This window comes from Jezberella sp. (genome assembly GCF_964834465.1).
The window spans coordinates 1-55,866 of the sequence record NZ_CBAZRM010000015.1; the positions used below are offsets into that span (position 1 = coordinate 1).

Annotated in this window: 61 protein-coding genes and 1 pseudogene (1 of these 62 only partly in view); 41 read left to right on the forward strand and 21 right to left on the reverse strand. The window is 52.0% G+C overall.

What is annotated here, in order from left to right:
• Positions 1-146 precede the first annotated feature (146 nt).
• Entirely contained in the window at positions 147-455 is a 309-nt protein-coding gene (locus tag AC1W8Y_RS12205; RefSeq protein ID WP_482014761.1) for a hypothetical protein, read from the reverse strand.
• A gap of 382 nt (positions 456-837) precedes the next feature.
• Here AC1W8Y_RS12205 and AC1W8Y_RS12210 point away from each other — a divergent pair, with 382 nt between their 5' ends.
• The 11 genes from AC1W8Y_RS12210 (at position 838) to AC1W8Y_RS12260 (ending at position 12,139) form a co-directional block, all read left to right on the forward strand.
• Positions 838-1,086, forward strand: a complete 249-nt coding sequence (locus AC1W8Y_RS12210; protein WP_482014762.1) for a hypothetical protein — start codon at positions 838-840, stop codon at positions 1,084-1,086.
• A 15-nt stretch (positions 1,087-1,101) separates the two neighbouring features.
• Positions 1,102-2,742, forward strand: coding sequence for a site-specific DNA-methyltransferase (locus AC1W8Y_RS12215; protein ID WP_482014763.1), 1,641 nt, complete (start codon positions 1,102-1,104; stop codon positions 2,740-2,742).
• A 14-nt stretch (positions 2,743-2,756) separates the two neighbouring features.
• Complete coding sequence (locus AC1W8Y_RS12220) at positions 2,757-3,023, forward strand: DUF4160 domain-containing protein (RefSeq protein WP_482014764.1); 267 nt, start codon at positions 2,757-2,759, stop codon at positions 3,021-3,023.
• Positions 3,024-3,032: 9 nt separating this feature from the next.
• Complete coding sequence (locus tag AC1W8Y_RS12225) at positions 3,033-3,284, forward strand: DUF2442 domain-containing protein (RefSeq protein ID WP_482014765.1); 252 nt, start codon at positions 3,033-3,035, stop codon at positions 3,282-3,284.
• Positions 3,284-5,998: a DEAD/DEAH box helicase gene (locus tag AC1W8Y_RS12230; protein ID WP_482014766.1), complete on the forward strand. Its 2,715-nt coding sequence runs from the start codon at positions 3,284-3,286 to the stop codon at positions 5,996-5,998. Before AC1W8Y_RS12225 ends, AC1W8Y_RS12230 begins: the two co-directional genes overlap by 1 nt.
• Before the next feature lie 39 nt (positions 5,999-6,037).
• Positions 6,038-7,996, forward strand: coding sequence for an ATP-binding protein (locus AC1W8Y_RS12235; protein WP_482014767.1), 1,959 nt, complete (start codon positions 6,038-6,040; stop codon positions 7,994-7,996).
• Positions 7,997-8,332: 336 nt separating this feature from the next.
• On the forward strand, positions 8,333-8,635 hold the full coding sequence (locus AC1W8Y_RS12240; protein WP_482014768.1) for a hypothetical protein: 303 nt from the start codon (positions 8,333-8,335) through the stop codon (positions 8,633-8,635).
• Between the two features lie 274 nt (positions 8,636-8,909).
• Complete coding sequence (locus AC1W8Y_RS12245) at positions 8,910-10,481, forward strand: DUF6538 domain-containing protein (RefSeq protein WP_482014769.1); 1,572 nt, start codon at positions 8,910-8,912, stop codon at positions 10,479-10,481.
• 229 nt (positions 10,482-10,710) lie between these two features.
• A complete protein-coding gene (locus AC1W8Y_RS12250; protein ID WP_482014770.1) occupies positions 10,711-11,385 on the forward strand; it encodes a replication/maintenance protein RepL in 675 nt (224 codons plus the stop codon).
• Between the two features lie 156 nt (positions 11,386-11,541).
• Positions 11,542-11,880, forward strand: coding sequence for a hypothetical protein (locus AC1W8Y_RS12255; protein WP_482014771.1), 339 nt, complete (start codon positions 11,542-11,544; stop codon positions 11,878-11,880).
• A 10-nt stretch (positions 11,881-11,890) separates the two neighbouring features.
• Positions 11,891-12,139: a hypothetical protein gene (locus tag AC1W8Y_RS12260; RefSeq protein WP_482014772.1), complete on the forward strand. Its 249-nt coding sequence runs from the start codon at positions 11,891-11,893 to the stop codon at positions 12,137-12,139.
• A gap of 17 nt (positions 12,140-12,156) precedes the next feature.
• Here the strand turns inward: AC1W8Y_RS12260 and AC1W8Y_RS12265 are convergent, their stop codons facing one another.
• Positions 12,157-12,438, reverse strand: a complete 282-nt coding sequence (locus AC1W8Y_RS12265) for a hypothetical protein (RefSeq protein WP_482014773.1) — start codon at positions 12,436-12,438, stop codon at positions 12,157-12,159.
• Positions 12,439-12,963: 525 nt separating this feature from the next.
• On the opposite strand from AC1W8Y_RS12265, the gene AC1W8Y_RS12270 reads away from it, so the two are divergent.
• Entirely contained in the window at positions 12,964-14,001 is a 1,038-nt protein-coding gene (locus AC1W8Y_RS12270) for a MobA/MobL family protein (RefSeq protein WP_482014774.1), read from the forward strand.
• Between the two features lie 199 nt (positions 14,002-14,200).
• Here the strand turns inward: AC1W8Y_RS12270 and AC1W8Y_RS12275 are convergent, their stop codons facing one another.
• The 3 genes from AC1W8Y_RS12275 to AC1W8Y_RS12285 form a co-directional block, all read right to left on the reverse strand.
• A complete protein-coding gene (locus AC1W8Y_RS12275) occupies positions 14,201-14,497 on the reverse strand; it encodes a site-specific integrase (protein WP_482014775.1) in 297 nt (98 codons plus the stop codon).
• A 321-nt stretch (positions 14,498-14,818) separates the two neighbouring features.
• On the reverse strand, positions 14,819-14,980 hold the full coding sequence (locus AC1W8Y_RS12280) for a hypothetical protein (protein WP_482014776.1): 162 nt from the start codon (positions 14,978-14,980) through the stop codon (positions 14,819-14,821).
• A 45-nt stretch (positions 14,981-15,025) separates the two neighbouring features.
• On the reverse strand, positions 15,026-15,184 hold the full coding sequence (locus tag AC1W8Y_RS12285; RefSeq protein ID WP_482014777.1) for a hypothetical protein: 159 nt from the start codon (positions 15,182-15,184) through the stop codon (positions 15,026-15,028).
• Between the two features lie 28 nt (positions 15,185-15,212).
• Between AC1W8Y_RS12285 and AC1W8Y_RS12290 the strand changes: the two genes are divergently transcribed.
• The 5 genes and pseudogenes from AC1W8Y_RS12290 to AC1W8Y_RS12310 all read left to right on the forward strand — a co-directional run bounded on the left by AC1W8Y_RS12290 (position 15,213) and on the right by AC1W8Y_RS12310 (position 17,054).
• Positions 15,213-15,500 (forward strand): type II toxin-antitoxin system Phd/YefM family antitoxin, encoded by a 288-nt coding sequence (locus AC1W8Y_RS12290; RefSeq protein ID WP_482014778.1) that lies wholly within the window; start codon positions 15,213-15,215, stop codon positions 15,498-15,500.
• Positions 15,501-15,570: 70 nt separating this feature from the next.
• Positions 15,571-15,720 (forward strand): annotated as a pseudogene (locus tag AC1W8Y_RS12295) (hypothetical protein); the annotation flags it as partial.
• Entirely contained in the window at positions 15,662-15,850 is a 189-nt protein-coding gene (locus tag AC1W8Y_RS12300; protein WP_482014779.1) for a PIN domain-containing protein, read from the forward strand. The pseudogene AC1W8Y_RS12295 and the gene AC1W8Y_RS12300, both read left to right, overlap by 59 nt.
• Positions 15,851-15,873: 23 nt before the next feature.
• Positions 15,874-16,209: a helix-turn-helix domain-containing protein gene (locus AC1W8Y_RS12305; protein WP_482014780.1), complete on the forward strand. Its 336-nt coding sequence runs from the start codon at positions 15,874-15,876 to the stop codon at positions 16,207-16,209.
• Positions 16,210-16,226: 17 nt separating this feature from the next.
• Complete coding sequence (locus AC1W8Y_RS12310) at positions 16,227-17,054, forward strand: abortive infection family protein (RefSeq protein WP_482014781.1); 828 nt, start codon at positions 16,227-16,229, stop codon at positions 17,052-17,054.
• 20 nt (positions 17,055-17,074) lie between these two features.
• Here AC1W8Y_RS12310 and AC1W8Y_RS12315 read toward each other — a convergent pair whose 3' ends face one another.
• Positions 17,075-17,332 (reverse strand): site-specific integrase, encoded by a 258-nt coding sequence (locus AC1W8Y_RS12315; protein ID WP_482014782.1) that lies wholly within the window; start codon positions 17,330-17,332, stop codon positions 17,075-17,077.
• Positions 17,333-17,675: 343 nt separating this feature from the next.
• On the opposite strand from AC1W8Y_RS12315, the gene ahpC reads away from it, so the two are divergent.
• The 4 genes from ahpC (at position 17,676) to AC1W8Y_RS12335 (ending at position 24,385) form a co-directional block, all read left to right on the forward strand.
• Positions 17,676-18,239, forward strand: coding sequence for an alkyl hydroperoxide reductase subunit C (gene ahpC, locus AC1W8Y_RS12320; protein WP_482014783.1), 564 nt, complete (start codon positions 17,676-17,678; stop codon positions 18,237-18,239).
• A gap of 164 nt (positions 18,240-18,403) precedes the next feature.
• Entirely contained in the window at positions 18,404-19,996 is a 1,593-nt protein-coding gene (ahpF, locus tag AC1W8Y_RS12325; protein WP_482014784.1) for an alkyl hydroperoxide reductase subunit F, read from the forward strand.
• A gap of 56 nt (positions 19,997-20,052) precedes the next feature.
• A complete protein-coding gene (locus tag AC1W8Y_RS12330) occupies positions 20,053-23,304 on the forward strand; it encodes a response regulator (RefSeq protein ID WP_482014785.1) in 3,252 nt (1,083 codons plus the stop codon).
• Positions 23,305-23,308: 4 nt separating this feature from the next.
• Entirely contained in the window at positions 23,309-24,385 is a 1,077-nt protein-coding gene (locus AC1W8Y_RS12335; protein WP_482014786.1) for an adenylate/guanylate cyclase domain-containing protein, read from the forward strand.
• 21 nt (positions 24,386-24,406) lie between these two features.
• Here AC1W8Y_RS12335 and AC1W8Y_RS12340 read toward each other — a convergent pair whose 3' ends face one another.
• The 3 genes from AC1W8Y_RS12340 to AC1W8Y_RS12350 are packed head-to-tail and all read right to left on the reverse strand — an operon-like array spanning position 24,407 to position 25,017.
• Positions 24,407-24,589 (reverse strand): hypothetical protein, encoded by a 183-nt coding sequence (locus AC1W8Y_RS12340; RefSeq protein WP_482014787.1) that lies wholly within the window; start codon positions 24,587-24,589, stop codon positions 24,407-24,409.
• Positions 24,590-24,625: 36 nt separating this feature from the next.
• The gene (locus tag AC1W8Y_RS12345; protein WP_482014788.1) at positions 24,626-24,784 is read right to left on the reverse strand and encodes a hypothetical protein; all 159 of its coding nucleotides are present in this window, start codon (positions 24,782-24,784) and stop codon (positions 24,626-24,628) included.
• Entirely contained in the window at positions 24,784-25,017 is a 234-nt protein-coding gene (locus AC1W8Y_RS12350) for a hypothetical protein (RefSeq protein WP_482014789.1), read from the reverse strand. Before AC1W8Y_RS12350 ends, AC1W8Y_RS12345 begins: the two co-directional genes overlap by 1 nt.
• Before the next feature lie 359 nt (positions 25,018-25,376).
• Here AC1W8Y_RS12350 and AC1W8Y_RS12355 point away from each other — a divergent pair, with 359 nt between their 5' ends.
• From AC1W8Y_RS12355 to AC1W8Y_RS12405, 11 genes are all read left to right on the forward strand, one after another.
• The gene (locus tag AC1W8Y_RS12355; RefSeq protein WP_482014790.1) at positions 25,377-26,387 is read left to right on the forward strand and encodes an ABC transporter substrate-binding protein; all 1,011 of its coding nucleotides are present in this window, start codon (positions 25,377-25,379) and stop codon (positions 26,385-26,387) included.
• Positions 26,388-26,429: 42 nt separating this feature from the next.
• Entirely contained in the window at positions 26,430-26,894 is a 465-nt protein-coding gene (locus tag AC1W8Y_RS12360; protein WP_482014791.1) for an MORN repeat-containing protein, read from the forward strand.
• 91 nt (positions 26,895-26,985) lie between these two features.
• The gene (locus AC1W8Y_RS12365; protein ID WP_482014792.1) at positions 26,986-28,188 is read left to right on the forward strand and encodes an ABC transporter substrate-binding protein; all 1,203 of its coding nucleotides are present in this window, start codon (positions 26,986-26,988) and stop codon (positions 28,186-28,188) included.
• 21 nt (positions 28,189-28,209) lie between these two features.
• Positions 28,210-29,082, forward strand: coding sequence for a branched-chain amino acid ABC transporter permease (locus tag AC1W8Y_RS12370; RefSeq protein WP_482014793.1), 873 nt, complete (start codon positions 28,210-28,212; stop codon positions 29,080-29,082).
• Positions 29,079-30,044, forward strand: coding sequence for a branched-chain amino acid ABC transporter permease (locus tag AC1W8Y_RS12375; protein ID WP_482014794.1), 966 nt, complete (start codon positions 29,079-29,081; stop codon positions 30,042-30,044). Before AC1W8Y_RS12370 ends, AC1W8Y_RS12375 begins: the two co-directional genes overlap by 4 nt.
• Entirely contained in the window at positions 30,041-30,793 is a 753-nt protein-coding gene (locus tag AC1W8Y_RS12380; RefSeq protein WP_482014795.1) for an ABC transporter ATP-binding protein, read from the forward strand. Before AC1W8Y_RS12375 ends, AC1W8Y_RS12380 begins: the two co-directional genes overlap by 4 nt.
• Positions 30,790-31,500, forward strand: coding sequence for an ABC transporter ATP-binding protein (locus AC1W8Y_RS12385; RefSeq protein WP_482014796.1), 711 nt, complete (start codon positions 30,790-30,792; stop codon positions 31,498-31,500). The genes AC1W8Y_RS12380 and AC1W8Y_RS12385 overlap by 4 nt, the downstream gene beginning before the upstream one ends.
• A gap of 2 nt (positions 31,501-31,502) precedes the next feature.
• The gene (locus AC1W8Y_RS12390; protein WP_482014797.1) at positions 31,503-33,212 is read left to right on the forward strand and encodes a hydantoinase B/oxoprolinase family protein; all 1,710 of its coding nucleotides are present in this window, start codon (positions 31,503-31,505) and stop codon (positions 33,210-33,212) included.
• Positions 33,209-35,299 carry a hydantoinase/oxoprolinase family protein gene (locus tag AC1W8Y_RS12395; RefSeq protein ID WP_482014798.1) on the forward strand — a complete coding sequence of 697 codons (2,091 nt, stop codon included), beginning with the start codon at positions 33,209-33,211 and terminating at the stop codon, positions 35,297-35,299. The genes AC1W8Y_RS12390 and AC1W8Y_RS12395 overlap by 4 nt, the downstream gene beginning before the upstream one ends.
• Positions 35,296-35,901 (forward strand): cysteine hydrolase family protein, encoded by a 606-nt coding sequence (locus tag AC1W8Y_RS12400; protein WP_482014799.1) that lies wholly within the window; start codon positions 35,296-35,298, stop codon positions 35,899-35,901. The genes AC1W8Y_RS12395 and AC1W8Y_RS12400 overlap by 4 nt, the downstream gene beginning before the upstream one ends.
• A gap of 3 nt (positions 35,902-35,904) precedes the next feature.
• Positions 35,905-37,287 carry an FAD-dependent oxidoreductase gene (locus AC1W8Y_RS12405; RefSeq protein WP_482014800.1) on the forward strand — a complete coding sequence of 461 codons (1,383 nt, stop codon included), beginning with the start codon at positions 35,905-35,907 and terminating at the stop codon, positions 37,285-37,287.
• Here the strand turns inward: AC1W8Y_RS12405 and AC1W8Y_RS12410 are convergent.
• From AC1W8Y_RS12410 to AC1W8Y_RS12420, 3 genes are all read right to left on the reverse strand, one after another.
• A complete protein-coding gene (locus AC1W8Y_RS12410) occupies positions 37,271-38,404 on the reverse strand; it encodes an MFS transporter (protein ID WP_482014801.1) in 1,134 nt (377 codons plus the stop codon). The genes AC1W8Y_RS12405 and AC1W8Y_RS12410 overlap by 17 nt on opposite strands.
• Before the next feature lie 88 nt (positions 38,405-38,492).
• Positions 38,493-38,996, reverse strand: a complete 504-nt coding sequence (locus tag AC1W8Y_RS12415) for a redoxin family protein (protein ID WP_482014802.1) — start codon at positions 38,994-38,996, stop codon at positions 38,493-38,495.
• A 120-nt stretch (positions 38,997-39,116) separates the two neighbouring features.
• Entirely contained in the window at positions 39,117-39,737 is a 621-nt protein-coding gene (locus tag AC1W8Y_RS12420; RefSeq protein WP_482014803.1) for a cysteine dioxygenase family protein, read from the reverse strand.
• A 111-nt stretch (positions 39,738-39,848) separates the two neighbouring features.
• On the opposite strand from AC1W8Y_RS12420, the gene AC1W8Y_RS12425 reads away from it, so the two are divergent.
• Positions 39,849-40,307: an Lrp/AsnC family transcriptional regulator gene (locus AC1W8Y_RS12425; RefSeq protein WP_482014863.1), complete on the forward strand. Its 459-nt coding sequence runs from the start codon at positions 39,849-39,851 to the stop codon at positions 40,305-40,307.
• A gap of 23 nt (positions 40,308-40,330) precedes the next feature.
• On the opposite strand, the gene AC1W8Y_RS12430 is transcribed toward AC1W8Y_RS12425, so the two are convergent.
• Positions 40,331-42,760 carry a tetratricopeptide repeat protein gene (locus AC1W8Y_RS12430; RefSeq protein ID WP_482014804.1) on the reverse strand — a complete coding sequence of 810 codons (2,430 nt, stop codon included), beginning with the start codon at positions 42,758-42,760 and terminating at the stop codon, positions 40,331-40,333.
• A gap of 321 nt (positions 42,761-43,081) precedes the next feature.
• Here AC1W8Y_RS12430 and AC1W8Y_RS12435 point away from each other — a divergent pair, with 321 nt between their 5' ends.
• On the forward strand, positions 43,082-43,324 hold the full coding sequence (locus AC1W8Y_RS12435) for a hypothetical protein (RefSeq protein ID WP_482014805.1): 243 nt from the start codon (positions 43,082-43,084) through the stop codon (positions 43,322-43,324).
• A complete protein-coding gene (locus AC1W8Y_RS12440; RefSeq protein ID WP_482014806.1) occupies positions 43,318-43,725 on the forward strand; it encodes a M48 family metallopeptidase in 408 nt (135 codons plus the stop codon). Before AC1W8Y_RS12435 ends, AC1W8Y_RS12440 begins: the two co-directional genes overlap by 7 nt.
• 6 nt (positions 43,726-43,731) lie before the next feature.
• Here the strand turns inward: AC1W8Y_RS12440 and AC1W8Y_RS12445 are convergent, their stop codons facing one another.
• A complete protein-coding gene (locus tag AC1W8Y_RS12445; protein WP_482014807.1) occupies positions 43,732-44,076 on the reverse strand; it encodes a protein tyrosine phosphatase family protein in 345 nt (114 codons plus the stop codon).
• Between the two features lie 110 nt (positions 44,077-44,186).
• On the opposite strand from AC1W8Y_RS12445, the gene AC1W8Y_RS12450 reads away from it, so the two are divergent.
• From AC1W8Y_RS12450 to AC1W8Y_RS12460, 3 genes are all read left to right on the forward strand, one after another.
• A complete protein-coding gene (locus AC1W8Y_RS12450) occupies positions 44,187-44,798 on the forward strand; it encodes a glutathione S-transferase family protein (protein ID WP_482014808.1) in 612 nt (203 codons plus the stop codon).
• 11 nt (positions 44,799-44,809) lie between these two features.
• The gene (locus tag AC1W8Y_RS12455; RefSeq protein WP_482014809.1) at positions 44,810-45,673 is read left to right on the forward strand and encodes an alpha/beta fold hydrolase; all 864 of its coding nucleotides are present in this window, start codon (positions 44,810-44,812) and stop codon (positions 45,671-45,673) included.
• Positions 45,674-45,760: 87 nt separating this feature from the next.
• Positions 45,761-46,108, forward strand: coding sequence for an FKBP-type peptidyl-prolyl cis-trans isomerase (locus tag AC1W8Y_RS12460; protein WP_482014810.1), 348 nt, complete (start codon positions 45,761-45,763; stop codon positions 46,106-46,108).
• On the opposite strand, the gene AC1W8Y_RS12465 is transcribed toward AC1W8Y_RS12460, so the two are convergent.
• From AC1W8Y_RS12465 to AC1W8Y_RS12495, 7 genes are all read right to left on the reverse strand, one after another.
• On the reverse strand, positions 46,091-46,975 hold the full coding sequence (locus tag AC1W8Y_RS12465) for a transglycosylase SLT domain-containing protein (protein ID WP_482014811.1): 885 nt from the start codon (positions 46,973-46,975) through the stop codon (positions 46,091-46,093). The genes AC1W8Y_RS12460 and AC1W8Y_RS12465 overlap by 18 nt on opposite strands.
• 127 nt (positions 46,976-47,102) lie before the next feature.
• Positions 47,103-48,833, reverse strand: a complete 1,731-nt coding sequence (locus AC1W8Y_RS12470; protein WP_482014812.1) for an ABC transporter substrate-binding protein — start codon at positions 48,831-48,833, stop codon at positions 47,103-47,105.
• A 92-nt stretch (positions 48,834-48,925) separates the two neighbouring features.
• Positions 48,926-49,234: a DUF2160 domain-containing protein gene (locus AC1W8Y_RS12475; protein ID WP_482014813.1), complete on the reverse strand. Its 309-nt coding sequence runs from the start codon at positions 49,232-49,234 to the stop codon at positions 48,926-48,928.
• A gap of 10 nt (positions 49,235-49,244) precedes the next feature.
• The gene (locus tag AC1W8Y_RS12480; protein WP_482014814.1) at positions 49,245-50,093 is read right to left on the reverse strand and encodes a carbohydrate ABC transporter permease; all 849 of its coding nucleotides are present in this window, start codon (positions 50,091-50,093) and stop codon (positions 49,245-49,247) included.
• Positions 50,086-50,967, reverse strand: a complete 882-nt coding sequence (locus AC1W8Y_RS12485) for a carbohydrate ABC transporter permease (protein WP_482014815.1) — start codon at positions 50,965-50,967, stop codon at positions 50,086-50,088. The genes AC1W8Y_RS12480 and AC1W8Y_RS12485 overlap by 8 nt, the downstream gene beginning before the upstream one ends.
• On the reverse strand, positions 50,964-52,070 hold the full coding sequence (locus AC1W8Y_RS12490) for an ABC transporter ATP-binding protein (RefSeq protein WP_482014864.1): 1,107 nt from the start codon (positions 52,068-52,070) through the stop codon (positions 50,964-50,966). Before AC1W8Y_RS12490 ends, AC1W8Y_RS12485 begins: the two co-directional genes overlap by 4 nt.
• 1 nt (position 52,071) lies before the next feature.
• Positions 52,072-53,166 (reverse strand): ABC transporter ATP-binding protein, encoded by a 1,095-nt coding sequence (locus tag AC1W8Y_RS12495; RefSeq protein WP_482014816.1) that lies wholly within the window; start codon positions 53,164-53,166, stop codon positions 52,072-52,074.
• Between the two features lie 268 nt (positions 53,167-53,434).
• On the opposite strand from AC1W8Y_RS12495, the gene AC1W8Y_RS12500 reads away from it, so the two are divergent.
• The 3 genes from AC1W8Y_RS12500 to AC1W8Y_RS12510 all read left to right on the forward strand — a co-directional run.
• On the forward strand, positions 53,435-54,223 hold the full coding sequence (locus AC1W8Y_RS12500) for a DeoR/GlpR family DNA-binding transcription regulator (RefSeq protein WP_482014817.1): 789 nt from the start codon (positions 53,435-53,437) through the stop codon (positions 54,221-54,223).
• Between the two features lie 11 nt (positions 54,224-54,234).
• Positions 54,235-55,740: a glycine betaine ABC transporter substrate-binding protein gene (locus AC1W8Y_RS12505; protein WP_482014818.1), complete on the forward strand. Its 1,506-nt coding sequence runs from the start codon at positions 54,235-54,237 to the stop codon at positions 55,738-55,740.
• Positions 55,741-55,822: 82 nt separating this feature from the next.
• Positions 55,823-55,866, forward strand: partial view of a sulfite exporter TauE/SafE family protein gene (locus AC1W8Y_RS12510; RefSeq protein WP_482014865.1) — the 5' end (the start) only. Its footprint extends 748 nt past the window's final position; 44 of the gene's 792 nt are visible here — the first part of the coding sequence; its start codon is at positions 55,823-55,825; the stop codon falls past the right edge of the window.

A 55,866-nucleotide genomic window follows, 5' to 3' on the forward strand; every position in this document is an offset into this window, starting at 1 on the left:
GGATATTGTTCGGCAACCCATACTCTTTGAACAGTCTCTCGAAGACGCCAAAGGCATCTGCTTCTCGCGTACTCTCGAGGCCCTCACAACAGATTAAAAAGCGAGAGGCATAGTCCGTCACGGTTAAGGGGTAACAATAATTTTTGTTAGACGATCAGGCCGTGGCGTTGGTGGCCGACACCAAGCAATGGACACCCAAGAACGACCTGTACCGCCACTTTGTGCAGTGGTGCGAAGGCCAAGGCCGTGGCGCAGTGGCACAGGCCGAGTTTTACAAGCGACTGGACAGGTATTTCCAGAAGCAGGTTCAGGAAGATCGGCCCCGCATCAAAGGCCAGCGCACGTACCGCGTCAACGTAGCCGTAGACCCGCAGCCCATCCCCGACGTGGCATTCTGAGCCACACCCCGCCGCCGTTTGGTACAACCGCCCGCCCACCAGCGGGCGGAATTGCATTTTGTGTTCACAAAGCCGTCACTGGTCTGGGCTTGGTCTGGGCTTGGTCTGGGCATTTTTCGACCCCAGACCGCCGCAAACCCGCATGGATACTGGGTTTGTGGCAAGTGGTCTGGGTGGTCTGGGCAAATCCCTACTATTTGTTTTTATTGCAGTTAAGACAATAGATCGATCTCTTGAATTTTTTTCTATCGCAATAGTGTCCAAAATGCCCAGACCACCCAGACCAACCCATTGGAAACCCGCATAAACACTGGGTTTTTGCTGGTCTGGGCATGCACTTTTACCCCAGACCAAGCCCAGACCACCCAGACCAACGTGTGACCAAATTGGCCTTAACCCTGATAAAATGGATACACATTGTGTAACCCGAGAGGAAGCGATGAAAGAAGCTGGAATGCGCATACGCATAGAGCCTGAACTACGGCAGGCGTTTATGACGGCTTGCCGTGGTCAAGACCTGCCTGCGGCCCAAGTGATTCGCACCTTTATCAAAGATTACGTGCGCAAATGCGAGCGCACGCAAGGAGGGGTGCAAACCACGACCAACGTGGCAAGTGGCAAGGCGCGATCCAGTGCCGTCAAGCCCGCCGCCAATGCCGTCACCAAGGCATCCAGCCAGCCAACATAAGAAACGACAAGAACAATGCCAACGCTTCATTGGGTAGGAAAAGACAAGGTCGTCAACCACCACCACGACGTGCCGTTTCGCTTGCTGGACAAGCAGTACACCTTCACGGCCAATGAGGGCACGCATGCCAACTCCACGGGCAACCGCATCATTCATGGAGACAACCTGGAGGCGCTGAAAAGCCTGTTGCCTGAATTTGAAGGCAAAGTGCACTGCATCTACATTGACCCGCCCTACAACACGGGCAACGAAGGCTGGGTGTACAACGACGCGGTGAACGACCCCAAGATCAAGAAATGGCTGGGGCAAGTGGTGGGCAAGGAAGGCGAAGATTTAAGCCGCCACGACAAGTGGCTGTGCATGATGTACCCGCGCTTGAAATTGCTGCATCGGTTGTTGGCGGATGATGGGGTGATTTTTGTTTCGATTGACGACAATGAAGAACATTCATTGCGTGGGGCGTTAGATGAAATTTTTGGAAGAGTAAATTTTCTGGCGAACGTTATCTGGCAAAAACGAACCTCACCAGATGCCCGCCTAAAAATTAGCGACGCACACGAGTACGTGATTTGCTATGCGAAGCAAGGGGCACTTACGAGTATTAAAAAAATACCTCAATCAGAAAAGCAACTTGGAAATTTCAAAAATCCAGATAACGATGCACGAGGGGCTTGGGCATCGACGGATTTTTCTGCACAAGGCTTTCGACCAAACCAAATGTATGAAATAACCACACCATCTGGCAGAGTGGTTGCGCCACCTAAAGGAAATTGTTGGAAGAATACAGAGGATGTTTTTAAAAACCTTGTTGCCGACAACCGTATCTGGTTTGGCAAAAACGGGGACGGTGTTCCTCGACGAAAAACGTTTTTATCTGAATCGGAAGGTGTCTCGGTTTGGACTTGGTGGGGTAATGACGAGGTAGGCCACTCGCAAGAGGCTAAAAAGGAAATTAAGGAAATCTTGCCAGATAGTAGTGATGTATTTGATACGCCCAAACCAGTCCGACTAATCGAGAGAATTTTGCAGATTGCCACTAATGACGATGCGCTGATCCTTGACACCTTCGCAGGCTCAGGCACTACGGCCCACGCAGTCCTGAAACTCAACGCCCAAGACGGCGGCAACCGCCGTTTCATTCTGTGCGAAATGATGGACTACGCCGAAACCATCACCGCCGAGCGGGTGCGCCGCGTCATCAACGGTTATGGCGAAGGCACCAAGGCGGTAGCAGGCACGGGCGGCGCTTTTGATTACTACACCGTGGGCGCGGCTTTGTTCAAGGAAGACAAGAACCTGAACGAAGAGGTGGGCGAGGCCGCCATTCGTAGCTATGTGGCCTATACCGAAAGCATCCCCACGGCACAGCAATGTGGCACTGAAAGCCCTGTGAGCCAAGTCAGCAAATATGCACTGGGAGCCAGCGACACAGCCCTATGGCTTTTCTATTACGAGCGTGATCGTGTGACCACGTTGAACTTGGATTTTCTCGCCAGCCTGAACATCAAGGCACTGCTGGAAAACGGCACAAAACCCAAGCGTAAGCGCCCCGAGCACTTCATTGTCTATGCTGACAAATGCGCCTTGGACAAAGACTTTTTGACCCAGCACGGCATCACGTTCAAGCGCATCCCGCGTGACATCACACGCTTTTAACAAGGAGCAAACAAATGCCCATTATTTCAATGTTTTACGGAATCATCATCCGCATTTTTTTGATTGACAACAAACACCACCACCTGCCACACATTCACGCGCAGTACGCGGAATTTAATGCTGCCATCGACATTGCAGATGGCAATGTGTTATCTGGCAGCCTTCCCCGCAAGCAATTGCGTCTGGTGCAGGCATGGATTGAATTGCACAACGACGAATTAATGGCCGATTGGACGCTGGCCGTTTCGGGCGAATTGCCCTACAAGATTGAACCCTTATAAGGAGGCATCATGTACTGGGACGTAACAAAGGTAAGCGCCGTGTCTGAACGGTGCATTTTCGTTGAACTCGAAAACGGGAAAAGTGGCTTCTTTGATGTGGCACCTTATTGGGATAAGGGCGTACTCAAAGAGCTTCAAAATCCACAGTACTTCAAGCAAGTCACGATTTCGCATGGGTATGTTTCATGGCCGCACGGTCAGGATATTGCGCCAGAAACTTTGCTTGAAAACTTACAGCCGACACTGGCACCAGCACATTAATGGAACTCAAAGACTACCAGAGCACGGTGCTCACCGACCTGAGCACTTACCTGCAAACCCTGCTGGACTACAAAGGCCATTTAGGCAAAGCGTTCACCGCCTACTGGAAAAACCGTGGCGTACTGAACCAAGCCTACAAAAACAATGTGCAGGAAGTGCCCCACGTGTGCGTGAAGGTGCCCACGGCAGGCGGCAAGACCTTCATTGCTATCAACGCCTTGGAGCGCGTATTCACCGCCTTTGCCGAGTACAACCCGAGCCGCCCGAAGTTTGTGGTGTGGCTGGTGCCGTCGCTCACCATCCTTGAGCAAACGGTGAAGAACCTAGCCAACATCGATCACCCTTATCGCCAACGCCTGAACGATCTGTTTCAGGGGCGCGTTCAGGTGTATGAAAAAACCGACGTGCTACAGGGTGCAGGTTTCAACGCGGACACGGTGCGCGAACAGTTGTCCGTGGTGGTCATGTCGTTTGATTCGCTCAAAGCCACCAACAAGGAGAACCGCAAGGCGTATCAGGAGAACGGCTACTTGGCTTCGTTTTTGAACGACAACACGCACGACGCGGTGTTGCTGCCCGAGTACGACAAGTCTTCATTGATCAACGTGATTCGCACGCTGAACCCCGTGGTGGTGGTGGACGAGAGCCACAACGCCGAGAGCACTTTGTCGGTGGACATGCTGCGCAACCTGAACCCGAGTTTCATTTTTGACCTGACGGCCACGCCCCGCGACAACAGCAACATCATCAGCTACGTAGACGCACTGCGCCTAAAAAGACAAAACATGGTGAAGCTGCCCGTGATCGTGGCAAACCAACGCAGTCAGGAAGACGTGATCATGGCCGCGCTGAATATGCGCCGCCAGTTGGAGGTGTTGGCCGACAAGGCCGAGGCCAACGGTGGCGGCTACATCCGCCCCATTGTGTTGTTCCAAGCCGAACCCAAAAGCCGCGACGACAACACGACGTTTGAAAAAGTTAAGCAGGTTTTGCTTGATCTGAATATCCCGCCCGAACACATTGCCATCAAGACCGCCAATGTGAATGAGTTGAAGGGGCAGGACTTGTTGGATCGCCACTGCCAGATTCGATACATCATTACCGTCAACGCCTTGAAGGAGGGCTGGGACTGTCCGTTTGCCTATGTGCTGGCAACACTGGCAAACAAAACCTCAGTGGTAGACGTGACGCAGATTTTGGGGCGCGTGTTGCGCATGCCCTACCAGCGCAAGCACAGCGCCGAACTGCTTAACCTGAGTTATGTGTTCACGGCATCCAGCCAGTTTCAGAACACATTGAACCAAGTGGTGGCGGGTTTAAACAAGGCGGGATTTTCCAAACGCGATTACCGCGAGGTGGATATGTCCACCGTGCCCCTCACAACGGGCTCGACGGGTGCAGGCACAACAGGTGCCCAGCAGGGCGACTTGCTGCCCCCCACAAACCAAGAGCCGACAGAGGCAACCACGGATGAACTGTTGGTGGACACCACCAAACTCAATCCGAACTGGGAGACCGAGGCCGTACAGCACGTCGAAAACTTTGGCGACGGTGCCGCCGCTACAGAAACCCCAGCAGCAGATGCCACAGGCGTGGAAAGCATTAAAGCGCAGGCCGTGCGTGAGGCACAGGAATTTGAAGAACAAGCCGCGCAGACCGAGGGAGACAGTTGCCCAGAAGAACTAAAGGCGGACATGAACGAACACAAGATGAAGCCGATGTTTGAAGCATCCGCACAGGCTATACAGTTGCCTCAATTTTTTCTCAAGTTGCCGTCAGAGGGCGGCTTCTTTGAATCCAGCGATGAGTGGCACAAACTCGCCAAAGAAAATTTGCTGACTGATTTTGTCCTCGCCAATCTGGATGCCACGGTCAACTTTTCAGCCATTGATGCAGACGTGTATTCCGTCGATGCGGAAGACATTGGCAAGGGCGAAAGCGCCCCCGCCTTCAAAGTAGTGAAGAAGGCCGAGAAAGAAAAGCTCAATCACATCATCAAGAGCCAGCCACCTTCAGGGCAGGTGACATCCATCGTGGCGCGTTTGTTCAGCCTAATCGGCAAGAACTCTTTCTACCCCATCGAAGACAACGACATCAAGAAGTACCTCACGCGCATCGTGGAGGTAATGAGTGCCGAGCAACGCGCCGACTGCCTTGAGCGCGACTATGCCTATGTGAAGGCCATCAAGGACATGATTCAGGGCTTGGCAAGCGAGTTTGCCGCCAAAGAGTTCAACAATTGGCTGACCACGCAGAAGGTGAAATTGCAGCCGAGCTTCTCGCTACCCGCAAGCATTGCGCCCAGCGACAACGCGCCCGCCATTATCAAAAGCCTGTATGTCACCGAGCGTGGCATGAATGGGCTGGAAGCCCCTGTCATTGGCAAGGTGGCGCAGCTTGAAAACGTGGTGTGGTGGCACTGCAACTTGGAGCGAAGCAAAGGCTTTTGCATCAATGGTTTTGTCAACCATTACCCTGACTTCATTGTCCTGACCGCCAGCAAAAACATTGTGGTCATTGAAACCAAAGGCGACGACCGCGACAACTCCAACTCAAAAGACAAATTGAAGCTGGGGAAAGTCTGGGAATCGCAGGCCAACCAAATCGCGCATGAGACAGGCTACCGTTACCACTACATGATGGTGTTTGAGAGCAATCCGATTGAAGGGGCTTTGGTGGTGGGGGATGCGTTGAAATTGGTTGGGAATCTTTGAGCCTAGCCATAAATACGAGACAAAAATCAGGAGCAAGTCATGACAGATAAGGCAGTTGATCAACCAGACTTTTTTTATGAAGACCGTTTCCTTGAAAGTTGGGTTGGATCAATCATCAGTGATCCAAGCACCGCAATTGTTGAACTGGTTGCCAACTGCTGGGATGCTTACGCCACCGAGGTCAATATCACATGGCCTGACAAGCGCAACAACCGTCCATTTTCTATATCGGACAACGGCAAGGGTATGCTTCGAGATGAGTTTAATTACATCTGGCGGGCACTTTCTTACGACCGCGTGGCCAAGCATGGCCCCCAGACACTCCCGCCTAGCGACATCAATGGATTGCCGCGAAACGTTTTTGGAAAAAACGGCAAAGGGCGGTTTGCCAGCTTTTGCTTTGCAAATGAGTATGAAATCACCTCTGTCAAGGAAGGACAAAAAATTGTGTTTCGAGTGCGGCGCACGCCTGACAAACCACTTTTGATTGAACCCGTGGAATTCGTTGAATCTGGGGTGACTGGGCATGGCACAAAAATTCAAGGTGCGGGGGAGATTGCTAACATACAAATGACCGAGGAATCCGCCAGAGAGCTTATTGGCAGCAGATTTTTGGCCAATCCAGCATTTAAAGTTTCACTGAACGGTCGAGAAATTGGATTCAGTGACATATCGGCTGACGCGCTGACGGTTGAAACCATTGACATCCCTGACCTAGGGCAAGTTCGCATCAATCACATCGACACGATGAAGGCTGACAAACACACCAAGCAACATGGAATCGCGTGGTGGGTAAACAAACGGGCAGTGGGGAACTGCGGCTGGCGAGGCAGCGACGTTCAAAGAATTTTGGACGGACGAACGGAAAAGGCCAAGCGATTCACGTTCATTGTCGAAGCTGATTTTCTGAACGAGGCCAACGCAGTCAAGGAAGACTGGTCAGGATTCAGAGACGACAACCCTGCATGGAAAAAAGTACGCCCGATTGTCCAAGACCGCATTCGAGAAATAATCTTGCAGTCCAGCAGCGAAGAGCGTGAAGCCAAGCGAGCATCGGTTATTGACAAGGTGGGCAGCACGGTCAATTCACTTTCTCCCATCAGCAAAGATCGCGTGGAAACGTTTGTTAACGAAGTGGTTGATGCTTGTCCAAATTTTGGCGAAGGTGAGATCGTCCAGTTGACCAGCATCTTGGCAAAACTCGAAAAATCCAAATCACGCTACGGCCTATTGGAGCGCCTTCACGAATGCGACCCCAATGATTACGATGCGCTGCACGAAATCATGAGCCAATGGACTGTGGGAATCGCCAAATTGGTTTTGGACGAAATCCAAAGCCGTCTGAAAACCATCAATGAACTTCGCATCAAGCTAAAGACCATCCGAGTAGATGAGGTGCATGAGTTGCAGCCAATTTTTGCCAAGGGCGGGCTTTGGATGTTTGGCCCAGAGTTTGAGACACTGGACTTCACATCCAATAAGGGGATGACCACGGTAATTCGTGAAGTGTTTGAAGACAAGGCTGGTAAGGGATCACTCAATCGACCAGATTTTGTAATCAAGCCGAACGCCAGCATTGGTATCTATGGCCGCGATGCCTTTGACGATGATGGAAACGTGAACGGCGTTGCACACGTCATATTTGTTGATCTCAAGACGACTGGGCTTTCACTGGGTTCAGGTGAAAAAGAGCAAATATGGAAATACGTCAAAGAGTTGAAGGCCAAGGGCTACATTACTAACGCGACCAAGGTTGACGGATTTATCCTTGGTGATCAGATTGAGAGTGGCGAAGCTGGTACACGAAAAGAAGACGATGATCGCGTAAAAATCACCCCGATGCTTTACGAGAGTTTGCTAGTTCGCGCTGAAAAGCGAATGCTGAATCTGAACAGCAAAATACAAGATGCCCCTTTCGTTCAAACACAACAAGAAGAATTGCGAAGGTTTTCCGGGCCGTTGCCCGTCACGCAAGTCCCGCTAATTGCTCAAGCGTAGGTGGAGACCTGCTATATGCTTACAAACACGGAACAATTTCCAAACTTCACGCCACAGGCCTGCCAACTTTGGGCGAATGTACCAGCCCAATTTAGACCCAAACTTTTGTCCAACGTCTATTGCGGCACTTGTCGTGGTGAAACGACCATCCTGCCGAGGGAAAACTGGGTTTCTCCCATGCAGTCATGGCGCAGTCGCAGTCATGTTTGAAATCGGCAAGAAACCCAGGTAAATCAACGTGATTGCCATGCAGTCAAAAGATCACTTTTGACTATTGACATTCGTGTGTTGATCGAGTTGCATGAAATGAACAGTTGTTCAATTTCAGGAGGCCCGATGAAACACACACAAATCACCATCCGCATCACCCAGCCCGTATTGACTGGGTTCCATGCCAAGGCTGCGCAACTCAACGTTTCCACGTCCGAACTGCTGCGGAAAGTTTTGTCTGATTGGCTGACGGGCGACAACCAGCAAAATGATTTTCTTGTCAGGCTAAACCACCTTGATCGAAAACTCGGTGGCGTGAACGAGGCCGTGGACAACATGGGCCTGCAACTCGATGAACTGACCAAAGGGCTTGCTGATTCACTCACGCAAATCAGCAGACAAGTTGCAGCCGTGGGAGGTGCCAAGTGAAAGCCAAGATCGTCACCCAGCCTGGATGTGTTTTCGGCACACCCAGGCTAGGCGGCAGTAGTGCCGATTTTTTGCTCCTGGTGCTACACTTTGCAGCGACACATTTTCATCAACCCGCACGAGCGGAAAAACGGTTTTTTTGAGAGTGGGCAAGGCTTGGCGGAGTGCAGGCGAACTTTCCCGTCCACTCCGCCAAATCTAAAAAGTCGTTATAAATCAACGACTTAGAGAAAGAGCCAAACGGGCGTTAGCGTCACACTCAGGTGTCACACTTATGCCCGTTTTGCCGTCCAGACTGTACGTTCGCGCCCACGGCGTTTTTTACCTCCGCATCATCACGCCCAAAGCCGTACAAGCCACCACAGGCAAGCGGGAGACATGGCACAGCCTGCGCACCAAAGACCCGCAGCAAGCGCGAATTTTGGCTTTATCCTATGCGCTGGAATTGGAAAGGGCGAAGGCAGGCATGGGCACTAAAAAAGGCGGCATCGCGGAAGCGGCAAAACAAATTGCCGACCCGCTCAAAATCACCACCCACGACGGGTACACGGTGGACTTTGACGCGACCCAGCCCGCCGAGAAAGCCGAAGCCTTGGCCTTTTTGGCCGAACACAAAGCCCCCGAAATCAGCGAAGCCCAGCGGCTGGCATGGCAAGCCCAAGAAATCGCCCAATTGCGCGACACCGAAGCGGCCTTTAGGCGCATGGAAGCCGAGGCGCAATACCTACGCAGCCACGCCGCCCAAAACAAGCCCAAATCGCCGCCATTCAGCGACTTTTCAAAAGCCTATCTGACCTTGACCGACAAGTCAGACATCAAAGACCGCACCAAGAAGGTTTACGCCGCCAGGCTCAAAGTGTGGCAAGACTTCATTGGCAAATCGGCCACGCTCGAAGACATTACCCCGCAAACCGTTTTGAATTTTCAAACATGGCTTGCCACGGACGATCCCGTCACCGAACGCAAGGGCATCGCGGCCCGCACCATCGACACCTACACCGAAATCATCAGCCACGTTTACAAGACCACCATCAAGAAACTGGCAGACAACCCCGTCGAAAAACGACTGGTGGGCAAGAAGCAGCGGATGAAGTCCAACCGCAAGCCCTTCACGCCCGACGAACTCACGCGCATCTTTGACCCCGAGCGCCTGAACCTGTGCGCGAACCCCGCCGACGTGTTTGTCCCCATCCTTGGGCTACTGACGGGATCGCGCCCCTCCAATATCTGCCAATTGCGCCTTGGCGACATACGGCGCGAAGACGGGATCAACGTCATCAGTTATCACGATTACTTGGAGGACAACAGCGCGAAGAGCAACGCCACCAACCGCATTGCCCCGCTTCACCCCGTCCTTGAGCAGATCGGGTTTTTGCGCTACCTCGACGACATTAAAAACCTACCCGACACCAACGCCACCACGCTGATTTTTCCGTGGCTCAACCTCTACGAGCAGGGCTATGCCGATGTACCCACGCAGAACTTTAGGGAGGTGCTGAAAGCCCTGAAAATCTACGTGCCCAACGTCAAGGTGTTTTACTCGCTGCGGCACACCACCAACCAGCGCATGAAAGAGCGCGGCGTACCTGAGGACTTCCGCAGTCAATACATCGGGCATGAAAACGACAGCGTGAACCACCGCACCTATGGCGGCACGACACCCACCAAGTTTTTATTGGAGAGTGTGATCCCGCATCTAGGGTTTGAAGAAATCGACTGGCAGGCGATCCAGTACCAGAGCAACCCAAGCCATTTATTGAGGATGTACGAGATTGCACAGAAGCGGGATAGGGCGAAGAAAATCAATTCCGACAAACCTATCGTTAAAAAGAACCAAAAAGAATAGAGACATAAGGAAGGCTCGCGCCAAGCGCTCGCGATCTTCCTAAAAATCCGTTATTTGACGCGGGATTGCAGCGATATTGCAGTGCAACAATTTACCCTTGAAAACTTGGCGTACTTACCAATTTCACTTGGTGTACTTACCAACTTTTGACACCCTTTTTAGCCCCCTTGACTTTTTGGTTTCCATGCCATAAGAGTTGGTATCTCAACCAATTTTTTAGGGGGCATCCATGCCAAGAAAATCAGGCGGCGCAAAAAAGATCAGCACCGACAAAAACCAAGTTCAAACCATCGTCAAAGAGGCAGTTCAAGGAGATGCGACCATCTTCATTGGAGAAACCCGCATCAAGGCGCAGGTTGAATTTGTCATGCTCTTTGGGGCAAATTTTGACCTGCTGCTGAAACAAAACGACACCCTGTGCATGAGCGACATGCGCGTTTTGTTTGCCGTGCTGAACAAAATGAGCTACGGCAACCAACTGAGCATCAAGCAAAAGGCCATTGCCAGTGAATTGAAGATTGATCAGGGCAACGTCAGCAAATCATGGAAAAAATTGTTGGACGCGGGCATCTTCACCCAAGACATTCACGGCAACGAGTTTGTGAACTTTGACTTGTTTCTGAAAGGCAAGGGGCGCAGTGTGGTGGACAACTTCGAGATTCAAGCCCAGATGTGCCATAACGTGCTGGAGGACAAGGGCATCAAGACCAAGCGGCCATTCCGCAAGTTTTACGAACCCACGCCAGAAGGCAACAAGCAGAAAGACATGGACAAGATCAACGCCTTGATGCTTGCCAAGCCACGCAAGTCCAAGGCCACACCCGCCAAGACGGCGGCAGCGCCTGCCCTGACAACAGCCCCAGAACCCGCCACCGTGGCAGAGGAAGCAGACTTGGCGTTCTGACCCACTGCCCACCGCTCAGGCTTCGCCTGCCTATGGACAACCCCGCCCATGCTTGCCAAAGGGCAGCAGCGGGGTTGCCCACAGGTTCAGCCGTGGACAGAAATCATGCGCCTTGTCGTAGTATAATGGCACTTTTCAGGCAAAAAGGAGCAGAAAATGGCGGATTCCGAGATCAAATCACCAAACGGAGCAACACTGTATAAATTCGATGGCTCTGAAATAAAAGAAACCAGTGGAAAGACACTGTTTAAAATCACTAGTCACGAAATTAAAGCCCCAAATGGAGCAACGTTGTTTAAGTTCGATGGCAGCGAGATCAAAAAACCCAACGGTGCGACGGTCTATAAGTACACTGGCACAGAAATAAAAGAAACAAACGGGGCTACGGCGTTTAAATATTCAGCGACAGAATTAAAAAAACCTAACGGAGCGACTCTTTACAAGTTTACAGGACGAATCCCTGTTCCTGTAATTTTTGCATTGGGTTTGATCTAAGGATCGTATTATGGCGCACAAAATTACGCTCAAAAACTTTACCTCAGAAATGACAAGCCGCGATGCGATTTTCATTATTTCAAATAATAATGGAAAGCTCGGGGAACTGATGATAAGTAAGGGTGATGTCAAGTGGAAGCCATTCAAAAAATCGGCAAAACTTAAAAAATTGACTTGGGCGAAATTTTCCGAACTTTTTGAGTCCAATGGAACAGAGATTACAAAATCAAAACTGAAGTCTTCACGTGATTCTGAGTAAAGATTAAAGCCCCCGTTTCACGTTGCCTCAGTTTTCTTGAATCTCGCTTTCAAGGCTTCAAACTTTTCACGCCCCAAGCCTTGTTTTTGAACCCCGTGATCCGCCCCCGTCAAAATCGCGTGGCGCACCGTGGCGGGGATGGTTTCAATCAGCGCGATCACTGCCCCGCCCAGCGCAATCTTGACGTGCTTGTCAGCGTCTCTTTCCTCATCGCGCAAACTTTTCTTTGCCGCTGAAATCTGCTTTGCAACCGCCGCCCGCCGATTTTCCAATTCTTCAATTTTTGCCAGTGTGGTCATGATCTGAATTTTTCCCAAATGTGGATAAATCCAGTTACGGGGATCACGCCTCAAATGTCAATCCCCGCTTTGTCTTTCCTCCAATGAGCGAGCGCCAGCGAGCGTGAAACCCTCCGAGCGAGCGGAACGCGAGCGATTCAAAAAGGCAGCCCGCATCCCTCCTAGAAGTCGGTGCTGACGGGCGAGGGGGTCTTGGGGGACACTCCCCCAAGCGCAATACACGTTTCTCCTTCGGAGCAAACGTTCCTTGCGCCAAAGGCTTCGCCTCTGGACTCCAACCCCCTTCCGAATCCCTTCTGGAACGCCCCCTCGGGGGGCTTTCGGAACGGGCTTCGCCCGTTCGTGGTTTCGCTTCGCTCACCCCAAAAACCAGCCCCGACCGCTGCGCGGTCTCCTGTCGCTTCGCTCCTTTCTTTTTCGAGAAAATGAGAAAAGGAACGCCGCAGGCGTTCGCGGGGGGTTGGTGGCGCGAAGCCCCCAAGTGCAGGCATTGCCAAACAGGGGGTTGATCCCGTAATCTGTTCTATGGCGACCAATTACGTTTCAACCCGAACAGGCACCGCAGGCAAAGGCGCAGGCGGCAAGCACGCCGCCTACATCTCGGGTTTGGATCGCTATGCAGAAAAAGGCGAAGTTCAAGCCGTCATTGATAAAAACATCCCCGCCACTGTTGCCAAAGACGGTTTGGAATTTTTCCAAAAAGCCGACGAGTTGGAGAGAGCCAACGGGCGCAGTTATCGCAGCCTGATCGTGGCCATCCCTCGCGAAGCCGCCGACAAAACGGCATGGGCGCAAACCTTCACGGACGAATTGCTCAAAGACCGCCACGCCTACCGCCTTGCCATCCATGACAAGGGCGACGGTAACCCTCACGCCCATTTGATGTTTTCAGAACGGGGTTTGAAAGAAGGCAAGACCGCCAAGGACTTTTTCAGTCGCCAGAACCCCAAAGATCGTTTTGTCAGTCACAAGGACTGGCTGAAAAATGCCAAGGCGCTTTACCTGACCCACGTTCAAAAAGTCGCGCCCGACTTTGTGCCCACCCCAAAGGGCGAGCCGAAGATCGGCCCGAAGCTCAAAAACGCAGGGGAAAGCTACGAAACCCAACGCGCCGACCGTGAAACAAAGGTGGGCATCATCCGCAGGGGTGAAACCGCCATTGAGGGGCTGGACAAAAAGCTGGCGAAAGAAAAAACCCGCTTTGCTTACGACCACTTCAAACCGCAGCTTGAAAAAGCGCCCGCACGGACGAAGGTCAAGATCCGCAAGGCGATGCGGATTCACGTCAGCAAGCCAAACAAGGACGGCAGCCCCAAGACCATCAAACAAATCTTGGAAGAACTCAGCCAAGCCGTGGCGATATGGATCGCCGACCTTGCCCGCGAGAGCGAACGCAAGGCGCAGGAGATGCGGGCGCAAATGATGGAGGCCGAGCGGCAGCGGCTGGCCGCGCATGGGGGCATCCCCCGCCCTTTTGGGTTTAGCCCGTCTTCCTCATGGGGGCGGGCAGCACAAGCCCAGACCGCCACCACGCCGACGAGATCGAGCGGCCACCGCCGTTGAAAGTGTGACACTCACACCTACAATGCACACTTGGAATTTTCCAAGCTACGACGCTTATCCCAGCGCTCGCAGGGCTTGGCCGAGTGTGACAGGGGCATCCCGTCCGCTCCGCCATAATTAAAGCAGCACGCTGTGAGTGATCACTTACATATGTGTCTTTATCTTTCAAAGTTTGAAAGATGTCTGGGAATACCAGTTCCTAACCCCCCATCTTCTTAACAAGTCTAGCGCCCGTTGCTACCCGGTTCGGGCGACGATCATAAACTGTAGAAATCATTTTGTCGTTTGTGTGGCCAGTGGCAGTTTTAGTATCGGTATCACCACGCTCCAGCTTGTCAGTAACCGCCATCGGTCGACACTCTTGAAGACTAAATCGCTGAAACGGCACGCCGCGCTCTTCAGCCACCTTTACACATTCAAACATAAGCTCATCCAAAGATGACTTCCAGCCGCCTTTGGTGTACTTCTGCCCTTGCATATTACCGAACAGGTACATCGTCCCAGCCACCTTGTTACGCTTGATGGAAAGAGTTTCACGCGCAGTACTGCGAAGTTCAGCTGTCCACTCGATCAGGATGGCTGGTTTCGTTGGGTCTTTGCCGTCCCGGCAAAGTAAACCTTGGTCGGTGATGGAGTCTCGAGTAAATGACCTGACCTCAACCGACTTACGTACACACAGGCATCTACACATGATGACGATTTGACCCCCGTGACGACCATCTCGGCAGACCAGTTGATTGCCTCAATGGGGTGGTTTGCCGTGGCAAAGTGCAGCGTAGCCTGAATGGCAGTCATTGCGTGATTGCTATCAATTCGGCTACCGCATCCGGTGAGGCGTTGCACACGCTGAGCCCGCAATCCGTGCAACTGACGCAATCCGCGCAACGCTACCCCAGAAAAGTGCCGCCTCGGCTAATTTGAGCGCTTCGTAACCACGCTTGTAACAGCCATGACCAACACCAAAAACAAAACACCGCATCTGAAACAAAAGGCCGCACCCCTGTCAAAAGCTTATCGCCGCAGCCTATACCGTGAGCCACCACGGTTGTTCGTGTCCCTGAAAGTCTTCTGCCCACTGTGTACCAGCTCCTTGACCAAGCGCGGCAGGATGTTGAAGACGCTGCATGGCTTGACCGCTGAGGGCACTTGCCAAGCAGGTGATGTTGGCGTAAAATGTGTACACATAGATTCACAACCGTAGAGGCATCCACATGGAAACGACAAAGGTAGGCATACGCGAGTTTCGCTCCGACTTGGCCGAGTACATCGCATCCAGCACACCCGTTGCCGTCACGCGGCACGGTCAGACGGTTGGCTACTTCATCCCCACGCAGGGACAGGTTGAAGCAGACATCGCAGCCTTGAAAAAAGCCAGCAAGACCTTGGACAAGCTGCTTGAGGCGCAGGGTGTGGATGTTGAGTCTGTGGTTGCAGACTTCAAAGCAGCACGCAGGAAAGCCAGCACACCCGCTCAAAAGCTGAAAGTCAAAGCGGCATGAGTGGCAAAGCCATCGTGTAACAACGGTCAAATTTTTCACACCCGATGTTGCCTACGCAGATGCGCGAAAGTATCTGCCCGCGCTGTTAAAAAAGCGCAGGGTTGATTCCAGTGCAGCAATGCTGGTGCTGGATAGGCTTGAGGGTGTTGTGCAATCCATTGATGCGGAACTATATGCAGGCATGCAACAGCAGGCGTTTGCAACGCATCGCAGTTCGTGATGCGGACGACTGGCCTGTTTTGGCTTGTGCAATGACCTTGGGTTGTCCAGTCTGGACTGAAGACGCGGACTTCTTTGGCACTGGCGTGGCTACTTGGACATCAGACCGTATCGCTTTGTATTTGGCCTGAGGCAGACCAAAATGAAAAGGGTGATGGAAACGCAACTTGTCGAAGGCGTTGAAGTGCATCGTGGTTCCGGCAACGTGTTTTCTGACCTTGGCCTAGCCGATGCTGAAAAGCTCACGATCAAAACTGGCTTGGTGATCGAAATCAGGAAAGCCATGAAAAGCCGTGGCTTGACCCAACAAGAGGCTGCCAAGCGAATGGGCATCACCCAACCTAAAGTCTCTGACATGATGCGTGGAGATTTCACCAACCTGTCTGAGCGCAAGCTGAGGGACTGCCTCACACGGCTTGGCTACGATATTGAAATCAAGGTGCGTCCGGCTAAGGCTGAAGTAGGGCATTTGATGCTTGCTCCGGCCTGATACGTCAGGAGTTCCGAGTGGCAAACAAAATACCAAATTCAGTCATTGGAGCCGTGTCGTCAGTTATTGCGGCCCATTATTACAGTCACTCGACGTTAAACGCACTTTTTATGGAGAGTGGTGCGCCCGGTGATGTTCCGCCGGGTAATTGCGAAACGAAGTGTGCATCTTGGCTGAAGCAATGCAACGAAGACCCAACCGTGGATGCACTTGCAGTTCTTGGGCAGGTAGTTCAAAAATTCATGGATCAAGAGCCTTCAGATTGGCAGCCTGCAATCCGAGACGGCCAAAAGCGCATACGGGAACGTCTTTCAAAACACCAATTGACCTATCAAGTCAATGGCTACGTCACTCTTGCTGGCGCAAATATCGCTGCCAAGACACTCGCAGACTATCTGAGGGCGGGTGATTTTTCCTCCGTCGAGGCGGAGTTTACTCGCGCCATAGGCCAGCTTGAACGTTACCCCTACGCAGCAATTACGGCTGCTAGCTCAATCATTGAAGCCTTGTGCAAGACGTACATCGAAACATTCGGGCTAGAGTTGCCGAACGTTCAGACAATTACCCCGCTGTGGCGAACAGTGCAGTCACACCTAGGCCTCAATGTTGATCCAACGCTCCGAGACGATCAAAAAAGGGTTCTTCAAGGGCTGGCATCTATTGTTGATGGAGTAGGTGCTTATCGGACGCACATTGGCTCAGCGCATGGTCGCGGTGTAGCCCCGCCGACAATTCAGGTCTCTGAGGCTCGTCTCGCCGTGAATGCTTCACATACTCTTGTCACATTCGTTATGGAGTGTTGGCAGGCCGCGAAGCCGTCCTTTAGTGCGACGAGCGGGTACTAGTTAGCAGTCACCAAACGCCATCACAACAAGCTCGGTATTTTTCTGCGCACCACCAATGCCTTCACCACCAGCGCCACCGATTGCGCTGACAACCCCTGCCGTGCAATGCGGTCATGGCGGGTGACGGCACGAAAAACATACCCCTCTTTGATACCTGCGATTTCCAGCCAGTTCACCAAGGCACGCACCGGACAGCGGTCGCCTTTGGCATGGGGAATGAACACGGTTCGGCCTTGACGGTCTTGGTCAGTCTTTGAGGACGGTAAGAAAATTTCCAAACCAGTGGGTATCGTATTCCATAAAGCTCACAAGCCACACGCAATCAGCTTCCAGGTCGAGACGTTGATTTCACGTTGAACTCGCTTGCGTTCGGCTATCGTTACTCAGGCAGAGAACATCATGCCAGACCACGTTTCAAGTGCCGTCATTCTGATATTCACTCATTGACACATTGACCGCTTATAGTGGTTCGGCAGAGTCACAGCCCTCTCGCCGATAGGCTCAGCCAATGAATCCAATTGATACAAACAATTAGCTTTATTTAGCCAGTCAGTTAAGATAGAACCTACCAAGCCAGACCTACCGATTGTTTTTTTTAATCGCACTAAAAGGAAATCTCTCATGTCCCTGATCAATACCCAAGTCCAACCTTTTAAGGCTAATGCTTTTCATAACGGCAAATTCATTGAAGTCACCGAAGCCAGCCTGCAAGGCAAGTGGTCGGTTCTGATTTTCATGCCTGCCGCATTTACCTTTAACTGCCCGACCGAAATTGAAGACGCTGCTGAAAACTATGCAACGTTCCAGAAAATGGGTGCTGAAGTTTATATCGTCACGACCGATACTCATTTCTCGCATAAAGTGTGGCATGAGACATCACCCGCTGTTGGCAAAGCAAAGTTTCCGCTCGTTGGTGACCCAACACATGCCTTGTGTAACGCTTTCGGCGTGCTGATCCCTGAAGAAGGTTTGGCACTGCGTGGCACCTTTATTATCAATCCTGAGTTGATGATCAAGACCGCTGAGATCCATTCAAACGAAATCGCTCGTAACGTAGAAGAGACCGTTCGCAAGTTGAAAGCAGCTCAATACACCGCAGCGCATCCAGGCGAAGTGTGCCCAGCGAAGTGGAAAGAAGGCGACAAGACATTGACACCTTCATTGGATTTGGTCGGCAAGATCTAAGTTTGGTTCGATGCCCTGATGATCAGGGCGTTGAGCGCAGGGCATTCAACGGCGCAGGGCCGTCGCGTGCCCTACCCTCAGCACCGAACCCCCCAGGCACCTTCTGCAGACCAGCGTTTTAGCGCGTGGTCGGGATGAGTGCCGCCAAGACACAGGAGAGCACCATGCTTGACGATACCCTTAAAGCTCAGTTGAAGACCTACCTTGCCATGTTGAGGCAGCCCATTCACTTGCTCGCCTCGCTGGATGACAGCGAGACAGCGACTGACATGCGCAACTTGCTTGAGACGATTGCCAGCTTGTCGGATAAGGTCTCCATCGACCTCACCGGCAACGATGCTCGCAAACCCTCTTTCGTCGTTGTCCGCGATGGCGATACTGACGGGGTACGCTTTGCTGGGCTGCCACTGGGGCATGAGTTCACATCGCTGGTGTTGGCATTACTCTGGACAGGTGGGCATCCCCCTAAAGTCGAGCAAGATGTTTTAGATGCCATCAAAGCGCTCGACGGTGACTTTAATTTTGAAGTCTACATGTCGCTGTCTTGCCACAACTGCCCTGATGTCGTTCAAGCGCTCTCGCTGATGGCGATCTTTAATCCCAAGGTTAAAACGGTGGTGATTGAGGGCGGCGCCTTTCAGCAAGAAGTAACTGACCGCGAGATCATGGCTGTGCCCATGGTGTTTCTCAACGGTGCCATGTTTGGCTCAGGCCGCATGAACGTTGAAGAGATCATTGCCAAACTAGACACCAAGGCGGGTGCGCGCGAAGCTGCCAAACTTGACGCAAAAGAGACCTATGACGTGCTGATCGTCGGTGGCGGCCCCGCGGGTGCAGCCGCTGCTGTCTATGCAGCCCGTAAAGGTATCCGCGTGGGCATCGCAGCCGAGCGTTTTGGTGGTCAAACCAATGACACCATGGGGATAGAAAACTATATTTCTGTCCTTCAGACCAATGGCCCGTCGTTCGCCGCAGCGCTTGAGGCGCAAGTACGTCACTATGACGTGGATCTCATGAACTTGCAGCGGGCAACCAAGCTTATCCCAGCCAGCACAGCCGGCGGTCTACTAGAAGTGCAAATGGAAAACGGTGGGTCGTTGAAAGCTCGTACTGTCATTTTGTCGACCGGGGCACGCTGGAGAAACGTCAATGTGCCTGGCGAACAACAATACAAAAACAAGGGGGTTGCCTACTGCCCTCACTGCGATGGCCCTTTATATAAAGGCAAAAAAACGGCGGTGATTGGCGGTGGTAACTCGGGGATTGAGGCCGCCATTGACTTGGCCGGGATTGTCGAGCATGTCACCGTGTTTGAATTCGCGGATCAACTCAAAGCAGACGCAGTGTTAGTGAATAAACTCAAAAGCATGCCCAATGTCACCATCTATACCAACGTCCAAACGACTGAGATCACAGGGGATGGCAGCAAGGTCAACGGCATTAAGTTTAAAGACCGCGCAACGGGTGAAGAACATCACACGGCACTCGCCGGCGTATTCGTTCAAATTGGTTTAGTCCCGAACACTGAGTTTTTAAAAGAAACATTAGCACTCACCAAATTTGGCGAGATCGTCATTGACGATAAAGGCCACACCAACGTGGCAGGCGTCTTCGCTGCCGGCGATTGCACGACGGTACCGTACAAGCAAATCGTCATTGCGGCTAGCGAAGGCGCTAAAGCGGCCTTGAGCGCCTTTGATTACCTGATCCGCTCACCCCTGACCACCGAGGCTCAAGAAGTACCCCTTGTCGTCTAAAACGAGGGAGTAGTGGATGTGTTATTTTAGGTCACCGTAAAAACACATCCATACTAATGAATATACGGGCATATTTCAGAAGCAATGACTCTGTCATCCTCATCGGGCTAATTGGGGTTGTTTTAACGGTCTGCGCGTTTTTTCTCGTTCGAAATATTGAAACGCAGAAAGAGCGAGCTCAATTCGACCGACTAGCAGACCAAGAGCTAGCCAGAGTTCGTGGCAACGTTGCCTTAACGATCGATAACCTCGTTGCCATTGGCGCGTTTATTGACACGTCTCATCAACTCAGTCGCAGCGAGTTTACGCAACTCGTCTCGCCGATGATTCAAAAGAATCCCGCCATTCAGGCGGTCGAGTGGGTCCCGAAGGTATCGGAGTCTGAGCGGCTTCGATACGAAGCGATGGCACAATCTGATGGCCTCAGCGGTTACAGATTTACCGAACGAGATGCAAAAAACGTCTTAACCCTCGCCGGAGATCGCTCGGAATATTTTCCGATCTTCTACATTGAACCCTTCTCTGGTAACGAAGCGGCACTTGGGTTCGACCTTGCCTCGAACGCGACTCGCAACGCAGCGCTCGTCGCAGCGGCAAAAAAGGGCAATTTGGTGTCGACAGCGCGGATCTCGCTGGTTCAGGAGGTGGCTAACCAATATAGCTTTCTGGTGTTTCGGCCGGTTTATTACAAATCTGGCCAAGCTAATGTTGATGACAAAGGCAATCTGTTTGGTTTCGTGGTCGGCGTGTTTCGGATGCGAGACTTAGTTGAAAAATCTGGTGAATACTTAAGCAAAAAAAACCGAGAGAGTGTGAGCCTCGCGGTATTCGATTTAGATGCAAAACCAAACGAGCATCTGATGTATCCGAGACATGCCAAAATTGACTCGGTCGCCGATTTGCCGCACGGGTTTAGCATCGAACAGCAATTTCTAGTGGGTGATCGCACCTGGTCTGTCGTGGCCTACCAATCCTCGGACGAAAGTGATTTTTGGGGTAGCTGGTTAACTCTCTTTGCCGGTCTGGTCATTACCTCTCTTATCGTCGCCTATCTTCATCAGCTGTCACGAGGGCGGCAGGCAATTGCCGAAAAGATCGCTGCTGAAAAGTCCGAGGCGACCAAATCCCAATTTATGGCGATGATGAGTCATGAGATTCGAACACCCATGAACGCAATTATTGGGCTGTCTTACCTTTGCTTAAAAACCAATCTTGATGAGAAGCAGCTCGATTATCTTTCTAAAATCAATAGCGCAGGTTCATCGTTACTGGGCATTATTAACGACATCCTTGATTTCTCAAAAATAGAAGCAGGGATGCTGGTCTTAGAGAAAATCGAGTTTGGCTTGCCTGCCCTCATTGAAAATGTCTGTGCCATCGCGTCTCAACAGCTGGGCGAAAAAAACATCGTATTTACCATCGATGTTTCAGATGAGATCCCGGCAGTGTTGATTGGCGACCCACTAAGGCTCGGTCAAGTACTGACCAACTTGGTCGCCAATGCGGTCAAATTTACTGAAAGAGGTGAAATCCGCGTCGCTGTCAAAACAGCGAGTCGTGTCAACGAACAAATCCGACTTCAATTTTCTGTCAGTGATACGGGGATAGGCATTACCGTCGAGCAGCAAAGCCGGCTTTTTCGGGCATTTTCTCAGGCTGATGAATCCACCACAAGAAAATATGGCGGAACAGGCTTGGGATTGGCCATCAGCAAAGAGCTCGTCGAAAAGATGGGAGGTTCTATTGCAGTCACCAGTGTCTCAGGTGAAGGCTCAACCTTTGATTTCGATGTGTTGCTGAAGGCGCCAGTGCAGCCTGATGAATCCGCCGAGTTCAACTGGGGATCTGTGAAAGATTTTCGAGTCCTTGTCGTCGACGATAACGAGGACGCCACCAAACTGTTGTCACACCTGCTGACGCCACTCAACATGCGCGTCGACGCAGTTGTGTCGGGTACTCAGGCCATTGCGTATGTGCTTGCCGCCTGGAGACAGGGTGATCCCTACCAGATTGTCTACTTAGATTGGAAGATGCCCGGCATTGATGGTATCGAAACAGCCAAGGCCATCAAACGGCAACTGCCTGAGAATAGTCACCCCTTTATTGTGCTGGTGACAGCAATCGATATTGAAAAAATTCGTCCTGCCGCGCGTCAGGCGGGAATTAATGATTTTCTGTCAAAGCCGCTTGAACTCGCCCCGTTAAAAGAGAGTATTTCATCGCGGTTTTCGGTTCGAGCCCGCCTCGCTAAAAGCCAACAATTTGCCGATGAGCCCGAGTTATTCTCTGGACTCAGCATCCTTCTGGTCGAAGACAATCTGGTCAACCAACAAATTGCCACTGAATTGCTCGAGAGCGTGGGCGCAGAGGTCGATTCGGCAGGCAATGGCAAAAGAGCTATCGAAATGCTGGTCGGCAAAAAGGGCTATGACCTTGTGCTGATGGACTTGCAAATGCCCATCATGGACGGGTTTCAAACGACCAGCCTACTACGCAGTGATTCAGACTTCAACAACCTACCGATCATTGCGATGACCGCGGATGCCCTCGGCGAGCAACGCAATAAATGTCTGGCCATTGGGATGAATGACTTTATTACGAAACCCATTGATCCAGATTTGTTGTTCGCCACCGTGGCGAAGTGGACCAAACGTCATGCAAAAAAAATGACAGGGGATCTGGCTTATGCCAATCAATCACTGAACATGAAGATTAGCGGTGTCGATACGGTCACCGCACTTAAGCGGGTCGCAGGTAATCAAGCTGTTTACGTATCGATTCTTCGTCAGTTTTGCAATGAACAGAAAAATACGACCGCATCGATTCGGCAAGCTATCAGCAATAAACAACTGGATGTGGCCGAGCGAATAGCGCATGCCATCGCTGGCGCGGCTGGCAACTTGGGGGTGATCGAACTAGCGTCACATGCAAGACACCTTGAGCGCAGCCTTCGAGATCACGTGATCGACGAGACAGTGCTTCATACTTTCGATACCGTGCTTTGTGCTGCCGTTGACCACATACAGCAATATTTGTCGTCTCTGACCGCGGTTTCTGCCGAAGACCGTTCACACGCTGAGATCAATCGCGCCGACCTGTCCAAAAAAATTCGCCAGTTAGTTAAACTGGTGCGGGCCGACGATAGTTTAGCGGCCGATCTGGTTGTCGACATATCTCCGTTGCTGCGAAGCACGGTCGACCCAACGCTCGTGGCACGACTTGAAACTTCAACGATCAATTACGACTATGATGAAGCCTTAGTTTGTCTTCTAGACATCTGTTCGCAAATGGGTTTAAAGCCGGAGTGATTGCATGCCTTTAGCGAAACTCGAGACGATCCTGGTGGTGGACGATGCACCACTGAACATCGCGATGATTGCGGGCTTACTCAAAGATAAGTTCAAAATCAAAGTCGCGACGCACGGTGAAAAAGCAATCGCACTTGCCAACGGGGTTGAGCCGCCGGATCTGATCCTACTCGACATCATGATGCCAGAAATGGATGGTTATGAAGTTTGCCGTCGTCTTAAGGCAGATCCCAAAACAGCTGAAATCCCCATCATCTTTCTCACCGCCAAGAGTGATACGGTAGACGAGGAAGCTGGCTTTGCGCTTGGGGGTGTGGATTACATACAAAAGCCATTTTCACCCGCGCTGGTTCTGGCAAGGATTTCTACACAACTGTCGCTGCGTCGCGCCGTTGATACTGCCCGAGCCGCACAAAAAAAGGCCGATGATCTGTTGCGCTGTTTGTTACCAGAGGCCGCAGCTGCAGAGATTCAACATTTTGGCAGCTATGCGCCACGCCGTCACGAACAGGTCGCCGTTCTTTTCTGCGATATCGTCAACTTCACCTCTTATTGTGACCGGCACGAGCCGGAACAGGTGATCGGAGAACTAGATGTTCTGTATAAGCTGTTTGAAGAAATTATTGAAAAACATGGCTTAGAAAAGATCAAAACGATCGGTGATGCATTGATGTGTGCGGGCGGTTTACTGAAACCTCTAGATGACCCACTCAATGCTGCAGCACGCTGCGGTCTTGAAATGATTCGAATTTTAAAAGCGTCAAATTTGTCTTGGAAAATTCGCGTCGGCATTGACTTTGGATCCGTGATCGCGGGCATCGTTGGTCAGCAGCACTATCAGTACGATATTTGGGGAAGCACGGTGAATCTTGCGGCGCGCATGGCCACTTTTGCTGAGGTGAACTCAGTCGCTTTTTCGGCAAAGGTATTTGGCAATATTGCAGACCGATATAACCCGCACGTGGTAAGCAATGTTTACATCAAAGGGAAAGGTAGAATGGACATTGTCCATGTCACCACCGCCAAGCAGGCCTTGGCTGAGCCCAACGCGACACTCGGCGAGTCGCGTCAGATTGTCTAACTCATGGGGCTTGCCCACTATTCAGCGAGTCAACAAAGACACGGGATCAGTCGCAATGAACAACAGCACACCGATCACTGAAAACAACAGCAAGTCTTGCAACAAGCCCAAATCAATCCACTTCACGTTCACGGATGAAATCGTTTGATCGTAGGTATATGTTGATGTCGTCACATCGATTGCGTCATTGAATTGAACACTCATCGTGATCTCCTGAACAGGTTAAAGGTAATAACAAAATCACAGACAACCGTGACAATCTTGTGCAGCAGTACTCAGCGTAAAAAGTTTGCTTCGTTCAACCTTGTTGCGATCTTCGGTCGTGATCGAACTTTCGGCCCACACTAACGTCGCGAAACTCAGGGTGAGAACAGAAATGAAAATGGCTAAGGCTTTCATCAGACGACTCCTTTTTGACGGTGTCTTTTGAGATTGACGTGAAAAATGATTTGAATCGCCGAAGTAAAAAACCAACCGACACTATTTTTTGAAGGTGATGCGCGGTGCGCCTTAACGCCTTTGGCGTCGTGATCTTGCGTCAGATCCAGAATGCGACTGAGTTCGTGAACACGAGGATGGCGTGAGATCCTTGCTCGATTGATTTGCTGCTCATCAGTGAATGGCTTCATCATCAAACTCCCTCGTCACAGACATGCTAGGACATTAAAATGTCAGTCGTGTGATGCTGTCGTGTCAACGGCATGACAGACTAACTTTTACGCAGGCAACGCGCTGATGCGCCATTGTTGATGCGGGATACGATGCTAGAGTCAGTGCAAATATCGTGCCAAAACAATACTGACACAGTTATCCCACTATTTGAGAAAGTCGAGAAATATCGTGCGCCACGTCAGTGCCGAACGAACATGGTTGGTGCTTCAAGGGTGAGATGGTCAATGTTGTGTCTCGTCACCATACAATCAATGCTTCATGTCTAAACAACGCTTGATTTATAATTTATCAAAGATCGGACAAGATTGGTTCTGCAGCGATGTTGCATAACGTTGATGGACAAGGCCAGAGAATGCAGCGAAGAAAGTACTTAAGACTCTTACCGGCTGGCCTTTTACTAGGGATCAATACATCATTGGCTATCACGCAACGTCCGTTGCGTAAAATTGGCTTTCTTATCCTGAACGGTGGCTATGAAGAAGAATGGCAAGCCCTCACCAAACGGCTTGAGTCACTCGGCTGGATTGATGGCGAAAACATCCAGATCGTCTACAAATATTCAAAAGACAACGTCTCAAAAATTAAGGCTCTGACCGAAGAGTTAGTCGCAGAAAAAGTAGAACTTATCGTCGTCACCGCCTCCCAGGGGGTCGTGGAAGTCATTCAAGTGACGAAAGACACACCGGTGGTCGGTGTAGGTATGATCGACCCTGTGAGTGCTGGTTTTGTGAAGAACCTCGCTCGCCCTGAGTCAAATGTCACTGGCACGTCTTATCTATCGAATGACGTGGGCAAGAAGTTACTCGAGCTCGTGCAACTGCTTCAGCCGCAGTCGACATCTATCGCGACCTTCATCAACTCGAGTGGCAAGCTCAGAGCCCACTTGGTTGAGCTATTTAAGACCAATGCGGCGACCTTCGGGATGAACTACGAACAGTACTTCCCCAGCAATGCGGCCGAAATCGAGCGGGACTTCAAAGACTTAGTCAGTAAAGACATCAAAACATTGATTGTCCTGCTCAATCCGCTTTATGTGACGCAAAGGTTTCAACTGAGCAATTTGAGCTTGAAGTACAAAATCGCCACCTACACACAATGGGCGAAGTTGGTGAGTGCTGGGTTATTGGTCAGTTATGGTAACGATGTGGCCGAAGCATACTCGAACGGGGCACTGTTCATCGATCGAATCCTGAGAGGGGCTGCGCCTCAAGAGTTGCCCATCTATCAGGTATCTGCTTTTGAAACAGTCATCAACCTCAAGACCGCCAAAGCCCTAAATTTGCCCCTAAACCAAGAATTGCTGCTGCGCACTGACCGATTTGTCGAATAAATAAAAATTACAAAATCGACTCAGACAGGCTATAAAGTGCCGATGAAAGCATTCATTATGATGACATTGATTGTTTGCCACACGCTTGGATGGGCGCAGTCAACGACGTGCCAAGGCACACCGGCGACATGGGATCTTTGCGCCGGCAAATCCAATTACCCAGACGGCTCAAGCTATGACGGCATGTGGAAAAGAGGTAAACCGCATGGTTCGGGCACGTTACGGCGAGCCGATGGCGGCCAGTACTCAGGGCAATGGTCCTACGGCAAACCGAACGGCAAAGGCACTTTTACCTACCCCGGCGGACGGCAATATGTCGGCGATTTTCTCAATGGCGAACCTAACGGCCAGGGCTCAACCACGTTTCCGGATGGTACGCTGTACGTCGGCGATTTTAAAAATGGGTTGCCTGATGGCCGTGGCACCTTGACGATGCCCACTGGACGAAAATTCTTCGGCGACTGGAAGAACGGTAAGCCACTGGTGAAAAATTTAGAGCAGAAATAGTGACATTACTGATAGTATTACGGGCTATAGAGATCCGTCTCGCCTCAAGACCTAGTCGATCAAATCTTGTAGATACCCTTCGGAGAGTTCAATGACTTCACGTCGTCAGTTTATCGGTCAATCCGCCGTTGCCGCCTCTAGCCTCGCCTTCCCGATACTGGGATTCGCTCAGCAAAAAACCGTGAAAATCGGGGTCATTCATCCGGTGACCGGGGCGCTGGCTTATTCGGGCCAGCAATGTCGCGAAGGCGTGTTGATGGCGATTGAAGATATCAACAAGACGGGCGGTATCAAATCCCTGGGTGGGGTGACCATCGAAGCCTTGCTGGGCGACGCTCAATCAACCCCCCAAGGTGGCACGGCTGAAGTTGAAAAAATGAATGAAGCTGGCGTGAGTGCCATTCTGGGTGCCTACGCATCTGCAATCTGTCTGGCAACAACCCAAGCGGCTGCTAAATACAATCTGCCCCATGTCGTCGATGTGGGTGTGGCTGATCAGATCGTCGAACGTGGTTTGAAAAACACCTTCCGTTTCGGGCCTGGCTACAAAAAGTGCACACAAGTCGGCATCTCGAATCTGAATGTCCTCAACACGATTGCCGGCAAACCCGCCAAAACCGTCATGATCATTCACGAAGAGTCGTTGTTTGGGACGGGCACGGCGAATCTGCTCGCCAGCGAATTGCCAGGCTATGGGTTCGAAGTGAAGGAAGTCATCAAGCACGCGAACCCGACCCGTGACTTCAACAACATTGTCCTGCGGATGAAGCAGATCAATCCAGACATTGTTATCCCTGCCAACTACTACAACGAATATGCGCTGTTGTTGCGCACAATGCAGCAACAAAAAGTAGCCCCAAAAGCAGTCTATTCGGTATTGGGTGGTGCAGCGTCAAGCTATAAGTTTGTGAAAGAGTTTCCCGATGCGGCCAACGGCATCATTGATTGCAATCACTGGTTCAACCCTCAAGACAAACGCGCGCTTGCACTGAAAAAGCGGGTCGACGCCAAGGGCTTGTTCTTCAGTTACGAAATCTTCATGTCTTATACGGCAATGATGTTGCTTGCTGACGCGATCGACCGTGCGAAATCAACAGACCGTGCTGCGATTACTGAAGCGCTCGCGACAAGCACCTTCGGCAACCATTTCATGCCTTATGGCGCCACCAAATTCGTTGATGGTCAAAATGTCGGCGCACAACCGCTCATGACACAAGTTGTCAAAGGCGACATCAAGGTCATCGTGCCAAGCGATTACCGTGAGGTTGAGCCGATGTTTCCGATGAAAGGTTAAGGCTCAACAACCTATCACGGCATGTTTGATTTATCGATTCTTTTCACCTCAGTTTTAAATGGCATCACGACTGGCGCTGTTTATGCACTGATCGCGCTAGGGCTCACCCTCATTTATGGTGTGCTTCACATCATCAACTTCGCACACGGTGCGTCGCTGATGATTGCGCTATACGGTGTGTATTTCTTGAAAGAACAGTTAGGGGTTGATCCCTATCTGGCGCTACCGGTCGTGGTCGCCACGATGTTTTGCCTTGGTTACGCCTTGCAACGAGGCGTCATCAATCGCGCCAGTCATGGCAAAGATGAAAACATTCTGCTGGTCACGCTGGGCATCTCGATTGTGCTCGAAAATTTGGCGCTGCTATTTTTTAAATCGGATACTCGCAGTATCGACACTGCCTACACCCTAGCCACGATAACCCTTGGGCCAGCAATGATCGCTGTCCCCAAAGTCGTTGCCTTCGTCGGTGCATTGGTGGTGTCCGCCATTCTTTTAGGCATCATGCGCTATACCGATCTCGGCCGTGCCATCCGAGCGGTCGCCAAAGAAAAGCAAGGGGCGCGCTTGATGGGCATCGACGTCGATCATGTCTATGCCATGTCTTTCGGCATTGGACTAGCTTGCTTGGGTGCGGCCGCATGCTTTTTGTTACCGGCGTATTACGTCAATCCTCAGGTCGGCAACGGCTTTGTTCTCGTAGCATTCACGATTGTGGTTCTCGGTGGGATGGGTAGTTTTGTCGGTGCGTTGTTAGGCGGTTTGCTGATCGGCGTGGTCGAATCCATTGGCGGTCTTTACCTGGGCGAGTCCTTGGGGCAAGTGGGTATTTTTGTGATTTTTATTGCCGTCTTGTTGTTTCGACCCCAGGGATTATTCGGAGCCCGCACATGAAAGATGTTCGCTCCATTGCACTATTTGCCTTGCTCATTGGGCTAGTACCGGTTTTTACGCAGTCAGGGGTCGCGCTGAATTTTGTCATGATGGCGTTGTACGCCTGCTTGCTCGCGCAAGCCTGGAACATCCTTGGCGGCTATGGCGGTCAATTCTCATTTGGTCACGCCCTGTTTTTTGGTACTGGCGCTTACGTACAAGCGATTGCGCAAATGCAAGGTGGCTTGAATCCCTGGCTGACGCTGATGCTTGCGGTGCTATCAGGATCAGGGGTTGGTCTGTTGATCGGTGCAGTGTCATTTCGGTATGGCCTCAAAGGGTCGTACTTTGCCTTGATCACCCTGGCATTTGCCGAAGTGTTTCGAGTCGTGGCGCTTTCCGTGCCTTTCACAGGCGCGGGGGTTGGCTTAATGTTGCCGCTCAAAGAATCCGTCGCGAATATGCAGTTCGCGGATAAGGCTGGTTACGTCTGGTTGATGTTGGGGTTAGTGACCGTCGCACTGTCTGTCACCGCTTGGCTTCGTCATTCTCGTTTTGGTGCCTATTTGCAAGCGGTACGGGATAACGAAGACGCGGCCAGAGCCATCGGGGTCAACCCCTTCAAGGTCAAACTCTGGGCCACCATCGTGTCAGGTGGTTTGATGGCGGCGGGGGGGGCGTTTTACGTTCAGGTCTTTCATTACATAGATCCCGGTCTTGCGTTTGGCCCAGCGACCTCTATCGAAGCGCTTGTTGGCGCGATTGTTGGGGGGATGGGTACCCTTTGGGGGCCAGTGCTTGGTGCTGTGGTGCTGAACCTTCTCGGTGATGTCACTCGGAATATGTTTGGTCAGTTGCCCGGGATCAATATGGTTATTTATGGATCCGTATTAATTCTGATCATGTTGTTTATGCCGCGAGGTATCAGTGGCGTAGGTCAACCCTGGCGCAAACTGCTCAGGGGCACGAAGGATCCATCATGAACCTGTTGACGGTGAGTCAGCTATCGCGCAGCTTTGGGGGGGTTAAAGCCGTTCAAAACGTCAGCTTGCAGATACCGGCTGGTAGCCTCACGGCATTAATTGGCCCCAACGGGGCTGGCAAGACTACCTTATTTTCGCTCATTTCCGGCTTTACAATCCCAGATACTGGTAGCGTGACGTTTAATGATGTCGATATCACCGGTCAGGCCCCGCATATCAATGCGACGCTCGGGCTGACGCGAACGTTTCAGATCGTTCAACCCTTTGCGGGTCAAACGGTACGAGAAAACATTGCCGTCGGTGCCCACCTTAAACATGCCAAAAGAGCAACCGCTCTGAGTGCTGCAGAGTCGGTCGCAGATCGCGTCGGGCTCGCGTCCCAGCTAGACAAACACGCCAAGGACTTGACGGTTGCTGGTCGTAAGCGCCTTGAGCTTGCTCGTGCACTAGCAACTCAACCGAAACTGCTCTTGCTCGACGAAGTGCTGGCCGGCCTGAACCCTCAAGAGATTCAAGAGATGTTGCCCGTCGTACGGGGGATCGTAGACAGTGGCGTGACCGTGCTGATGATCGAACACGTGATGCAAGCGGTGATGAACCTTGCTCAACATGTGTGGGTATTGGCACAGGGCCAGCTCATCGCAGAGGGATCACCGACCGAAGTCACACAAAATGTACACGTCATTGAAGCGTATCTAGGTCACGGGACGGCGGCGCGTTTACGCAAGACTCACCAGGAGAACACATGACCGAGCTGCTAAGCGTCGATCGTTTGCGCGCTGGCTACGGGCCTGTTGAAATCCTGCGCAATATTGATCTGCTAGTAAATCAGGGCGAACTGGTTGCGCTGCTCGGTAGCAATGGCGCCGGCAAAACAACACTCAATGGCGTGATGTCAGGTCTCGTTCGCGCTTGGTCAGGACGCGTTTTATTTGATGGGCAGGATCTCACCAACGCTCATTACCGTCAGGTCGTGCAAGCGGGTTTGATTCAAGTCCCGGAAGGCCGGAAGGTGTTTCCCAACCTCAATGTTCGCGAAAACCTTGAACTAGGCGCCTTTACCCGTGCGCGTGCGCGTCGAGCAACGAATTTGGATCGTGTGTTTGAGACCTTCCCTCGTTTGCGTGAGCGTCAGACTCAGCTGGCTGGCACCATGAGTGGTGGCGAGCAGCAAATGCTGGCGATTGGCCGCGGCATGATGGCAGAGCCGAAGTTACTCATTCTGGATGAGCCCTCACTCGGCTTATCCCCTTTGCTCGTTGAAGAAATGTTCACCCTGATTGCGAAACTGCGCGAAGAAGGGTTGGCCATCCTTTTGGTTGAGCAAAACGTTGGACAATCGCTTGAGATTGCCGACCGCGCCTACGTCATGGAAAACGGCAACATTCGTTTCAGCGGTACACCTTCAGAACTATTGGCCAGTGATTCACTGCGCCAGGCATATTTAGGCGTTTGATCATGACGATGAAGAAACATACAGACTCGGGCACACTCGACCCTGTCACTTTGGCTGTACTCAAAGGCCGTTTAGAGCAAATCGCCGATGAAATGGATGCAACGCTTTATCGCAGTGCTTTCAACCCCATCATTGCTGAAGCGCATGATGCGTGTCACGGTCTTTACGATGCCCAAAGCGGCGATACGCTGGTGCAAGGTAAATCTGGATTACCCGTGTTTGTGGGCGCCATGGCCTTTGCAGTGCGCGCAGCGGCCCGCATCGCCGACGCGCGTGGCGGCATGGTCGATGGCGACACGTGGCTTTTCAACGACCCCTACGAAGGCGGTACGCATGCCAATGATTTTAAATTGGTCAGGCCGTTTTTTCGCCAAGGAAAACTCTTCTGCTATCTCGCTTCAGCAGCCCACTGGCATGATGTCGGCGGCGCCGTGCCAGGTAATTACAACCCAGGCGCCACCGAATGCTGGCAAGAAGCGGTGCAAATCCCTCCCGTGCGCATCGTTAGGCAAGGCCAATTAGACGATGACGTGCTGGCCATCTTGAAAGCCAATACTCGATTGCCCGATAGCCTATGGGGTGACTTAAACGGTCAACTCGCGGCGCTTGAGCTCGGTGTCAAACGCTTGCATGGTTTGCTCGACGAATATGGCGATGCTGTTGTGTTGCAAGCGATGGGTGAGTTACGCAAACGCGCGCTCATCCTGATGCGGGCACACATCCAACAATTACCTGACGGTCACTATCGTTTTGACGACCTGCTGGATAATGACGGGGTCAAAGATGAGTTGCTGACGATTGCGCTGGACATGACGATCAAAGGTGATCGGATGACTCTCGATTTTTCGCGCACCTCGCCCCAGTGTGCTGGACCAGTCAATATCTCGCGAGCAACTGCGGTCGCAGCTTGCTATGTGGCGTTAAAACATGTCTTCCCCGATGTACCTGCCAACGCAGGGGTGCTGGATGCGGTGGACGTGGTGATGCCAGATGGCCTAGTCATTACTGCTGCTCGACCTTGCCCTGTGGGTGGCTATACAGAAACAATTTTGCGCATGATTGACGTTATTTTCAGTGCCACTGCCCAAGCAGACCCTCAGCGCGCTGTCGCTCATGCTTATGGCACGATCAACGCCCTATCCATTGCAGGCCATCGAACCGACCCCGCCCGTCAGGGACAGCGCTGGGTCATGTTCAGTTTTTTTGGTGGAGGACATGGCGGCCACAGTGGCGGAGATGGTCTGAGCCACGGCAACGCACCGATTTCAACGGCGACCATTCCACCGCTTGAGATCCTTGAGTCAGCTTACCCCGTCCGCTTCACACAGTGGGCGTTGCGACCAGATTCAGGGGGCGACGGCCACCACCGTGGCGGTTTGGGTGCCATCTATGAAATCGAGTTGCTAGAAGATCAAGCTGAGGCGTTTATCTTCGGTGAACGGGGCAAAGCATCCCCTAAAGGGATTGCGGGTGGCGGCGAAGCCCGAGCCAATGTATTTTCTTTCCAGCAATCGGGAGAATGGTGCAAACCACCTATGGTCTCCAAGATGCTTGGCATTAAGCTCAAGCGTGGCGAACGTGTTCGACTCGAAACCCCCGGGGGAGGTGGCTGGGGCTTGGCCCAAGCGCGCAGTCAGACCGCCCGCCAGCAAGATTTGGATTTAGGTTATGTCACCGCTCATCCCACCCACACCAAAAAGGCGCAAGCATGAGTGAGCAAAACGCCCTCCCTCCACATCTTGTCGTCGGCGTGGATGTCGGCGGCACATTTACCGATCTGTTCGTGCTGAATGAACTCGATGGTTCAGCCCGCATCATCAAAGTCCCCTCGACTCGAGGTGAAGAGGCTCGTGGTTTCATGAACGGTGTTGCCCGTATCAATGAGGGCCAGCGCAACCAGCATGAGGCAGGCAATAGCGCGGCCTCACTCGCTACGATTGTGCACGGCACAACCGTAGGCACCAATGCGTTACTTGAACGTAAGGTGGCTCGCACAGGCATTCTCACCACGCGGGGATTTCGCGACGTCCTCGAAATGCGTCGCCGCGATCGCCCTCAGACGTGGGGCTTACGGGGAAGTTTCACGCCCGTCGTGTCACGCGACCTGCGCCTCGAAGTTGACGAGCGAGTGCTCGCGGACGGTAGCGTGCACACCCCTGTCGACCTCGATCAAGTTCGCACACAAACGCAGGCCTTGCTTGATGCCGGTTGTGAGGCTGTCTGCGTTTTCTTTATCAACGCCTATGCGAATCCCAGCAACGAACAGCAAGCGGTGGCCTTGGTTCGCGAACTCTGGCCCAACCCATACGTTACCTCTGCCAGTGAAGTCTTGCCTGAGATTCGCGAGTTTGAACGATGCTCGACCGCAACCCTGAATGCCGCGTTGCAACCGGTCGTGGGCAGCTATCTTGCAAGGCTCGACGATGACTTGCGGGCGCACGGCTTTAGCGGCGAGTTGCTCATTGTCCAAAGCAACGGTGGCGTCATGTCACGAGAAACCGCCTGCGACATCCCCGTTCGCACGGCGCTGTCAGGGCCCGCTGCAGGGGTCATCGCCTGCGCCGCGGTGGCACGTGCCTCGGGCTATCCCAATGTGATCACCGGCGACATGGGTGGCACCTCCTTTGACGTGTCGCTCGTGGCCAACGGTGAAGCATCCTTAGCGGCGCAGACTTCGATCGATTTCGGGCTCGTGGTGCGTTCGCCCATGATTCAAATTGAGACCATTGGTGCCGGTGGTGGGTCTATCGCCTCGGTCGACGCCAGTGGCATGCTGCAGGTTGGCCCAGAATCTGCGGGCAGTATTCCGGGGCCAGTCTGCTACGACCGCGGCAACACGCGTCCCACCGTGACGGATGCCAACGTGGTACTGGGCCGCATTGCTGCTGACCGTCCGTTGGGCGGTGGTTTGCTCAAGGCACTGAACGCAAGAGCGGCTGAAGAGGCGATCCGGCAACATCTGGCCACGCCCCTAGGTCTAGACGTACTCGCTGCGGCTGAGGCTATTCTGACCGTTGCAAACGCCAAGATGGCTGGGGCCATACGAGTCGTGTCCATCGAACGTGGTCATGATCCGCGTCAATTTGCTTATATGCCGTTTGGCGGTGGGGGTGCCTTGCACGTTTGCGCCATGATGCGTGAGGTTGGTGTGACCACAGGTATTGTGCCACGCTATCCCGGTGTCACCTCTGCACTGGGTTGCGTGATGGCCGATATGCGACACGACGCAGTACAGACGCTCAACCAGTCACTCAATAGTCTCGACCTGGCACACTTGCAAACGCGCGTTTCGGACTTGGCTAAAGCTTGCCAGACAAGGCTCGATTCTGCAGGCGTGAAGTTTGAAAGCATTCAAGAAGTGGTCGCGCTCGACATGCTGTATATGGGCCAAACACATACCTTGCAAGTCCCTATTGAGGCCAACCACCTTACGCTCGAGCATATCCAAGCCGCTTTCGAAAAGGCTTACGCAGCCTCCTTTGGTCGCATACTCACTGGCCTTGTGATTCGGGTAATGAATCTGCGCTACGCCCGCATTGGCGTGCGTCCAAAGTTTGACCTTGCTGTGCTCGCCCCCAAAGGGGCAGGCAGTACAACACCCCTGGGGGTGCAGCGGGTTTATCATGCCGGTCAGTGGTGGGATGCGATTCGCTACGCCCGATTGGATTTGCCGGTTGGTTCAAAGATTTCAGGGCCTGCGATCCTTGAACAAGCTGACACAACCGTCTGGCTTGAGCCTGAGTTCACTGCGCGTGTCGATACGCTTGGCAACCTGCTGGTTGAAAAGGTCTCAGCATGACCACTAGCCTCAGCAAACACCGCGTGGCACTCGTTGTGATTGATTTGCAGAATGATTTCTTGTCGCCACAGGGTGCCTACGCACGGGGCAACACCGTTAATCCGGCGGCGGCGCAGTTGGCACCTCGGATTGTGCCGGCAGCGCAAATCGTCAAGCAACACCAAGGGTTAGTGGCTGCCAGTCTGTTTACTTTGTGGCCTGATACAAACGGCGAGCCCATGATATCCCCTCATTTGCTTGAACGCAGACCATTCTTACGCCAAGGGGATTTTGCACCCGGCAGTTGGGGGCAGGCCAACATCGACGAGATGGCGCCTTGGGTCGATGTATCAGTTTGTAAGGTTGCCTTCTCTGCCTTCTTCAATACCCAGTTAGATTGGGTGCTCAGACGGGCAGGCATCGATACCGTGGCGGTGTGTGGCATTCTCACCAACGGCGGGGTTGCAAGCACGGTGCGGGATGCGCATATGCGTGATTATCACACCATCGTTTTGAGTGATGGTTGTGCGACCTTTACTGAAAGCGCCCAACAGGCGGCGCTGGCAGACATGCGCACCGTGGCTGACGTCATCACCTGCCAAGAGTTTATTGCAAGTTTTTAATCGATGAACCCTACCGTCCATCGCACCGAAACGTTTCACGCCGCCTCGGTACACATCCCCGTGGCGATTGTGGGCGGTGGTGCCTGCGGTCTGACCGCAGCCTTAACTCTGGCGGATCTTGGGATCACCTGTGTCGTACTTGAGCGCGATCCACTTTCAACCGGATCTACTGCGCTGTCGTCTGGTTTCGTGCCAGCAGCTGGCAGCATTGCCCAAACAGCGAAAGGGATAACCGACTCGCCCGAACAGTTTGCGCAAGACATTCAAGCAAAAGCACATGGTACGGCGAACCCTGACTTGGTTCATGCTTACACGCGGGCCATTGGGCCTGCGATGGATTCATTGGCAACCAATCACAACATCCCTTGGCATATTCTTGAAGGCTTCTTATATCCAGGTCATCGCGTCCATCGCATGCACGCCGTCCCTGAAAAGACGGGCTCAGGGTTAATGATGCGCTTGCTTCAAGCCACCGATGCGGCAGAGATCATGGTGCTCAACGACGCTCGGGTAACAGATCTTTGGGTCGATGCGCAAGATAAGGTGTTAGGGGTGAGCTTTGTTCGACCTGACGGGACCGTCGATCACCTTTCCTGTGATCATCTTATCTTGGCTTGTAACGGATTCGGCGGCAATGCTGAAATCGTTAGCCAATTGCTACCTGAGATGCGAGAAGCAACCTACGCGGGTCATACCGGCAACGATGGCAGTGCCATTCTGTGGGGCCAGCAACTTGGCGCTCAACTGTCTGATCTGGGGGGTTATCAGGGCCACGGTTCTTGGGCTATCCCGCAAGGCGCCTTGATTTCTTGGGCTGTGATGATGGAAGGTGGCGTTCAGATCAATGCCAACGGAAAGCGGTTTCACGACGAGACACTTGGCTATTCAGAAGCTGCCGTGCAAGTCCTCGCACAACCAGACGGTGTCGCTTGGAACGTCTTTGATCAAGCGCTGCTGGCGTTTGCTGAAAACTTTCCTGACTTTAGAGAGGCGCAGTCGGCAGGCGCAGTGCGCACCTTCGCGAACGCCACGGCGCTTGCCAAACATATCGGTTGCGATCAAGGGATACTGAACGAAACGCTTGCTTCAGTGCGCGAAGGCATCGACGAGCAAACAGGCCGACACTTTCATCGTAGTCTCACGGCACCTTATCATGCGATCAAGGTGACTGGGGCGTTATTTCATACCCAAGGTGGGTTGGATATTGATGCCAACTGCCGCGTGAAACGACCTGATGCGAGTACTTTTCCGAATCTGTTAGCCGCCGGCGGTGCTGCTCGAGGGGTATCTGGCAATGCAGTCTGGGGTTACCTTTCTGGCAACGGTTTATTGAGCGCGATTGCCGGTGGCTATATCGCCGCGCAAACGATTAGTTCGACCGCTTGAAACGAGCTGCAAACACCAGTATCCCCGCGCACACTGAAGTGAAAACGTAAAGCATACTGGCACCGCCCCAACGCATCAATGCCCCGGCCAGTAAAGGGCCGATACCCGCCCCAACCCCATAGGTCATATAAATGACGCCCGCTAAAGCGATCCGCCGATCAGAGTCAATCGAGTCGTTGGCAAAACCAGAGGCCGTCGGATAAAGCGTAAATTGCAGGCAGCCAATGGCAATTGTGACTAACAGCATGACCGTAAATGGCCAATCGACCCAGCCCCAGAGTAAAAACGTTAAGCCTGCAAGCACCAGCCCATTAAAACCAAGCAACCTGGCGCGACCGATCTTATCGGATAGGACGCCCATCGGTAATTGAGAGGCGAGGCCAGCAATAACCGTAGCTGACACGAACAAGGCCGTCTGTTCGGTTGAAAAGCCATGCTTTGCCCCATAGACGGCAGCCAAGCCGTAAAAAGAGGCGGCAATGTTGCCGGACATAAACAGAATGAGCATTGCTCGCGGTATTTTTTTAAAAAAATACGTGATGTCCATGGGACGCAACGGTTGAGGGGCAGGCGACGAGCGCTTGGTCAACGCGATGGGAAGAATACAAAGCACCTGACAAATCGCAACGAACGTCAGTGGCCGAATATCCTGCGTGGGATACAGAGTAATCGACAGCTGCCCTAATGCGGTCCCCAAGTTGGACATCACCAAATACAGAGACATGACGCGACCGCGTTTACTGTTATCGGTCTGTTCATTGAGCCAGCTCTCGAGCACCATGTATTGCGCCACAGTACCTAAGCCCACCACAAACCGAAAGCCAACCCACACGGGCACTGAATCGACGAGCGTCTGTAACAACACCATCGTCACAACGACGGCCGCCATCGCGACATAGGTACGAATGTGACCGAATTTGGCGATCAACAAATGACCCAACCTCGCCCCGCACACCAACCCCAGATAGTAGGCGGATATCAGTGCACCGATCCACACTTCGCTGACAGCGCGGGCCGACAAACTCAAGCCAATATAGGTGTTGAACAATCCCGTGCCCATCAGCATCAGAAACGTAGAACAATACAAAGACGAAAAAGACATCATCGTGCCGATCATGGCATCTCATTATCAACAGCAGGTACAAAAAAATTTCGCCCGCTCAGGTGAACAATCCCAAGCAGGCGAAGATCAACCAAATATTAAATCAAATGGCTGCGAGCATTGAAGCTGCATCGCTCACCGCGTAGCCGCCGCCCTGCTCAACGTGCAAGACCTTGACAACCCCGTCGACGACGTAGGCGGCGTAGCGTTGCGAACGAACCCCCATCCCACGGGCAATGAGGTCAAGCTCTAAGCCCATTGCTTTAGTGAACTCGGCTGAACCGTCGCCCATCATACGAACCTTACCGGTGGCCTGTTGTTCACGACCCCACGCGCCCATGACAAACGCATCATTGACGGACACGCACCAGATCTCGTCAACCCCTTTTGCCTTGATCGCATCGAAATGCTCAACATACGAGGGCACGTGTTTGGCTGAGCAGGTCGGTGTGTATGCACCTGGCAGCGCAAACATCAGCACTTTTTTACCTTTGACCAGCTCAGACACTTTGAACGCGTTGGGTCCCAAGGTGCAACCAGCGGTTTCGGTCTCGATAAACTCAGTCAACGTAGCTTCGGGCAGATGGTCGCCAACTTTAATCGTCATGTTCGGTCTCCTGGGGATATCACGGACGACGATGGCCGTCTCAACTTGAATCCCGAGTAAACGCCATCATAAGCTAGCCAGAAATAAATAGCGTGACGGATGGCACCCGCTATCGACGCCTTATTGAACGTCGAGTAGGCGGTTGACATGACTGCTGCTGCGCTCGCCGTCAATGCCGTATACATGCAAAGACACTGCAGGACCGGTGTGATGAGCATCGTCGGCCGCGGCATTGCCCAAACGATGAATAAAATCCAAACCAGCGTGGCCACAAGCACTTTGCCCCGCTTGTCGAATCACACTTTTAACTAACTTTGCCTGCTTCGCTGTCGAATCCCAAGCATAGTGGCTCTCGGTCAACTCGCCGCTAAGCACCCGATAAGTACACCAAGTGAAATGCGCATGCACTGGACTGAATTGCTGTGGTCCCCAGACCAGGCCAATCACTGTAAAACGACCCTTTGGATCTGCGTATAAAACGTGACGGGTGTAGCGTTGTACCGCTCTGGGCAAATCAAGCAGCACCGAGACCAGACTTTGCTCGCAGGTTGGCGTGAGTGCGCCCTGTAACGCGTCACGCATCTTGAATGGCAGCAACTCAGCCGATTCATGACAGGCGGCTTCAAGGGCAAGCGTGCACCCCGGCACCCATTGCTCGAGCAAAGACTCATCTGGCCGCAAATGCTGGGGGATTGGCGGTTTGGTGTGTACTGACGAAGAGGCAATTTGTTGACTGTGCATAGCCTACATCTTAAAGAGGAGCTTAGAGCATTTGTTTGCCCATTTTCATTTATTTTGCAATAAAGTAGAATTTATTTCTAATAATATTAATTTTTGTAGAAAATAATGGCTATTGACAAAAAAGATCGTGAAATCTTGCGTCTGTTGCAAGAAAACGCCGCCATGCCCCTTGCCGAGATTGCGACTGCCGTCAACCTGACCCCGACACCGTGCTGGCGTCGTATCCAAAAATTGCAAACAGACGGTGTGATCGAAAAACAGGTCGCACTTTGCAATGCCAGCAAACTCAACCTCGGGCTCACGACGTTCGTCACCATCCGCACAAGTCAACATAATGACCAATGGATGAAACGCTTTGTCGACGGGGCAACCAGCATCCCTGAAATTGTCGAAATTTATCGACTTAGCGGCGATGCAGATTATTTGCTCAAGATTGTCGTGCCGGATATTAGCCGCTACGACAGCGTCTACAAGCGGCTGATTCGTGCGGTCGATTTGTTGGACGTGAGTTCGGCTTTTGCCATGGAAACCATTAAATGCACCACCGCACTCCCACTCGATTACGTCTGACATCTTGTGGTTGATGGCGATGCTCACACGAGGGGTATGAGCGCGCAGTTGATAATGGCAGTCATTGTGTTGCCGAAATGATGTGCAAATCGTTTGGAGTCAAACAATGAAGTCTTCAACACTTGCTCACGCAACCTCGAGCGAATCTTTGCAAGTCCAGCGATGTCGGCTGAAAAGGCAATGGCTTTGCTGATGTAATCGTCAACATCACAGGCAATCCAATCGTGTTGCTCTGCGTTGTTGGCAATAGACTCTCCCAGATGCGATAAAAACCTATTGCCCCGTAAGGTCAGCACGGGTACGGACATCCAGAGTGCCTCAACAGAGGCCGTGCCGCCAGGGTAAGGAAACGTGTCGAGCATCATATCCACTCGCCCGTAAGAATGCAGATATTCGTCTCTTGAGCTTGATCCTTCAAGTATTAATCGGTCTTGCGACACGCCGTGCTTGGCAAACCTCTCTTTTGTGCTGGCAACCACCCCTGCGTCCAACAGCTGCTTAGCTTTGAGAAACATCGTCGAATTTGGGATATTTTGTAGAATGCTCGCCCACGTTTTTACAACAGCATCTGTCACTTTCGTCAGATTGCCAAAGCAACCAAAAGTGACATACCCGTGCTTTGACACAGGCGACTCAGCAATCGGGAAATCTTCTTGCGGAGGTGGCGTGAAGCATAACCATGTTTCAGCCAAAGGCCATACTGTCTCTGTAAAGTGATGAGCTTCATGGTGTGGGCTCATATGTGGATCGCCTAAGAAGTAATCCATTTCTGGTAACCCAGTCGTAGCGAAGTAACCTAACCAAGAAATTTGAACCGGTGCTGGCTTATAGGCGAAGACAGTCAGTCTGTTGTAGGCGCTATGTCCAGACAGATCGATCAATATATCAATCTTCTTTTCATGGATCAGCGTCGCCGCTTCAAAATCGGTCATGCGGTCAATGGGTGTCCATTCACCGAAATTTGACCTAAGACGATTTGTTAACTCGTCATCCTTGCGTGTGGTTGGGAACGCGAACAACTCAAATCGACTTCGGTCGAGGTACTGAATCAATCCTTCAACAAAAAAACCGACCGAGTGAGTACGCAAATCCCCAGAGACAAACCCGACACGAAGCTTCGAAGACGATGGGCGAATGTGCCACGTCGTAAATTTCGGTACTGCGTTTGCTGAAACGAGATCCCCATATTTTTTTGCATCAATGAGTGCTGTTTCCGTCCATTGAGATGCTGAATAATTTTGACAGAACAACAGGTTACTGTGAGCGTTAACGTAGTCGGGCTTCAGCAAAATAGCTTGTCTGTAACAGGTTTCCGCTTCAGCCAATCGGCCAAGCTCTTTAAGCGTGTTGCCTAAATTGTTATGCCCTTGCGCATAGTGCCGATCGATATGGACGGCTTGGCGATGACTGGCCTCAGCCTCGGTGAGACGTCCGAGCTTATTAAGAACATTGCCGAGATTGTTATGTGCGTGAGCAAAATTCGGTTGAAGTTGTATAGCGCGCCTGAGGCTTAATTCTGCCTCTGCGGATCGCCTTAACTCGCTTAAAACAACACCCAGATTGTTGTGTGCATCAACGAAATCAGGGTTAAGTTTGATGGCGCGTCTTTGACATACTTCTGCTTCACTTAATTGGCCTAGGTTTTTGAGCAGAACACCAAGATTATTATGAGCTTCGGGGAAGTTGGGTTTTAGCTTAATCGCTTCTTGATAACACGCTACCGCCTCGTTTGTGTCTTTGGTTTTGATCGAATCGCCAAGATTAAAGTATGCCTCTGCGTAATCCGACTTTAGCCTGATTGCTTCACGGAAACAGACTTGAGCTTGTGTTGGTCGGCCAAGCTGGCCAAGGGTAATTCCCAGATTGTGATGCAGCTCGGCCACGGTTGGGGTGATCTTCAGCGCAGTTCGATAGTTCTCCTCGGCTTCTGCCAGGCGGCCAAGTGCGCTTAGCGTATTCGCCAAATTACCAAATGCTTCGGCATAATTCGGACTCAGCAGAATTGCTTGCCGACAACTGGCTTCAGCATCCGCCAAACGTCCAAGTCTGCTGAGAGCAACGCCCAGGTTGTTATGTGCCGCAGGATACGCCGGGCTCAGTGCGATCGCTTTCCTGCAACTGACTTCAGCGTCTTTTGATCGTCCAAGATCATTCAGTACTGCACCTAAATTATTATGCACCTCTGCGTCGAGGGGGCTTAGTCGCACAGAGTGAATCATAGGCGCAAGCGCTTCCTGCGCCTTTCCCGTCATCTTCAATATCGCGCCGAGTACCTTCCAAGAAAACGGATGGCTTGGGTAGATTTTTGTTAACTTGCCCGCCAACTGCTCGGCTTCTGCCCATTTTCCCAATTGGTAACAAGAAACCAAATGATTTATTTCTTGTTGCGTTGGAGCTACTTTGTCCGCCTTGGCAGAGCGTGCGAATTGAAAATTGTTTGTTGAATTCATCATCAAATTTAAGCTTGAACTTTGGCGAGAAGACAAAAGCCCCAATCGATAGTAACCCCAATGCGCTTATCGGCGCCTCTCAGCATTCGAACTTGCCAGCCTCGCGTGTTGACTATTCGACGCTAACACTTAACAGGCGGCATCAAGGCACAATCATTAAATATTGTTAACTGACCTGCGCGTGTAAAGTAAGAGCGCTAAGATCAACGAGCGACGGTTGATAAACGCAGCAGCGACGATTCGGGTCAAGAGTCTATCTATGGTCTTATTTTGTCCATCTTGGGTGGACTCTTCTGGTTAATCCTGCCATTTAGCGGACTGGATATGCTCAAGCATGCCAGCAACGGGCAAGATCACACCTACGTTATATTTGGCGTCTATTTTGTAGCGTTTGTGTTGTTCCTGTTCATCTCGGCGCTGCTTTTCAGAGCGCATGCCATGGGCAACATGATTCTGCTGTCAGCAAATCAGTTTCCTGAGCTTCATGCCATGGTCGTTGAAGGGGCCGAAAAGCTTGAAATGAAAAAAGTGCCGGATACGTTTTTGGCCGTCGCTACCTCATGCTAACCTCATCGCTCGTGGACGCGACCACCGATGAGCAGGTCAGGTTCGTAATCGGGCACGAATTAGGCCATCACGCCGCAGGGCATTGCAACTCCATCGGGTTTTGGTTGAGATTACCAGCGATGATTATTCCGTTTTTGTATAAGGCTTATTCTCGGCAACGCGAATACACCTGTGACAAAATTGGCTATCAACTGTCACGCGATGTGCAAACGTCTTGTTCCGCGCTGCAAATGCTCGGCTGCGGCTGTCAACGACTGAATGGCAAGATGAATCTCTTTGCTTTCGAACAGCAAGAAGACCTCGTCCCCGCGATATCAGGTTTCTTTTCAGAGATATTCAGAACGCATCCACGCTTAACGAGACGGGTCGGCGCCATTAAAGAGACCCGTCTGGTCGACTAAGTACGCTTACTTGATACTGAGCGCCGCGTGATATAGATTGGTGCAACGTGTCCCTGTGCGGCAATAGGCAAGTACCGGGGCAGGCAAGGTCTCTAACAACTCGGCAAACCGGGTGACGTCATCACGCGTCATCCCGCCACTGATCACGGGCTGATATACCACTTGCAGACCCGCTTCAAGCGCTGCTGTCGATACTGCGGCAGCAGTCGGCTGATCTGGCCCACCTTCATGATCCGGGCGATTAATAATCACGCTTTTAAAACCAGCAGCCGCAACGGCCGCCATATCCGTTGGGGCCAATTGCGGGGCGACTGCAAAATCCGGGGTCAAAGCGTTAATAGGCGTAGCCACAAGTCGTCTCCGAGGGTGATGTCACATGGATTGCAGTAATCTCTTGTCACCACTGCAAAACCCTGATGTTATTACGAATTCCCAATAACTGACAAAAGCCAGAGGCAAATATGATTTTGATTGGTCGCTATGCATCACCTTTCGTGCGCCGGGTGGGCGTCTCTCTGAACTTCATGGGGATACCCTTCGAACACCGCTCGCTGTCGACTTTCACAGAAGGCGAGACGATCAAGTCATATAACCCCATGGTCAAAGTACCAACGCTTCTACTCGATAGTGGCGAGATACTGGTGGACAGCAGCGCTATTTTGGATTCGCTGTGTGAGATGACGCCGGGACAAAAGATCCTGCCAACCGGCGGTGCTGCCAGACGGCAGGTATTGCAACAAAGCGCCATCATGACCAACGTGTTGGACAAGGCGGTTCAGTATGTGTACGAGCCGATGAAGCGGCCACCTGAAAAAGTGCACCAACCGTTTGTGGATGGCTTATCCGAGCAAATCATGGCTGGCTTGAGCATGCTTGAAAAAATCGTCATGAGCGGTGAGATGCCAGGTGGCGAACAGGCAACCGTCGCGGGGATCACCACGGGGGTCGGTTGGCGCTTTCTGGTGCGTGTCACGCCCAAAGTGGCGCTGGCCGAGCAATTTCCCGCACTGGCCGCCTACTCAAACGCCTGCGAGGCCCTGCCTGCTTTCATCAACTGTCAACCAGAAGTGTAAGGAGACCCAACATGAGCAAAGCCATCACCACTGATCACTTCGAACTGTATTACGAAGAAGCAGGCAACGGCACACCGATCTTATTTGTTCACGAATTCGCCGGGGACTGGCGCGCGTGGGAGCCTCAGATGCGCTATTTTTCACGCCGTCACCGCTGCATCACTTACTCGGCGCGCGGTTATCTCCCGTCAGATGTGCCGCCTGACGCCAATTCATATTCGCAAGAGCAGGCTGTCAAAGACGCCGTTGCTGTGCTGGACGCGGCGGGTATCGAGAAAGCCCACATTGTCGGTCTATCGATGGGCGGATTTGCCACGATTCATTTTGGCATGATGTTCCCAGAGCGTGCGCTTTCCCTTTGTGTGGCGGGCGCTGGTTTTGCGGCAGAAAAATCCACGCAAGAGTTCTTTCGCGGCCAAGCGCGTGAGACTGCCAAGCGCTTTCTGACCGAAGGTGCGAAAGCCGTTGCCCCTGGTTACGCACTCAGTCCCACGCGCGTCCAGTTGCAAAACAAGGATCCCCGAGGCTGGCACGAGTTCATGACCCGCTTGGGGGAACATGACAGTCTTGGTTCAGCCAACACCATGCTCGGCGTGCAGTCATCACGCCCCTCGATCTATGACTTTGAAGAGCAACTGAAGGTCATGAAAGTCCCCACGTTAGTGATCAATGGGGATGAAGATGATCCGTGTATCCAACCAGGTATCTTTCTGAAGAAGATGCTCCCCGCGTGTGGCTTGCTGATGCTGCCTAAAACGGGTCATACGCTCAACCTCGAAGAACCCAGCTGGTTCAACCTGTTTCTCGCTGATTTCATTGCCCACGTCGAAGCGGGTACTTGGGTTGATCGGGATCCACGAGCCACACCACATTAAGCGATGTCATGGGGTCGGCAGACCAGGTCGGCATCAGCGGCGAGTTACACTTTCGCACCGAAGACAATTATCCGGAGCTTTCAAACTGTGAATACACTTCAAAAAATCGACACCACCCTTGGGACAGGCCAAGAAGCAGCAGCTGGTCAACACGTCAGCGTGCATTACACCGGCTGGCTGTTTAGCGACACGGCAACTGATCACAAAGGCAACAAATTCGACAGCTCAGTCGATCGCGGTCAAGCGTTTGGTTTCCCTTTAGGGGCCGGGCACGTGATCAGAGGTTGGGATGAAGGGGTCGCCGGGATGAAAGTGGGCGGCAAACGCACGCTGATTATCCCGTCAGACATGGGCTATGGCGCGCAAGGCGCAGGCGGTGTCATCCCACCCAATGCGACCTTGGTCTTTGATGTCGAGCTACTTGCTGTTAACTAATTTTTGATGAGACAGCCGAAAGCCTTGCTTGGCCATCGCGTCGTAACCACTCGTCTCGAAAGTGGCAATATCTTTCAGCAAATCTGCAGCGTTTCGACGCGCAGCCCAACCAAGCCAATCAGGATCTGGGGCCGACAGCGTTGAGCGAATCTGAATATTGCGATAGACCGATTGCCAGAGGCTGGCTTTCCATTCGCTCACGATGGCGAAAGAAGCTGAACCACTATCGAGCATTTTCAGTAGCTCTTCATCTGCAGCCATGCTAAGCGACGAAACCCTCTTGATCTCGATCGAAGGTTTACCCTCTGACTTTAGGGCAGCATTGATGCTTTCGAGAGATTTTTCAATATTGGTGGGTCGGCCCGTGAGGATCGTTTGCCCCGACAAATCATCAGCGCGAGTCAAGTCGATCACTTGACGACCGCTCACTAACACCTCATGGGGCGGTTTCCAAGAGGGCTGAACACGCAATCCTTTGAACTGATTCGTGTCCGCAATCCCACCCAAGTTGGCGAACACGAGGTCTGCTTCACCGGTTCTAAGTTTGCGGTATAGCTCATCTCGACCACTTCGCACTAGCACGACACGAAGGACTTTTTGCTTTTTTCGGAACACAAACTTCTGGTTAATCCATATTTCAAGCGCATGGGCGATTTCTGGCGCAAAGCCTCCATAACGACCATCCACCGGATAGTAGAGACTTGCGTCATCCGGCACCGCAATACGGATCTCACCGACAGACAGCATCTGCGCGTAGGTCCTTAACTCGAGACGTGGCGAAGCCTCTTTGTGACTGGTTTTGCGCTCAGCTGCAATGCCCGTGCCCATCACCAGCGTCAGAAGTATCGCGATAAGTATTGTCTTCATCTGTCTTGAAATTATGATTTAACGAGATCAGTTTATTGCATTATTTCAGCCATCGCCCCGCCTGTCATGCCCATCAACAAAAAGGAACCCGAGGGTTCCTTTTTGCCCAGATCAACGAAAGCTCAGATTACTGCACGCGACCTTCTTTCCATGCTTGCAAGAGCTTGTCGTAAGCCACAGTCTCCCCTTGGGGTTTCTCGTTAGCTAATTTTTTCCAAGGGGCGTGTTGATCGCTCAGCCACTTGCTTGGATCGCTCTTGGGATTCAACTTGGGCGCGCAAACAGCCATCCCCGCGCGCTCCAGACGTGCCATGACCTGGTCCATTTCTTCTGCCAGATTATCCATGGCAGCCTGAGGTGTCTTTTCGCCGGTGACCGCAAGCGCGACGTTTTTCCACCAGAGTTGAGCCAACTTCGGATAGTCAGGGACGTTGGTGCCCGTCGGTGTCCATGCAACCCGCGCTGGGCTGCGATAGAACTCGATAAGACCACCGTACTTATTGGCATTCTGAGTGAAGAACTCGCTCCGAATGTCGCTGTCGCGAACAAACGTCAGACCCGTGATGGATTTTTTAAGCGAGGTCGTCTTGGCTGTAATGAACTGCGCATATAACCAAGCAGCCGCCACTTTATTTGCATCGTGATCTTTAAAGAATGTCCACGAGCCAACGTCCTGATAGCCATTTTGCATCCCTTCTTTCCAGTAGGGGCCATGTGGGCCAGGTGCCATACGCCACTTAGGACTGCCGTCAGCATTGACCACGGGCAAACCAGCTTTGGTCATATCAGCGGTGAAGGCGGTGTACCAGAAGATCTGCTGAGCGATCTGCCCTTGCGCAGGGACAGGGCCAGCTTCACCAAAGGTCATGCCTGTCGCCTCTTTCGGCGCAAACTTCTTCATCCATTCGACGTACTTGGCCAAGGCATAGACCGCAGCGGGCGAGTTGGTTCCACCACCTCTTGACACCGACGCACCGACGGGCGTGCACTTGTCGTCGGCGACACGAATACCCCATTCATCGACAGGCATGCCGTTAGGAATACCCTTGTCGGCTTCGCCAGCCATTGATAACCAAGCATCAGTAAAGCGCCAGCCGAGCGAAGGATCCTTCTTGCCGTAATCCATGTGCCCATAAATTGGTTTGCCATCGATGGTTTTCACATCGTTAGAGAAGAAGGCGGCGATATCCTCGTACGCGCTCCAATTTTTAGGCACCCCAAGTTCATAGCCATACTTCGCTTTAAACTTATCTTGCAAATCTTTGCGTGCAAACAAATCAGCACGGAACCAATACAAATTGGCAAATTGCTGATCAGGTAATTGATACATCTTGCCGTCAGGCGCAGTGGTGAAGCTGGTACCGATAAAGTCTTTCAAGTCGAGACCGGGATTGGTGAAGTCTTTACCGGCGCCGGCCATATAATCGGTCAACGAAAGAATCTTGCCGTAACGGTAGTGAGTACCAATCAGATCCGAGTCAGAAATCCAGCCGTCGTAAATCGACTTACCTGACTGCATCGAGGTTTGCAGTTTTTCAACCACATCGCCCTCTTGAATCAAATCATGTTTGACTTTGATACCGGTGATCTCTTCAAAGGCTTTTGCAAGTACCTTCGATTCGTATTCATGCGTGGTGAGCGTTTCAGATACCACCGAGACCTCTGTCACACCCTTGGCTTTTAACTTTGCCGCTGCATCGATAAACCATTGCATTTCTCCCATCTGCTGCTCTTTTGTCAGCGTCGACGGTTGGAATTCAGCATCAATCCACTTTTGAGCCTCGGGAGCCCCTGCATGGGTGATGCCAGCCATTGCACACACTGTCGCAAAAGCCAGCGCTTTGTATCGCAGTTTCATCATCGTCTCCTTACCATTCTTCCCGGTTGTGAAAATACTATTGAGCCCCTTCGGGAAACGCAGCGCTCAATCAGTTAAAAAAATGCCGTTGCCTAGCCCTTCCGTAATATAACGACCACAAGCAGCATGGACAGCACGAAGCTAATCCAGATGCTGGGTTCTTGCTCAAGACTCAACCATTGCCCCAATTGACCGGATATCCCGACAAAGGCCAAGTTGACATACGCTGCGGCCAGCAGACCGATAAACACCCGGTCGCCTCGCGTCGTCGCAATCGGTAGAAAGCCCTTACGCATGAGCGTGGGTGATTTGATTTCCCAGACAGTCAAACCGACCAACATCAAAACGATACAAACAAAAAAAACAGCAATCGGAGTCGTCCACGCCATCCACTCAAACATGTTGGTCCCCTTACACTCGACCCATCGCAAAGCCTTTTGCGATGTAGTGTCTAACAAACCAGATCACGATCGCACCGGGCACGATGGTGAGCACCCCTGCCGCTGCGAGCGTCGCCCAATCCATCCCAGCCGCAGACACAGTCCGCGTCATGGTTGCGACAATGGGTTTGGCATTCACACTCGTCAAAGTCCGCGCGAGTAACAACTCGACCCAACTAAACATGAAGCAGAAAAACGCGGCCACCCCTATCCCCGCTTTGATGAGAGGCACAAAGATAGTCAGAAAAAACCTTGGAAAGCTGTAGCCATCGATATAGGCGGTTTCGTCAATCTCTCGAGGGATACCGCTCATGAACCCTTCAAGAATCCAGACAGCTAACGGAACATTGAAGACCAAGTGTGCCAATGCCACGCCCAAATGCGTATCCATCAAACCAACTGCGGTGTATAGCTGAAAAAAAGGTAATAAAAATACCGCCCCCGGGGTCATTCGATTTGTCAGCAACCAAAAAAACACATGCTTATCACCGATGAACTGATAGCGCGAAAACGCATAGGCCGCGGGCAACGCAACGGACAACGAGATCACCACATTGATCGCGACGTAAATCAGCGAGTTGATATAACCCGAGTACCAAGACACATCAGTGAAAATGGTTTTGTAGTTTTCCCAAGTAAAAGCATGCGGAAAAAAAGAAAAACTCGCCACGATTTCTTCATTCGTTTTGAATGACATATTGATCATCCAATAGATGGGCAAGATGGCAAACACCAGATACGCAATAAGAAAGAGCGTTCGTTTTTTAAAGCCAGGACGAGTACCCGCATCGCTCACCACGACTTGGTTACGATTATTCATGTACGCCCTCTTTATCCGTCGTCCCTACGCGCTGCATCCAGTTATACAGAATGAAGCACAGCAGCAAGATAATTAGAAAGTAAATTAATGAAAACGCGGCAGCTGGCCCCAAATCAAACTGACCTACTGCTTTTTGCGTTAAATACTGGCTCAGAAACGTCGTCGCATTGCCAGGCCCGCCACCGGTCAACACGAACGGCTCGGTGTAAATCATGAAACTGTCCATAAACCTCAACAATACCGCGATCATCAAGACGCCACGCATCTTGGGCAGTTGAATATAGCGAAACACGGCGAACTTGCTTGCACCATCAATTTGAGCAGCTTGATAATAAGCGTCGGGGATCGATCGCAGCCCCGCATAACAAAGCAATGCGACTAAAGGCGTCCAGTGCCAGACATCCATGACCAGCACCGTCAACCAAGCATCCAGTGGGTCACCGGTATAGTTGTATTCGATTCCCAATTTAGCAAGGGTGACGCCCAGCAAGCCGATGTCGCTGCGACCAAAAATCTGCCAAATGGTACCGACCACATTCCAGGGGATCAGCAAAGACAAGGCGACGATCACCAACACCGCCGAAGATCGCCACGTCGTCGCGGGCATTGCAAGCGCCAGCAAAATACCCATCGGGATTTCAATGGCGAGCACCGAAAAGGAGTAAACCAGCTGGCGCCATAAGGCTTCATGCAAATCTGAATCTCGCATCACTGAAGCGAACCATTCAGTGCCGACGAAAACACGCCGCTCTGGTGAAATGATATCTTGCACAGAATAATTGACGACGGTCATCAGCGGCAAAATTGCCGAGAAAGCGACACACACCAGGACCGGCAAAATCAGAAACCACGCTTTCTGGTTGACTGGCTTCATGCGATCATCTCCTCATTCTTGTAGAAGCGCGTGTGCGGATTGATGAGGCGAAACCAAGCGATGTCGCCACGAGCAGGCATGGCGGTTTCAGCCGCTAATCGCGCTCTGATCGTGCTGGGCCCAAGCGCAGCACCGGTGTCAATCGTTGCAGTGACGATCCAGTGTGTACCGACATCTTGCACCCTCTCGACTCGTCCAGGCATTGCATCCGTTTGACTGTCAATCGCCAAACCAACATATTCAGGCCGCACGCCAATCACAAAGTCGCCGATCGCAGGCAATTGGGCCTGCCGCGCTTGCTCAGGGATATCAAAGGCGTGATCACCAATCAAAAGGTGAGCGTCCACGCAGCGACCAGGCAGAAAGTTCATGCCAGGTGAGCCAATAAAATTACCGACAAAGGTATGCTGGGGACGCTCGAACAACTCAGCTGCTGAACCCGTTTGAACGGCTCGCCCTCTCGTCATCACGACGATTTCCTCGGCAAAGGTGAGCGCTTCAATCTGATCATGAGTCACATAGATCAGGGTCAATTTCAGCTCATGATGAATTTGCTTGAGTTTGCGTCTCAGTTGCCATTTAAGGTGGGGATCAATCACCGTCAACGGCTCGTCGAACAAAACCGCCGACACGTCTTCGCGCACCAGACCCCGCCCAAGCGATATCTTCTGCTTAGCATCTGCAGACAAGCCAGCCGCACGCTGGTTCAACTGATGGCTGATTTCGAGCATCTCGGCGACTTGGCCGACGCGTTTGGCGATATGGCTATCTTCAACGCCTCGATTTCTAAGCGGGAACGCCAGATTCTCTGCCACCGTCATGGTGTCGTAAATCACCGGAAACTGAAACACCTGCGCGATATTTCTTTGTTGAGGTGTCAACAAGGTGACCTCTTGCCCGTCAAACCGCAGACTCCCTTGAGAGGGGCGAACCAGCCCAGAAATAATATTCAGCATGGTCGTCTTGCCGCAACCAGATGGCCCTAACAAGGCGTAAGCACCACCATCACGAAACGTCATTTTGAGCGGTAAAAGCGCGTAATCCGCATCCACCTGAGGATTCGGCCGATAGGCATGAGCAAGGTCGAGATCTATTTGCGCCATGTCATCCTGCCAATCCGAACGAAAGTGACGTGCCATGCGGCGCTATCATCAGTGCCCCCTGCTCATCAAACAAGTAAGCATCACGGGCGCTCAAGTGCAGTGTCACGCGCGAACCGAGTTCAAAATAATGCACACCCGTTAATTGAGCAACCAAGTTGCCCCACTCGGTGCGAACGTGCAAAAACGTATCCGAACCTGAAATTTCGGCTAATTCGACGATCCCGTTTAAGGATAAATCTCCTGCTCTGGGCAGAACCCGCAAGGCGTTAGCCCGCAATCCGATGGTGACCGATGCGCCGATCGTGAGAGGCTGAGTGACATCCAATCCCCAAGCTTGACCAACGCTGACCTGTCGTCCGTCTGAAGAGACTTGTGCCGCGATTAAGTTGATGGGCGGATCACTGAACGCCTTTGCAACACTGAGCGAGGCAGGCTGATGAAAGACCTGAGGGGTCGAACCGTACTGCAATAGCTGACCTGCCTTCATGACGGCGGTGTAGCCGCCTAGCAGCAGCGCTTCACTGGGCTCAGTCGTCGCGTAGACAACCGTGGACTCACCATGCGCAAAGATCTGCGTCAATTCGTCCCGCAGCTCCTCTCTTAGCTTGTAGTCAAGGTTGACCAAAGGCTCGTCAAGCAAAATCAAGGGGGCTCGTTTGGCTAGCGCCCGCGCGAGGGCGACACGCTGTTGTTGCCCACCGGATAATTCAGCTGGCAGCCGTTTCAGAAACGCGTCGATGTGTAATTTTGATGCAAGCGCCTTGACTTGTGCGTCAATATTTTTCTCATGACGCAATCGTAACGGTGAGGCAATATTGTCAAACACTGTCATGGACGGATAGTTGATGAACTGTTGATAGACCATGGCAACGTCGCGGTTGCGAACGGTCAACCCGGTGACGTTCTTCTCGTCGACAAAAAGCTGCCCCGCGGTCGGTGGCTCAAGCCCCGCCATGACTCTCATGAGGGTGGTTTTCCCAGCCAGAGTCGCCCCCAGCAACACGTTGACCGTATTGGGCTGCAAATCGATGCTCATCGGGTATAAAAACTGCTCTGCCCCAACCCGCTTTTCTATTTCTTGTAACTTCAGGCGCATTGCTCGCCCACTCCTCAGTCGCTCACTGCTTGTAAGGTAAAGCACCAACGGTTTGCTCAATTCAAGCAGACGCGTGCACTAAAATAGCACGCACTGTTCGAATCTGACCACTTGCGTTCTTTCTTGATCAAATTTAGTTATACGCCCGTCAACGCTGAAGCGTTATGAGTGAAAACCCGCGTTTGAGTTCTTTTATGTACTTTTTCAGTTAACGTTAACGTCCAGCAGACCGTCTCAATATCTTTTGACCGATTTCTCTCAAACAGCGATGACGCCTAATCCTAGACAATTAGCATTGATCGAGGCGGTACGAGCCCTCGGTACAGTGACCGTCGAAGCACTGGCTGCCCGGTTTGGGGTTACCTTGCAAACCGTGAGACGGGATCTTAAGCAGCTCTCCAATGCAGGGTTTCTAGTGCGCTTTCACGGTGGGGTCAGACCGCCTAGTTCGAGCACTGAAAACATCGCCTATCGGCAACGCCAAACGCTCAACGATCAAGCCAAGCAAAGGATCGCTCGCGCAGTCGCCAAGGCTATCCCTGATGGTTGCTCGTTAATTCTGAATATTGGCACGACGACAGAGGCCATTGCGCGTGAACTACTGAATCGTAAAGGACTGAGAATCATCACCAACAACCTCAATGTCGCCGCCATTCTGTCTGACAACGCCGATTGCGAAGTCATCGTCGCCGGGGGTGTCGTCCGGTCGCGTGATCGCGGCATCGTGGGCGAGGCAACCGTCGAATTCATCAAACAATTCAAAGTGGACATTGGATTGATTGGCATTTCTGCCATTGAAGCCGACGGCACACTGCGCGATTACGATTATCGAGAGGTCAAGGTCTCACGGGCGATCATCAAACACTCTCGGCAGGTTTGGCTTGCCGCAGATAGCAGCAAATTCAACCGGCCCGCCATGGTTGAACTGGGACATGTCAGAGAGCTCAATCGACTGTTCACCGACCAAACCCCACCAACCCCCTTCGCACAGCTATTTGCCGATACAGGATTGCAATGCGACATCGCTGCATCCGACCAATCTGTATTCGACCAATGAACAAGTGCCGGATGACTCTTGTGCTGCGGTTGCCACCCTTGCTCTTTGCGCTGATTCTGTGCACCCTTGTGCTGAGGCCCGTCTGGTCAAGTGAGCCAGCCAAACCAAGCCTCGTGATTGGATCCAAACGCTTTACTGAGGCCTACATTTTGGGCGAGCTGATCAGTCAGCAACTCAAGCGAGCCGGACACGATCGTATTATTCTCAAGTCAGGGTTGGGTAACACGGGTATTTTGCTTGCCGCCTTGCGCAGCGCAGAGATCGATCTTTACCCCGAATACACCGGCACAATCAGCCGCGAGATTTTAAAAACCGACGAGGCGTTGTCGCTTAAAGCAATGAATGCCCGCCTTCTGCCGCTTGGCTTGCAGGCTGGTATCCCCTTGGGATTTGATAACTCATACGTCCTCGCGATGAGGCGTGAACAAGCCAATCAGCGAGGCATCCAAAAAATATCAGATCTTGCTCAACATCCGGACCTAGTCGTGGGGCTCTCTCACGAGTTTATTGGTCGAGAAGATGGGTGGAAGGGCCTGACCAAAGCCTATCAACTGGATAAGCTGTCTGCGCGCGGATTAGATCATGGCTTGGCCTATGAGGCGATCGCCTCCGGGCAAATAGATATCGTGGATGCTTACGGTACAGATTCGAAACTGATCCGCTATGACTTGAAAGTGCTCGAGGATGATCGACACTTCTTCCCTTCCTATGAGGCAGTCTTGCTTTATCGAGCGGACGTCCCAAAGAAATTTCCCGCGGCCTGGAAAACGCTCGCGAGCCTTGAGAACACCATCTCACAGCAACAAATGTTAGCCCTCAACACATCCGTGGAAATCAAGGGCGCAACATTTGAGGTCGCTGCCCATCAATTTTTGTCGAAAGAGCAAACCACATCAGCAAACAGCTCTTTTTTGCACGTCTTATTTGGTGATGACTTTTGGCATTTAGGGATACAGCATTGCTTGCTGGTTCTGGTGTCGGTTGCATTGGCGACTGCTGTCGGATTGCCGACTGGGGTACTTTGCTTCTACAAACCGGTCACCGGGCGCTGGGTGCTTGCTGTTTGCAATATTATCCAGACAATCCCTTCGCTCGCCATGTTGGCGTTCTTAATCTCTGCATTTAGCCTGATTGGTACGATACCCGCCATCACTGCATTGTTTTTGTATGCCTTATTGCCTATCGTACAAAATACGCATGCTGGTCTCAAAGAAATTTCCCCAGGTCTGCGCGAGGCGGCCACCGCACTCGCACTCACCCCTTTTGACAGACTTGTCCTGATCGAATTACCCATCGCCAAAACGGTGATTCTGGGTGGGATTCAAATTGCAGCCGTCTTCAGTGTGGGCACTGCCACCATTGCAGCCTTCGTGGGTGCTGGGGGCTTCGGCGACCGGATTGCTCAAGGCCTAGCACTGAATAACAACGAGTTACTGCTGGCTGGCGCCATCCCCTCAGCTGCGTTGGCGCTCATCATTCAATTTTCATTCGAAGCATTCAACAAAAAGCGTTTTTAGTCCTGCGCCATATTTCTCAAAGACATATCAGTCAAACAAACAAATCTTTTGTTTTATTGGGATGAAGTCTTACATTGAGTACATGGAAAACTATGGCTTTGTGATCGCAGGATTTGTTGTCGGACT

Coding starts and splice junctions, on each gene's coding strand:
- AC1W8Y_RS12500 (WP_482014817.1), top strand. CDS start 53,435: ATGACGCCTAATCCTAGACAATTAGCATTGATCGAGGCGGTACGAGCC.
- AC1W8Y_RS12230 (WP_482014766.1), top strand. CDS start 3,284: ATGGAACTCAAAGACTACCAGAGCACGGTGCTCACCGACCTGAGCACT.
- AC1W8Y_RS12355 (WP_482014790.1), top strand. CDS start 25,377: ATGTTGCATAACGTTGATGGACAAGGCCAGAGAATGCAGCGAAGAAAG.
- AC1W8Y_RS12385 (WP_482014796.1), top strand. CDS start 30,790: ATGACCGAGCTGCTAAGCGTCGATCGTTTGCGCGCTGGCTACGGGCCT.
- AC1W8Y_RS12455 (WP_482014809.1), top strand. CDS start 44,810: ATGAGCAAAGCCATCACCACTGATCACTTCGAACTGTATTACGAAGAA.
- AC1W8Y_RS12300 (WP_482014779.1), top strand. CDS start 15,662: ATGCGGAACTATATGCAGGCATGCAACAGCAGGCGTTTGCAACGCATC.
- AC1W8Y_RS12210 (WP_482014762.1), top strand. CDS start 838: ATGAAAGAAGCTGGAATGCGCATACGCATAGAGCCTGAACTACGGCAG.
- AC1W8Y_RS12410 (WP_482014801.1), bottom strand. CDS start 38,404: ATGATCGGCACGATGATGTCTTTTTCGTCTTTGTATTGTTCTACGTTT.
- ahpC (WP_482014783.1), top strand. CDS start 17,676: ATGTCCCTGATCAATACCCAAGTCCAACCTTTTAAGGCTAATGCTTTT.
- AC1W8Y_RS12390 (WP_482014797.1), top strand. CDS start 31,503: ATGACGATGAAGAAACATACAGACTCGGGCACACTCGACCCTGTCACT.
- AC1W8Y_RS12250 (WP_482014770.1), top strand. CDS start 10,711: ATGCCAAGAAAATCAGGCGGCGCAAAAAAGATCAGCACCGACAAAAAC.
- AC1W8Y_RS12270 (WP_482014774.1), top strand. CDS start 12,964: ATGGCGACCAATTACGTTTCAACCCGAACAGGCACCGCAGGCAAAGGC.
- AC1W8Y_RS12405 (WP_482014800.1), top strand. CDS start 35,905: ATGAACCCTACCGTCCATCGCACCGAAACGTTTCACGCCGCCTCGGTA.
- AC1W8Y_RS12450 (WP_482014808.1), top strand. CDS start 44,187: ATGATTTTGATTGGTCGCTATGCATCACCTTTCGTGCGCCGGGTGGGC.
- ahpF (WP_482014784.1), top strand. CDS start 18,404: ATGCTTGACGATACCCTTAAAGCTCAGTTGAAGACCTACCTTGCCATG.
- AC1W8Y_RS12240 (WP_482014768.1), top strand. CDS start 8,333: ATGAAACACACACAAATCACCATCCGCATCACCCAGCCCGTATTGACT.
- AC1W8Y_RS12440 (WP_482014806.1), top strand. CDS start 43,318: ATGCTAACCTCATCGCTCGTGGACGCGACCACCGATGAGCAGGTCAGG.
- AC1W8Y_RS12480 (WP_482014814.1), bottom strand. CDS start 50,093: ATGAATAATCGTAACCAAGTCGTGGTGAGCGATGCGGGTACTCGTCCT.
- AC1W8Y_RS12360 (WP_482014791.1), top strand. CDS start 26,430: ATGAAAGCATTCATTATGATGACATTGATTGTTTGCCACACGCTTGGA.
- AC1W8Y_RS12290 (WP_482014778.1), top strand. CDS start 15,213: ATGGAAACGACAAAGGTAGGCATACGCGAGTTTCGCTCCGACTTGGCC.
- AC1W8Y_RS12335 (WP_482014786.1), top strand. CDS start 23,309: ATGCCTTTAGCGAAACTCGAGACGATCCTGGTGGTGGACGATGCACCA.
- AC1W8Y_RS12430 (WP_482014804.1), bottom strand. CDS start 42,760: ATGATGAATTCAACAAACAATTTTCAATTCGCACGCTCTGCCAAGGCG.
- AC1W8Y_RS12280 (WP_482014776.1), bottom strand. CDS start 14,980: ATGCGGTGTTTTGTTTTTGGTGTTGGTCATGGCTGTTACAAGCGTGGT.
- AC1W8Y_RS12490 (WP_482014864.1), bottom strand. CDS start 52,070: ATGGCGCAAATAGATCTCGACCTTGCTCATGCCTATCGGCCGAATCCT.
- AC1W8Y_RS12220 (WP_482014764.1), top strand. CDS start 2,757: ATGCCCATTATTTCAATGTTTTACGGAATCATCATCCGCATTTTTTTG.
- AC1W8Y_RS12215 (WP_482014763.1), top strand. CDS start 1,102: ATGCCAACGCTTCATTGGGTAGGAAAAGACAAGGTCGTCAACCACCAC.
- AC1W8Y_RS12365 (WP_482014792.1), top strand. CDS start 26,986: ATGACTTCACGTCGTCAGTTTATCGGTCAATCCGCCGTTGCCGCCTCT.
- AC1W8Y_RS12245 (WP_482014769.1), top strand. CDS start 8,910: ATGCCCGTTTTGCCGTCCAGACTGTACGTTCGCGCCCACGGCGTTTTT.
- AC1W8Y_RS12375 (WP_482014794.1), top strand. CDS start 29,079: ATGAAAGATGTTCGCTCCATTGCACTATTTGCCTTGCTCATTGGGCTA.
- AC1W8Y_RS12260 (WP_482014772.1), top strand. CDS start 11,891: ATGGCGCACAAAATTACGCTCAAAAACTTTACCTCAGAAATGACAAGC.
- AC1W8Y_RS12305 (WP_482014780.1), top strand. CDS start 15,874: ATGGAAACGCAACTTGTCGAAGGCGTTGAAGTGCATCGTGGTTCCGGC.
- AC1W8Y_RS12495 (WP_482014816.1), bottom strand. CDS start 53,166: ATGCGCCTGAAGTTACAAGAAATAGAAAAGCGGGTTGGGGCAGAGCAG.
- AC1W8Y_RS12485 (WP_482014815.1), bottom strand. CDS start 50,967: ATGAAGCCAGTCAACCAGAAAGCGTGGTTTCTGATTTTGCCGGTCCTG.
- AC1W8Y_RS12345 (WP_482014788.1), bottom strand. CDS start 24,784: ATGAAAGCCTTAGCCATTTTCATTTCTGTTCTCACCCTGAGTTTCGCG.
- AC1W8Y_RS12350 (WP_482014789.1), bottom strand. CDS start 25,017: ATGATGAAGCCATTCACTGATGAGCAGCAAATCAATCGAGCAAGGATC.
- AC1W8Y_RS12330 (WP_482014785.1), top strand. CDS start 20,053: ATGAATATACGGGCATATTTCAGAAGCAATGACTCTGTCATCCTCATC.
- AC1W8Y_RS12265 (WP_482014773.1), bottom strand. CDS start 12,438: ATGACCACACTGGCAAAAATTGAAGAATTGGAAAATCGGCGGGCGGCG.
- AC1W8Y_RS12475 (WP_482014813.1), bottom strand. CDS start 49,234: ATGTTTGAGTGGATGGCGTGGACGACTCCGATTGCTGTTTTTTTTGTT.
- AC1W8Y_RS12420 (WP_482014803.1), bottom strand. CDS start 39,737: ATGCACAGTCAACAAATTGCCTCTTCGTCAGTACACACCAAACCGCCA.
- AC1W8Y_RS12395 (WP_482014798.1), top strand. CDS start 33,209: ATGAGTGAGCAAAACGCCCTCCCTCCACATCTTGTCGTCGGCGTGGAT.
- AC1W8Y_RS12340 (WP_482014787.1), bottom strand. CDS start 24,589: ATGAGTGTTCAATTCAATGACGCAATCGATGTGACGACATCAACATAT.
- AC1W8Y_RS12275 (WP_482014775.1), bottom strand. CDS start 14,497: ATGTACCTGTTCGGTAATATGCAAGGGCAGAAGTACACCAAAGGCGGC.
- AC1W8Y_RS12255 (WP_482014771.1), top strand. CDS start 11,542: ATGGCGGATTCCGAGATCAAATCACCAAACGGAGCAACACTGTATAAA.
- AC1W8Y_RS12235 (WP_482014767.1), top strand. CDS start 6,038: ATGACAGATAAGGCAGTTGATCAACCAGACTTTTTTTATGAAGACCGT.
- AC1W8Y_RS12505 (WP_482014818.1), top strand. CDS start 54,235: ATGACTCTTGTGCTGCGGTTGCCACCCTTGCTCTTTGCGCTGATTCTG.
- AC1W8Y_RS12415 (WP_482014802.1), bottom strand. CDS start 38,996: ATGACGATTAAAGTTGGCGACCATCTGCCCGAAGCTACGTTGACTGAG.
- AC1W8Y_RS12370 (WP_482014793.1), top strand. CDS start 28,210: ATGTTTGATTTATCGATTCTTTTCACCTCAGTTTTAAATGGCATCACG.
- AC1W8Y_RS12380 (WP_482014795.1), top strand. CDS start 30,041: ATGAACCTGTTGACGGTGAGTCAGCTATCGCGCAGCTTTGGGGGGGTT.
- AC1W8Y_RS12205 (WP_482014761.1), bottom strand. CDS start 455: ATGCAATTCCGCCCGCTGGTGGGCGGGCGGTTGTACCAAACGGCGGCG.
- AC1W8Y_RS12400 (WP_482014799.1), top strand. CDS start 35,296: ATGACCACTAGCCTCAGCAAACACCGCGTGGCACTCGTTGTGATTGAT.
- AC1W8Y_RS12470 (WP_482014812.1), bottom strand. CDS start 48,833: ATGAAACTGCGATACAAAGCGCTGGCTTTTGCGACAGTGTGTGCAATG.
- AC1W8Y_RS12465 (WP_482014811.1), bottom strand. CDS start 46,975: ATGAAGACAATACTTATCGCGATACTTCTGACGCTGGTGATGGGCACG.
- AC1W8Y_RS12435 (WP_482014805.1), top strand. CDS start 43,082: ATGCTCAAGCATGCCAGCAACGGGCAAGATCACACCTACGTTATATTT.
- AC1W8Y_RS12225 (WP_482014765.1), top strand. CDS start 3,033: ATGTACTGGGACGTAACAAAGGTAAGCGCCGTGTCTGAACGGTGCATT.